The 57,347-nt window shown below is 66.1% G+C and carries 52 protein-coding genes (1 of these 52 only partly in view); 38 read left to right on the top strand and 14 right to left on the bottom strand.

Annotation, left to right across the window (positions count from 1 at the left end; all coding sequences use genetic code 11):
• From Q0030_RS29635 to Q0030_RS29625, 3 genes are all read left to right on the top strand, one after another.
• On the top strand, positions 1–778 hold the 3' portion of the coding sequence (locus Q0030_RS29635; RefSeq protein WP_298375267.1) for an amidohydrolase family protein. Its footprint begins 248 nt before the window's first position; 778 of the gene's 1,026 nt are visible here — the last part of the coding sequence; the start codon falls outside the window, past its left edge; it ends in the stop codon at positions 776–778.
• A gap of 239 nt (positions 779–1,017) precedes the next feature.
• Positions 1,018–1,692 carry an RraA family protein gene (locus Q0030_RS29630; protein ID WP_298375265.1) on the top strand — a complete coding sequence of 225 codons (675 nt, stop codon included), beginning with the start codon at positions 1,018–1,020 and terminating at the stop codon, positions 1,690–1,692.
• 326 nt (positions 1,693–2,018) lie between these two features.
• A complete protein-coding gene (locus Q0030_RS29625; protein ID WP_298375262.1) occupies positions 2,019–4,490 on the top strand; it encodes a TonB-dependent receptor in 2,472 nt (823 codons plus the stop codon).
• A gap of 261 nt (positions 4,491–4,751) precedes the next feature.
• On the opposite strand, the gene Q0030_RS29620 is transcribed toward Q0030_RS29625, so the two are convergent.
• Together Q0030_RS29620 and Q0030_RS29615 are read right to left on the bottom strand one after the other, a co-directional pair.
• Entirely contained in the window at positions 4,752–5,525 is a 774-nt protein-coding gene (locus tag Q0030_RS29620; protein ID WP_298375259.1) for an SDR family NAD(P)-dependent oxidoreductase, read from the bottom strand.
• 124 nt (positions 5,526–5,649) lie between these two features.
• Positions 5,650–6,270, bottom strand: coding sequence for a hypothetical protein (locus Q0030_RS29615; protein ID WP_298375256.1), 621 nt, complete (start codon positions 6,268–6,270; stop codon positions 5,650–5,652).
• A gap of 361 nt (positions 6,271–6,631) precedes the next feature.
• Between Q0030_RS29615 and tuf the strand changes: the two genes are divergently transcribed.
• Positions 6,632–7,837 carry an elongation factor Tu gene (gene tuf / locus Q0030_RS29610; protein WP_298375254.1) on the top strand — a complete coding sequence of 402 codons (1,206 nt, stop codon included), beginning with the start codon at positions 6,632–6,634 and terminating at the stop codon, positions 7,835–7,837.
• A gap of 58 nt (positions 7,838–7,895) precedes the next feature.
• Here tuf and Q0030_RS29605 read toward each other — a convergent pair whose 3' ends face one another.
• Complete coding sequence (locus Q0030_RS29605; RefSeq protein ID WP_298375251.1) at positions 7,896–8,801, bottom strand: LysR family transcriptional regulator; 906 nt, start codon at positions 8,799–8,801, stop codon at positions 7,896–7,898.
• A 96-nt stretch (positions 8,802–8,897) separates the two neighbouring features.
• Here Q0030_RS29605 and Q0030_RS29600 point away from each other — a divergent pair, with 96 nt between their 5' ends.
• The 3 genes from Q0030_RS29600 to Q0030_RS29590 all read left to right on the top strand — a co-directional run bounded on the left by Q0030_RS29600 (position 8,898) and on the right by Q0030_RS29590 (position 13,276).
• Positions 8,898–10,322, top strand: coding sequence for an aldehyde dehydrogenase family protein (locus Q0030_RS29600; RefSeq protein WP_298375248.1), 1,425 nt, complete (start codon positions 8,898–8,900; stop codon positions 10,320–10,322).
• A 160-nt stretch (positions 10,323–10,482) separates the two neighbouring features.
• Complete coding sequence (locus tag Q0030_RS29595) at positions 10,483–10,854, top strand: hypothetical protein (protein WP_298375246.1); 372 nt, start codon at positions 10,483–10,485, stop codon at positions 10,852–10,854.
• Positions 10,855–11,002: 148 nt separating this feature from the next.
• A complete protein-coding gene (locus tag Q0030_RS29590) occupies positions 11,003–13,276 on the top strand; it encodes a TonB-dependent receptor (RefSeq protein WP_298375244.1) in 2,274 nt (757 codons plus the stop codon).
• A 43-nt stretch (positions 13,277–13,319) separates the two neighbouring features.
• On the opposite strand, the gene Q0030_RS29585 is transcribed toward Q0030_RS29590, so the two are convergent.
• Complete coding sequence (locus tag Q0030_RS29585) at positions 13,320–14,252, bottom strand: LysR family transcriptional regulator (protein ID WP_298375242.1); 933 nt, start codon at positions 14,250–14,252, stop codon at positions 13,320–13,322.
• A gap of 115 nt (positions 14,253–14,367) precedes the next feature.
• On the opposite strand from Q0030_RS29585, the gene Q0030_RS29580 reads away from it, so the two are divergent.
• From Q0030_RS29580 to Q0030_RS29570, 3 genes are all read left to right on the top strand, one after another.
• Positions 14,368–14,694: a hypothetical protein gene (locus tag Q0030_RS29580; RefSeq protein WP_298375239.1), complete on the top strand. Its 327-nt coding sequence runs from the start codon at positions 14,368–14,370 to the stop codon at positions 14,692–14,694.
• 41 nt (positions 14,695–14,735) lie between these two features.
• A complete protein-coding gene (locus Q0030_RS29575) occupies positions 14,736–15,200 on the top strand; it encodes a hypothetical protein (protein ID WP_298375236.1) in 465 nt (154 codons plus the stop codon).
• A 132-nt stretch (positions 15,201–15,332) separates the two neighbouring features.
• Positions 15,333–15,485, top strand: a complete 153-nt coding sequence (locus tag Q0030_RS29570; protein ID WP_298375233.1) for a hypothetical protein — start codon at positions 15,333–15,335, stop codon at positions 15,483–15,485.
• A 51-nt stretch (positions 15,486–15,536) separates the two neighbouring features.
• Here Q0030_RS29570 and Q0030_RS29565 read toward each other — a convergent pair whose 3' ends face one another.
• A complete protein-coding gene (locus Q0030_RS29565) occupies positions 15,537–16,445 on the bottom strand; it encodes a LysR family transcriptional regulator (protein WP_298375231.1) in 909 nt (302 codons plus the stop codon).
• 135 nt (positions 16,446–16,580) lie between these two features.
• On the opposite strand from Q0030_RS29565, the gene Q0030_RS29560 reads away from it, so the two are divergent.
• The 24 genes from Q0030_RS29560 (at position 16,581) to Q0030_RS29445 (ending at position 43,275) form a co-directional block, all read left to right on the top strand.
• Positions 16,581–17,354 carry an SDR family oxidoreductase gene (locus Q0030_RS29560; protein ID WP_298375228.1) on the top strand — a complete coding sequence of 258 codons (774 nt, stop codon included), beginning with the start codon at positions 16,581–16,583 and terminating at the stop codon, positions 17,352–17,354.
• A 135-nt stretch (positions 17,355–17,489) separates the two neighbouring features.
• Entirely contained in the window at positions 17,490–18,425 is a 936-nt protein-coding gene (locus Q0030_RS29555; protein ID WP_298375225.1) for a helix-turn-helix domain-containing protein, read from the top strand.
• Positions 18,426–18,539: 114 nt separating this feature from the next.
• A complete protein-coding gene (locus tag Q0030_RS29550; protein WP_298375223.1) occupies positions 18,540–19,784 on the top strand; it encodes an acyl-CoA dehydrogenase family protein in 1,245 nt (414 codons plus the stop codon).
• Positions 19,785–19,809: 25 nt separating this feature from the next.
• Positions 19,810–20,529, top strand: coding sequence for an SDR family oxidoreductase (locus tag Q0030_RS29545; protein ID WP_298375221.1), 720 nt, complete (start codon positions 19,810–19,812; stop codon positions 20,527–20,529).
• Between the two features lie 506 nt (positions 20,530–21,035).
• Positions 21,036–22,286 (top strand): ABC transporter substrate-binding protein, encoded by a 1,251-nt coding sequence (locus Q0030_RS29540; RefSeq protein WP_050401637.1) that lies wholly within the window; start codon positions 21,036–21,038, stop codon positions 22,284–22,286.
• A 138-nt stretch (positions 22,287–22,424) separates the two neighbouring features.
• The gene (locus Q0030_RS29535) at positions 22,425–23,243 is read left to right on the top strand and encodes an AraC family transcriptional regulator (RefSeq protein WP_298375215.1); all 819 of its coding nucleotides are present in this window, start codon (positions 22,425–22,427) and stop codon (positions 23,241–23,243) included.
• A 121-nt stretch (positions 23,244–23,364) separates the two neighbouring features.
• A complete protein-coding gene (locus Q0030_RS29530; protein ID WP_298375212.1) occupies positions 23,365–24,375 on the top strand; it encodes a branched-chain amino acid ABC transporter permease in 1,011 nt (336 codons plus the stop codon).
• 1 nt (position 24,376) lies between these two features.
• Positions 24,377–25,462, top strand: a complete 1,086-nt coding sequence (locus Q0030_RS29525; RefSeq protein WP_298375209.1) for a branched-chain amino acid ABC transporter permease — start codon at positions 24,377–24,379, stop codon at positions 25,460–25,462.
• Positions 25,455–26,237, top strand: coding sequence for an ABC transporter ATP-binding protein (locus Q0030_RS29520; protein ID WP_021075866.1), 783 nt, complete (start codon positions 25,455–25,457; stop codon positions 26,235–26,237). Before Q0030_RS29525 ends, Q0030_RS29520 begins: the two co-directional genes overlap by 8 nt.
• Positions 26,230–28,440, top strand: a complete 2,211-nt coding sequence (locus Q0030_RS29515) for an ABC transporter permease (protein WP_298375201.1) — start codon at positions 26,230–26,232, stop codon at positions 28,438–28,440. Before Q0030_RS29520 ends, Q0030_RS29515 begins: the two co-directional genes overlap by 8 nt.
• A gap of 3 nt (positions 28,441–28,443) precedes the next feature.
• Positions 28,444–29,277, top strand: coding sequence for a phosphoenolpyruvate hydrolase family protein (locus Q0030_RS29510; protein ID WP_298375198.1), 834 nt, complete (start codon positions 28,444–28,446; stop codon positions 29,275–29,277).
• A 25-nt stretch (positions 29,278–29,302) separates the two neighbouring features.
• The gene (locus Q0030_RS29505; protein ID WP_298375196.1) at positions 29,303–32,197 is read left to right on the top strand and encodes a flotillin domain-containing protein; all 2,895 of its coding nucleotides are present in this window, start codon (positions 29,303–29,305) and stop codon (positions 32,195–32,197) included.
• A 9-nt stretch (positions 32,198–32,206) separates the two neighbouring features.
• Positions 32,207–32,644 carry an SRPBCC family protein gene (locus Q0030_RS29500; RefSeq protein WP_298375193.1) on the top strand — a complete coding sequence of 146 codons (438 nt, stop codon included), beginning with the start codon at positions 32,207–32,209 and terminating at the stop codon, positions 32,642–32,644.
• A 215-nt stretch (positions 32,645–32,859) separates the two neighbouring features.
• Positions 32,860–33,303: an SRPBCC family protein gene (locus Q0030_RS29495; RefSeq protein ID WP_298375192.1), complete on the top strand. Its 444-nt coding sequence runs from the start codon at positions 32,860–32,862 to the stop codon at positions 33,301–33,303.
• Between the two features lie 15 nt (positions 33,304–33,318).
• Positions 33,319–34,137: an FAD binding domain-containing protein gene (locus Q0030_RS29490; RefSeq protein ID WP_298375189.1), complete on the top strand. Its 819-nt coding sequence runs from the start codon at positions 33,319–33,321 to the stop codon at positions 34,135–34,137.
• Positions 34,138–34,143: 6 nt separating this feature from the next.
• Complete coding sequence (locus Q0030_RS29485) at positions 34,144–34,623, top strand: (2Fe-2S)-binding protein (protein WP_298375186.1); 480 nt, start codon at positions 34,144–34,146, stop codon at positions 34,621–34,623.
• A gap of 12 nt (positions 34,624–34,635) precedes the next feature.
• Positions 34,636–36,231, top strand: coding sequence for a xanthine dehydrogenase family protein molybdopterin-binding subunit (locus tag Q0030_RS29480; RefSeq protein WP_298375184.1), 1,596 nt, complete (start codon positions 34,636–34,638; stop codon positions 36,229–36,231).
• 2 nt (positions 36,232–36,233) lie between these two features.
• Positions 36,234–37,256, top strand: coding sequence for a molybdopterin cofactor-binding domain-containing protein (locus Q0030_RS29475; RefSeq protein WP_173641092.1), 1,023 nt, complete (start codon positions 36,234–36,236; stop codon positions 37,254–37,256).
• Between the two features lie 9 nt (positions 37,257–37,265).
• Positions 37,266–38,147 carry a MoxR family ATPase gene (locus tag Q0030_RS29470; protein WP_298375176.1) on the top strand — a complete coding sequence of 294 codons (882 nt, stop codon included), beginning with the start codon at positions 37,266–37,268 and terminating at the stop codon, positions 38,145–38,147.
• A complete protein-coding gene (locus Q0030_RS29465) occupies positions 38,144–39,262 on the top strand; it encodes a VWA domain-containing protein (protein ID WP_298375173.1) in 1,119 nt (372 codons plus the stop codon). The genes Q0030_RS29470 and Q0030_RS29465 overlap by 4 nt, the downstream gene beginning before the upstream one ends.
• The gene (locus Q0030_RS29460) at positions 39,259–40,149 is read left to right on the top strand and encodes an amidohydrolase family protein (protein ID WP_298375170.1); all 891 of its coding nucleotides are present in this window, start codon (positions 39,259–39,261) and stop codon (positions 40,147–40,149) included. Before Q0030_RS29465 ends, Q0030_RS29460 begins: the two co-directional genes overlap by 4 nt.
• 51 nt (positions 40,150–40,200) lie before the next feature.
• Complete coding sequence (locus tag Q0030_RS29455) at positions 40,201–41,049, top strand: MBL fold metallo-hydrolase (RefSeq protein ID WP_298375168.1); 849 nt, start codon at positions 40,201–40,203, stop codon at positions 41,047–41,049.
• An 18-nt stretch (positions 41,050–41,067) separates the two neighbouring features.
• Positions 41,068–42,639 (top strand): isochorismatase family protein, encoded by a 1,572-nt coding sequence (locus Q0030_RS29450; RefSeq protein WP_298375165.1) that lies wholly within the window; start codon positions 41,068–41,070, stop codon positions 42,637–42,639.
• A gap of 9 nt (positions 42,640–42,648) precedes the next feature.
• Complete coding sequence (locus Q0030_RS29445) at positions 42,649–43,275, top strand: NAD(P)H-dependent oxidoreductase (RefSeq protein ID WP_298375162.1); 627 nt, start codon at positions 42,649–42,651, stop codon at positions 43,273–43,275.
• Between the two features lie 204 nt (positions 43,276–43,479).
• On the opposite strand, the gene Q0030_RS29440 is transcribed toward Q0030_RS29445, so the two are convergent.
• The 3 genes from Q0030_RS29440 to Q0030_RS29430 form a co-directional block, all read right to left on the bottom strand.
• The gene (locus Q0030_RS29440) at positions 43,480–44,853 is read right to left on the bottom strand and encodes a HAMP domain-containing sensor histidine kinase (RefSeq protein WP_298375159.1); all 1,374 of its coding nucleotides are present in this window, start codon (positions 44,851–44,853) and stop codon (positions 43,480–43,482) included.
• On the bottom strand, positions 44,840–45,532 hold the full coding sequence (locus tag Q0030_RS29435) for a response regulator transcription factor (RefSeq protein WP_298375158.1): 693 nt from the start codon (positions 45,530–45,532) through the stop codon (positions 44,840–44,842). The genes Q0030_RS29440 and Q0030_RS29435 overlap by 14 nt, the downstream gene beginning before the upstream one ends.
• A gap of 146 nt (positions 45,533–45,678) precedes the next feature.
• The gene (locus tag Q0030_RS29430) at positions 45,679–46,200 is read right to left on the bottom strand and encodes a hypothetical protein (protein WP_298375155.1); all 522 of its coding nucleotides are present in this window, start codon (positions 46,198–46,200) and stop codon (positions 45,679–45,681) included.
• Between the two features lie 433 nt (positions 46,201–46,633).
• Here Q0030_RS29430 and Q0030_RS29425 point away from each other — a divergent pair, with 433 nt between their 5' ends.
• Positions 46,634–48,097 (top strand): catalase, encoded by a 1,464-nt coding sequence (locus tag Q0030_RS29425; protein WP_298375152.1) that lies wholly within the window; start codon positions 46,634–46,636, stop codon positions 48,095–48,097.
• Positions 48,098–48,247: 150 nt separating this feature from the next.
• On the opposite strand, the gene Q0030_RS29420 is transcribed toward Q0030_RS29425, so the two are convergent.
• The 3 genes from Q0030_RS29420 to Q0030_RS29410 form a co-directional block, all read right to left on the bottom strand.
• Positions 48,248–50,587, bottom strand: a complete 2,340-nt coding sequence (locus Q0030_RS29420; protein ID WP_298375150.1) for a Tex family protein — start codon at positions 50,585–50,587, stop codon at positions 48,248–48,250.
• A 119-nt stretch (positions 50,588–50,706) separates the two neighbouring features.
• A complete protein-coding gene (locus tag Q0030_RS29415; protein WP_298375148.1) occupies positions 50,707–51,561 on the bottom strand; it encodes an amidohydrolase family protein in 855 nt (284 codons plus the stop codon).
• A complete protein-coding gene (locus tag Q0030_RS29410; RefSeq protein ID WP_298375146.1) occupies positions 51,558–52,598 on the bottom strand; it encodes an aldo/keto reductase in 1,041 nt (346 codons plus the stop codon). Before Q0030_RS29410 ends, Q0030_RS29415 begins: the two co-directional genes overlap by 4 nt.
• Before the next feature lie 464 nt (positions 52,599–53,062).
• On the opposite strand from Q0030_RS29410, the gene Q0030_RS29405 reads away from it, so the two are divergent.
• Positions 53,063–54,079 (top strand): hypothetical protein, encoded by a 1,017-nt coding sequence (locus tag Q0030_RS29405; RefSeq protein ID WP_298375144.1) that lies wholly within the window; start codon positions 53,063–53,065, stop codon positions 54,077–54,079.
• 27 nt (positions 54,080–54,106) lie between these two features.
• Here the strand turns inward: Q0030_RS29405 and Q0030_RS29400 are convergent, their stop codons facing one another.
• Entirely contained in the window at positions 54,107–54,421 is a 315-nt protein-coding gene (locus tag Q0030_RS29400; protein WP_298375142.1) for a monooxygenase, read from the bottom strand.
• A gap of 82 nt (positions 54,422–54,503) precedes the next feature.
• Here Q0030_RS29400 and Q0030_RS29395 point away from each other — a divergent pair, with 82 nt between their 5' ends.
• Together Q0030_RS29395 and Q0030_RS29390 are read left to right on the top strand one after the other, a co-directional pair.
• Entirely contained in the window at positions 54,504–55,079 is a 576-nt protein-coding gene (locus Q0030_RS29395) for a TetR/AcrR family transcriptional regulator (RefSeq protein WP_298375140.1), read from the top strand.
• 35 nt (positions 55,080–55,114) lie between these two features.
• Positions 55,115–55,519 (top strand): GFA family protein, encoded by a 405-nt coding sequence (locus Q0030_RS29390; RefSeq protein ID WP_298375138.1) that lies wholly within the window; start codon positions 55,115–55,117, stop codon positions 55,517–55,519.
• An 18-nt stretch (positions 55,520–55,537) separates the two neighbouring features.
• Here the strand turns inward: Q0030_RS29390 and Q0030_RS29385 are convergent, their stop codons facing one another.
• Both Q0030_RS29385 and Q0030_RS29380 read right to left on the bottom strand, forming a co-directional pair.
• The gene (locus Q0030_RS29385; RefSeq protein WP_298375136.1) at positions 55,538–56,377 is read right to left on the bottom strand and encodes a class I SAM-dependent methyltransferase; all 840 of its coding nucleotides are present in this window, start codon (positions 56,375–56,377) and stop codon (positions 55,538–55,540) included.
• A 47-nt stretch (positions 56,378–56,424) separates the two neighbouring features.
• A complete protein-coding gene (locus Q0030_RS29380; protein WP_298375135.1) occupies positions 56,425–57,282 on the bottom strand; it encodes an alpha/beta hydrolase in 858 nt (285 codons plus the stop codon).
• Positions 57,283–57,347: the final 65 nt, after the last annotated feature.

Genomic DNA, 57,347 nt, shown 5'->3' with positions numbered 1-57,347 from the left:
AACCAGCCGCGAATGGACCACGATCTGCAACGACCTCGTGCACCGGGTCTGCACGCTGTTCCCGCAGAATTTCGTCCCCGTCTGCCAGCTGCCGCAGAGCCCTGGCGTTAAGCCTGCCAACTGCATCGAGGAGCTCGAGCGCTGCGTGACCCAGCTCGGCTTCATCGGCTGCAACCTCAATCCCGATCCCGCCGGCGGCTATTGGTGCGATCCGCCGCTGACCGACGAATGGTGGTATCCGCTCTATGAGAAGATGGTCGAGCTCGACGTGCCGGCGATGGTCCATGTCTCATCGTCCTGCAATCCCTGCTTCCACGGCACCGGCGCGCATTACCTCAACGGCGACACCACCGCCTTCATGCAGTTCCTGACCTCGGACCTGTTCAAGCGCTTCCCGACCCTGCGCTTCATCATCCCGCATGGCGGCGGCGCGGTGCCCTATCACTGGGGCCGCTACCGGGGCCTCGCACAGGACATGAAGCTGCCGCCGCTGTCGGAGCATCTGTTGAAGAACGTGTTCTTCGACACCTGCGTCTATCATCTCCCCGGCATCGAGCTGTTGACCCGGGTGATCCCGGTCGAGAACATCCTGTTCGCGTCCGAGATGGTCGGTGCGGTCCGCGGCATCGACCCTGAAACGGGACATCACTTCGACGACACCCGCCGCTACATCGATGCGCTGCCCCTGAGCGCTGCGGACAAGGCCAAGATCTTCGAGGGTAACGCCCGCCGCGTCTATCCCCGCCTCAACGCCCATCTCGACCGCCGCGCGCACTGAACGATGATGGAACCGATCGGGCCACGAGCCTGCTTCACCTCTCCCGCTTGCGGGGGAGGTCGCATCGCAAATGCGATGCGGGTGGGGGTTCTCTCCACTGGGTGACTCGTGGAGAGAGCCCCCACCCCGGCCCTCCCCCGCGAGCGGGAGAGGGAGCGCACCTCCTGCGCGGCCACCATGCGACCCAATTCAACCGTGCTCCAAGCAATCACGCGCAACACAAACTCCGGAGAACACCGATGGCCATAGGATTTGCAATTCACAAGGCGAAGCGGAAAGTCTCGCCCGACCTCGTCGCGCGCTACCGCACGCTGCCGGTCGCCAATATCAGCGATGTGATGTCGCGGATCGCGGGCACCAACCGGCTGCGGCCGATGCATGCCGGCGGCTGGCTCGGCGGCCCGGCGCTGACCGTGAAGACCCGGCCCGGCGACAATCTGATGGTGCACAAGGCGATCGACCTGGCCCAGCCGGGCGACGTCATCGTGGTCGATGCCGGCGGCGTCCTGGTCAACGCCATCATCGGCGAGATCATGTCGACGCTGGCGGAGAAGAAGGGCGTCGCGGGTTTTGTGATCGACGGCTCGATCCGCGATGCCGGCGCGATCCGCGCCGGATCGTTCCCGGTGTTCGCCGCCGGCGTCGCCCATCGCGGCCCCTACAAGGACGGCCCGGGCGAGATCAATTGCGCCATCTCGATCGACGGCATGATCGTCGAGCCCGGCGATCTCATCGTGGCCGACGACGATGGCGTGCTCTGCGTGCCGCATGACGACGCCGAAGCCGTCTGCAAGCTGACCGAGGCCAAGAAGGCGACCGAGGAAAAGGCCATCCAGCAGATCCTCGCCGGCACCAGCGACCGCCGCTGGGTCGATGAGGCCTTGCAGCGCCTCGGCTGTGAGTTCAAGGACTGACCCACCGCCGCTGCCCCAAGAGGCGGAATGCCTGCCTCTTGGGCATAAGTCTCCGCAAAACCGGCGAAAATCGCCGCCGCGCGAACGGTTGGCGCGTCCGTTCACCGGCATCGGGAATTTTTCCCGATTCCAGATGGAAAAGAATCCCGGACCTCCGGGACACATCTTGTTTGCCAAAGCTAAAGTGCTCCCGCAGTCTCGAAGCCAAGGTTCGTCGGGGATAAAAGCCGAACCGGGACAACAGGGTGGGCGTTATGGCTGGTGCGTTGTTGCGTGCGGCAACACGGTTTTGGTCTGGTTCGGTCACGACGCGCGGCGCTGCGGCCATGCTCACCACCATCGGAGCCGCGGCGCCGCTGACGATGGTGCAAGCCCAGACCCCCGCCCCGACCGAACTGCCGCCGGTCACGGTGATTGCCCCCTCGCCGCTTTCGGGTACGCGCAGCATCAAGCCCGCCTCCCGGCCGGTGGTGCGGACCTCGCGCACCGCCCGAACACGGGCCGCGCCGGCGCAAACCGCGGCGGCGCCCGAGGGCGGAACCGGGGTCCCGGGCCCCTCCGAGCGCGATTCAAGCCTGCTTGATCGCGACAAGATCCCGTCCAACACCGAGGTGCTGACCTCGGCAGATTTCAGCCGCAACTATTCGACCAACTTTCTCGACTCGGTGAACCGCAAGCTGCCCGGCGTCACGCTGACCGACCAGACCGGCAATCCGTTCCAGCGCAATCTCGACTACCGCGGCTTCGTCGCCTCGCCGGTTCAGGGAACGCCGCAGGGCATCGCGGTCTATCAGAACGGCGTCCGCATCAACGAATCCTGGGGCGACGTGGTCAACTGGGATTTCATCCCGGAAAAGGCCATCGACCGGGTGTCGCTGGTTCCGAACAACCCCGTGTTCGGCCTCAACGCGATCGGCGGTGCGCTCAGCATCCAGATGAAGAACGGCTTCACCTATCAGGGCGTCGAAGGTGAAGTGTTCGGCGGCTCCTTTGGGCGCGTGCAGGGCAGCGTGCAGGCCGGCGGCCAGAAGGACAATATCTCGGCCTATGCCGCGTTCGAATCCGCCTATGACCGCGGATGGCGCGACTACGCTAATTCCTCGCACGTCAACCGCATGTATGTCGACATCGGCGCGCGCAACGACGACACCGAATTCCACGTCAATTTCACCGGCGCCAGCAATCTGCTCGGCAACGTCGCCGCAACGCCGGTCGAGATGCTCAACCAGCGCTGGTCGAGCGTCTACACCTGGCCACAATCGACGATGCTGCAGCTCGCCTTCGTCAACGCCACGCTGAGCCATAATTTCTCGGACACCTGGTCCTTCCAGGGCAACGCCTATTTCCGCGGCTTCCGGCAGACCCATGTCGACGGCAACGGCACCGACGTTGCGCCGTGCGACGATCCCACGACATTGTGCATCGGCGACGGCCTTCCGGTTTTCGGTCCGGCGGACGGTCCGGCGACTCCGAACACGCTGGGTAACGCTTTCCTTGGCGAACTCGATCGTAACCGGGCCGCCACCAACAGTTTTGGCGGTACGGCCCAGTTCACCAATACCGACAAGCTGTTCGGGCACGACAACCACGTCGTCATGGGCGTCAGCGTCGACCATGGCAACACCAAGTTTGCTGCGACCAGCGAACTCGGCACGGTCGATCAAAATCTGTTCGTGACGGGCACCGGTGTCTTCATCAACCAGCCCGACGCCGGTCTCAGCCCGGTCGACCTGCGCGCCACCAACACCTATACCGGCGTCTACCTCACCGACACGTTCGACGTGACGAACAGGTTGTCGGTCACTGCCGGTGGACGATTCAATTATGCCCAGATCGACTTGCAGGACCAGACCGGGACCAACGACCTGCTCAACAGCAGCAATCGTTTCCAGCGCTTCAACCCGGTGATCGGCGGCACCTTCAAGATCACCCCGAACCTCACTGCTTATGCCGGCTATTCGGAGGCCAACCGCGCACCGACGCCGCTGGAGCTCGGCTGCTCCGATCCCAACCATCCCTGCATGATCGACACCTTCCTGGTGGCCGACCCGCCGCTCAAGCAGGTGGTGTCGCACACCGTCGAGGCCGGCCTGCGCGGCAGCTGGGGCCGCGACGCCAGGACCGGCATGCTGAGCTGGGGCCTGGGCGTGTTCCACACCCTGTCCGACGACGACATCATCCAGGTCACGAGCCCGCTCGGCGTCAACAATTTCGGCTTCTTCCAGAATGCCGGGCAGACCCTGCGGCAGGGCATCGAGGCCAAGCTCGACTATCGGCTCGATCGCTGGAATGCCTACGCCAACTACACCTATGTCGACGCAACCTATCGAAGCGCGATCGCGCTGTCCTCGCCGAACAATCCGAATGCCCTGACCAACGATGCCGGCGCGCAATTTGTCAACGTCACGCCGGGTGATCAGATCCCGGGCATTCCCGCGCACCGCTTCAAGGCCGGTGTCGACTACAACGTGACCGATGCGTGGAAGGTCGGCGCCGACCTCAACGTCGTGGGCAGCCAGTGGATCATGCATGACTACACCAACCAGAGCCCGAAGGTGCCGGCCTATTCGGTCGTCAATCTGCACACGTCCTACCAGGTCACGAAGAACATCGAGGTGTTCGGCCTGATCAACAATGTGTTCAACCAGCACTACTATCTAAGCGGCGCGTTCTACCAAACGGGCGGCTTTACCAGTGCTGGCGGCCTGCCCAATCTGATGGCGCAGCTGAGCGATCCCCGCACCTTCGTGCCCGGCATGCCGCTCGCCGCCTATGCCGGCATCAGGGCAAAGTTCTAGGGCGCGATGAAGTCAAGGTGCGGCGAGCCAGCGACGCGAACTCGCCGCACCTCTCCCGCTTGCGGGGTCGAGACGAGCGAAGCTCGCTCTTAGGTCGGATCGCATCGACAGATGCGATCCGGGTGGGGGCTCTCTCCCCATAAAGAGTGTCGATCGCGGAAACACCCCCACCCCAGCCCTCCCCCGCAAGCGGGAGAGGGAGCGCACTTCCTTCGCGGAGGTTATTCAACCTGTCCAGGCATTGGCGAGCGATGCGAGCCCCTACGCCACTGTCCCGCCGTCGACCGGCATCGCGATGCCGGTGACGAACGAGGCCTTGTCCGACAGCAGGAACACCGCGACCTCGGCGATCTCCTCCGGGCGCGCGGCGCGGCCCATCGGGTTGCGGGTCACCGCAGCCTTGATCAATTCTTCGGGGTCCGCCTCGTTGTGGCCCGGCTGGTCGGGCCGGTTGACGAACACCCGCAGCATCGGCGTGTCGATCGCGCCGGGACAGATCGCATTGACGCGCACACCGTCCTTGGCGTGACGCTTGGCGAGCGCCCGCGCGAGGCCGATCACGCCGGCCTTGGCCGCCGAATAGGTCGGGCTCCAAGGCGAGCCGACCAGGCCCGAGGTCGATGCGGTGAACAGGATGCTGCCCTTGCGCCGCGCCGTCATCTGCCCGAGCGCAGCATTGGTGGTGATCAGCTGCGAGCGCAAATTGAGATCGACGCTGAGATCCCAGCCTTCCAGATCGTCGATCACGGACGGACCGGGAATACCGAGATGATTCCAGACGCAATCGAGCACGCCGAACTCTTTCACGGTCGCAGCGACGATGTCGCGCGAAAAGCCATCGTCGCGCAGATCGCCGGTCAGCGCCAGCGCGCGGCCGCCGCCCTTTTTGATCTCGCCGACCACCGCCTCCGCGCCGGCCTCGTTCTGGTCGACGACCGCGACCGCCGCGCCCTCGCGAGCGAGAATGAGCGCACCGGCGCGGCCGGCGCCCGACGCTGCGGCGGTGACGAGTGCGATCTTGCCTTGCATGTCCATGGTTCGATCCTGACTGTGCTCGCGACCTCGAGCCTTCTTGGTTCTGATTGAAGTTCTGGTTGGATCAGGATCGCAACGCTGTGGTCTTGCGCTGACGCGCTACCGTCAGGCTGGAGGCTTCGCGCTAGCGGCCGCCGAACAGAACCGGAGACTGGCCGGGCAGCAGCTGCGAATGAATGTCGCTGTCCATGCGCTCCGCCCCTTGCTGGGTGAAACCGGCGCCGAACGACAGGGTGACATTCGAGGTCGGGCGGAACTCCACGCCCGCACGTGCCGTATACCCGGCGTTGACGCCGGGATTGCCGCTGAACGGCGCCAGCGGACCGCCGGCGCCGGGGGGATTGTATTTCAACGAGTCGAAGCCGGCGAAGAACGTCACGGGCGTATCACCGACACCCTTGAAATTGTAGCCGACCTGCGCGCCCTGATATTCGAGCGAGCCGAATGCCGCCGATTGACCGAGCGTGTTCCAGCCGACGCGGCCGCCTTCGCCGCCGATGAACCAGCCATCCGGACGGCCGTTCAGATACGAGAAGTCGCCGCCTTTCGGGGCGGCGGCGTCAAAGCCCGGAAAGTTGCCGTAGGTATCCGCCTTCTGACCATCGGCCAGGCTGCCGCCGAAGCCGAACAGCGAGCCCGGCGTCCAGTAGCGCACAGGTCCAGCCTGGGCGTTGGCCTGCTGGGCGCCGAGACAGAGCACTGCGGCGATGATTGCGAGACCAGATTTGCTTGCGAAGATCGACATTCGGGAGACCGTCACTTGTGCGCGCGAACTATACCCTTCGGACGTCGGCTACGCCAGCGCGGCGCTTCGGCGCGACGGCCCCGCCTCTTGCCAATCGCGCGGTCACCCCTTATGTACTCGCCTCCTTTGTAGAGCGAGCGATCCAGGTTTCCAACATGCGGCAGTCACAGCGAGCATCGATGCTGATGACGGGAGGGCTAATGCCCTCGTCCGCCGCCATTCTGCTTTGGACCTGACCTCACGTCACACCTGACATTGGAAGGCAGCCCGGAGCGGAAGCGGCTCCTGGCGCCGAACGGGCTCTCGCGGTGCCTCGAGTCGTGCAAACCCAGCACGGGAGCTCGAACACCACAGGTGTCCCATGGCCAAAGAGAAGTTCATCCGCCTCAAGCCCAACTGCAATGTTGGCACGATCGGCCACGTGGATCATGGCAAGACGACGCTGACGGCAGCGATGACGAAGGTTTCAGCCGACCACGGCTGGGGCGCGTTCGTCTCCTACCAGGACGTTGCCAAGGCGTCGGCCGCGCAAGGTACGCGTGACGATACGAAGATCCTGACGATTGCGACGAGCCACGTCGAGTTCTCGACGGCGGCGCGCCACTACTCGCACGTCGACTGCCCGGGCCACGCCGATTATGTGAAGAACATGATCACGGGCGCGGCGCAGATGGACGGCGCGATCCTGGTCGTCTCCGCCGTCGACGGACCGATGCCGCAGACGCGCGAGCACATCCTGCTCGCGCGCCAGATCGGCGTACCGCGCATCGTGGTGTTCCTGAACAAGTGCGACGTCGCTGACGATCCGGAACTGGTCGATCTCGTCGAGATCGAGGTACGCGATCTGTTGTCGAAGTACCAGTATGACGGCGACAACGCGCCGATCGTGCGCGGTGCGGCGATGCAGGCGCTGCGCGGCGAGCACGGTCCGCTGGCGGATCAGGCGATCCTCAAGCTGTTCGAGGCGCTCGACAGCTTTATCGAGCTGCCCGAGCGGCCGAAGGATCGCCCGTTCCTGATGCCGATCGAGGGCGTGCAGTCGATCGCCGGCCGCGGCACCGTGGTGACCGGGCTCGTCGAGCGCGGCACGATCAGGATCGGCGACGAGGTCGAGATCGTCGGCTTCGGCGAGACCCGCAAGTCGGTCGTGACCAGCATCGAGAGCTACCGGAAGATCCTCGACCAGGGGCAGGCCGGCGACAATGTCGGCTGCCTGCTGCGCGGGATCGACAAGGCCACGGTGCAGCGGGGTCAGGTGCTGTCGCATCCGGGTGGTGCGTCGCCGCACCGGACCTTCCGCGCGGAAGTATATGTGCTGACGAAGGACGAAGGCGGCCGGCACACGCCGTTCTTCGCCAACTATCGTCCGCAGTTCTACCTCCGGACCGCCGACGTCACCGGCACTGTCCAGCTCGCCGATGGCGCCGAGATGGTGATGCCGGGCGACAGCGCCGAGTTCACGATCGAGCTCAACAAGCCGATCGCGCTCGAAGCGCGGTCGCGCTTTGCGATCCGTGAAGGCAACCGCACCGTCGGCGCCGGCGTGGTCACCGCGATCGTGGAGTGAGGGATGGGGGCGCGGCGCGAGCCGGGCCCCCATTTTCACAACGGCCGGAGCGATGCAATCAGCCCCCAGCCTGCCTTCGCCGCTGCTGGATCAGATCGATGAAGGCGCGCAAGCCGGCGGGCACGTGGCGGCCACTGGGGTAATAAAGGCAGATCCCCGGATAGGGCGGCGTCCACTCGGCCAGCAGCTGCACCAGCCGCCCCTCGAGCAGATCGCCGGCGACGTCCCATTCGGACATGTAGGCGAGGCCGTATCCTGCGAGCGCGGCCTCGCGGATCAGGCTGGAATCGTCGAGCGTCAGCCGGCCGGAAACATCCACCAGCACCTGCTCGCCGTCCTTCTCGAATTCCCACCGGTACACCGCGCCCGCGGGCAGGCGCATGCGGATGCCGTCATGCGCGGCAAGATCGGTTGGTACCCGCGGTAATTTGCGTCCCTTGAGATAGGCGGGTGCGCCCACGATGACGAGACGCTCGTCGCGCCCGAGCGGCACTGAGATCATGTCAGCGGGCACCTGCTCGGCAAGGCGGAAGCCGGCATCGAAGCCTTCGCGCACGATGTCGATCAACCTGCCTTCGGTGACGATATCGATGGACATCTCGGGATAGCGGTTGAGATATTCGAAGACGATCGGCCGCAGGATGCGCTGCGCCGCGCCCGCCGAGGTGTTGAGCCGCAGCACGCCGGTCGGCGTCGCGCGGTGCTGGTTGACGGCGTCGGATGCGTCGCGGATCGCGGTCAGCGCCGGCGCGACCTCGGCGACGAACTGCTCCCCGGCCGGTGTCGGCGACACGCTCCGGGTGGTGCGGTTGAACAGGCGGACGCCGAGCCGCGCCTCAAGCTCAGCGATCGCCTGGCTCAGCGCCGTGGTGGACAACCCGAGCTCGGCCGCAGCCGCGCGAAAGCTGCGGCGCCGCGCGACCGCCACCGCCGCTTCCAGCTCGATCAGTCGTCCCCGGCTCATTATCCCGATTTCCGGATCAATTCATCCGCTTTAATGCCACTAATCGGGATCAGTCGCCAGAGCTATCTCCGCCCTATCGCAACGCGGAGAGATCACATGCGCATCATCGAGCACATCTATATCGACGGAAAGTTCGTCACGCCTCGCGGCCACGAGCTGTTCGACCTGCACAATCCGTCGACCGGCGCGGTGATCGGCCAGGTGCGGCTCGGCGACGCCGACGACGTCAACGCCGCGGTCGCGGCGGCGAAGCGCGCGCTGCCCGCAATGGCGCGCACCAGCAAGGACGAGCGGCTGAACATGCTGCACGCGTTGCACGCCGCGATGCGCGCGCATGTCGACGAGCTGCGCGAGGCCGTGCTCGAGGAGTACGGCGCGCCGGTCTCACGATCGAGCTGGATGGCCGACTACGCCGCCGACGCATTCCTTGCCGCCGCGCGCACGCTCACCGACTTTTCCCTGGAGCGCGAGATCGGCACCGCCCGCGTGGTGATGGCGGCGGTCGGAATCGTCGGGCTGATCACGCCGTGGAATTCCAACGCCGGCTTCATCTGCAACAAGCTCGCCTATGCGATCGCCGCGGGCTGCACCGCGGTGATCAAGCCGAGCGAGATGAGCGCGATGCAGACCGAGGTGGTGCTGCGCGCGTTGCACGAGGCCGGCCTGCCCGCAGGCGTCTACAACGTCGTCAACGGCCGCGGCGCCGACGTCGGCAACGCGATCACGGCACATCCCGACATCGCCAAGATCTCCTTCACCGGCTCGACAGCGGTCGGCAAGTCGATCGTGCGGGCGAGCGCCGACAGCCTGAAGCGGGTGACGCTCGAGCTCGGCGGCAAGTCGCCGACCATCATCCTCGACGATGCCGATCTCGACGCGGTGATCCCTGGTGTCATCGAAGCCGGTTTCATGAATTCGGGCCAGGCCTGCGTCGCCGGCACCCGCGTGCTGGTATCAGAACGGCGTCGCGCCGAGTTCGAGGCGCGCCTGAAGGCCGCGATCGAGACGCGGGTCAAGGTCGGCAATCCCCGCGATCCCGCGACCACCGTCGGACCGATGGTGAGCCAGACGCAATGGGAGCGCGTGCAGCGCTACATCCACCTCGGTCTTGAGGAAGGCGCGCGCCTGCTTACCGGCGGCGAAGGCCGGCCCGAGGGACTCTCCGGCTATTTCGTGCGCCCGACGGTGTTCGCCGGCGTCAGCAACGAGATGCGGATCGCGCGCGAGGAAATCTTCGGGCCGGTGCTGGCGATCCTCAGCTATCGCGACGAGGACGACGCCATCGCCATCGCCAACGACACCAGCTACGGCCTCTCGGCCTATGTGTTCGGCGACCGGGCGCATGCGGAACAGATCGCCGCCCGCCTCGACAGCGGCCGCGTCGTGATCAACGGCGCCCCACATGAACCACTGGCGCCGTTCGGCGGCATGAAGCAATCCGGCCTCGGCCGCGAGAACGGCCCGTTCGGGCTGGAGGCCTATCTCGAGCCGAAGACATTGCTTGGTGCGAACGCAGCCTGACGCGAGCGCGGTGTTGCAGAATCGTCGGGGCGGCCGGAAATTGATCGCATTGCCCGGCAATGCGGATTGACAGGCCGGCACGTTTTCGAAACTGTGCGACACCGCGTCGCAGGCGCCGTCCATCGGTCTTCTGACCTCTCGACGCGGAAATGGCGTCGTCATGAAGTGGTTTCGTTCGAACATCAGGCACGGGGCTCGGCTGGCGTTTTTGGCGCTGGCGGTCCAGTTCGTGCTGTCGTTCGGCCATTTCCATGCCATTGCGCCGGCACAGGCGACAGCGTCGTTCGCGGCGCATATCGAGAACGCCTCGCGCGACGAGCCTCGTTCGAATCCTGATTCCGATCAGGCCGTAGATCTCTGCGCCATCTGCGCCGTCGTAGCGATGACGAGCACGGCGACGCCGGCGCCGGCGTTGCCACCACTCCAATTGCCCGATGCCGTCGCTCTGCTCGCCTGGCACATCGACAATTATGCGGCGCCGCTCGACATCGGCCGGCTGCACTATCAGCCGCGCGCGCCTCCGATCTCCTGAACTCCCTGCACGACTGAACGTCGAACGCGGCCACTATTCGGCTGCCGTTTGAGCAATAGGGAATTTCGCCGTCGCGCATCGACGGCGGGCTCGACCGCGTCCTGTTCGAAAGGATCCGGATCGCAGCCTCGTGAGATCGAGAACCAACATGTCAGGACATATCAGACGACACGCCGCTGCCGGCGCCGCATCGCTCTTGGTCTACGGGATCAACGGCGCCGCATTCGGGCAGACGACCGCGCCGACAACGACTCTTCCCGACATTACGGTGACGGCGCCGCAACGCCACACCGCGCCGGCCGGACCGAACAAGCCGAAGACGCGCGTTGCGAGCGGCGGCGGCCACCGCGCGCGCAGAACCGGCGCGGTATCGACGACGACGGAATCTCCGGAACAGACCCAGGCTCAAGCCGTCGCAAGCCAGAACACACGGCTCGACCAGGCCCGCGCGGCGCTGCTGGCGCCGACCGGCGCCAACAGCTACCAGATGAGCCGGCAAGCCCTCGAGGCGCTGCCACAGGGCACCAACACCACTCTCGACAAGGCGCTGCTACAGGCGCCCGGGGTCTCGCAGGACTCCGCTGCAAGCGGCGAGCTGCATGTGCGCAACGAGCACGCCAACCTGCAATACCGCATCAACGGGATCATGCTGCCGGACGGCGTCGGCGCCTTCGGCCAGATCATCGACACCGGAATCGTCGGCAGCATGGCACTGATCACGGGCGCGCTGCCGGCGCAGTATGGCCTGCGCACCGCCGGCGTGCTCGACATCCAGACCAAGGCCGACGCCTTCAACAATTCCGGCAGCGTCAGTGTCTATGGCGGCAGCCACGGCACCTTCACCACCAGCGTCGACTATGGCGGCACGGTCGGACAGACCCAGTACTATGTCTCCGGCCGCTATTTCGGCAGCGATGTCGGCATCGAAAACCCGACGCCGGCCTATAGCGCCATCCACGACCGGACTGATCAGGAGAAGGGCTTTGCCTATGTCTCGACGGCGATAGATCCGACCAGCCGGCTGACCTATATCGGCGGCGTCTCCAACGGCGCCTATCAGATCCCCAACAATCCCGGGCAAACGCCGGCCTTCACCGCTTACGGCGTCTCGAACTTCGATTCCGCGCTGCTCAATGAGCGGCAGCACGAGTTCAACCAGTTCAACGTCGTGGCCTACCAGAAGTCCGGCGACGGGTTCGACTACCAGGTCGCCTATTTCAATCGCTACAGCCAGCTGCACTTCATGCCCGATCCGGTCGGCGATCTCGTCTTCAACGGCGTTGCGTCGGACGTCTATCGCCAGAGCTTCATCAACGGCATCCAGGAGGACACCTCCTACCGGCTGGGCTTCGCGCACACGCTGAAGTTCGGCGTCGCGGTCAGCGCCGAGCGCTCGCTGGTCAACAACGGCTCGACCGTGCTGCCGCTCGACGGCGCCGGCAACCCGGTCGATGCGCCGCTGTCCGTGTTCGATACCAGCGCCAAGACCGGATATTTGTTCTCCACCTACATCGCCGACGAATGGAAGATCACGAACCAGCTGACGCTCAATGCCGGCCTGCGCTTCGACCAGATGTGGCAATATGTCGATGCCAACCAGCTGAGCCCGCGGATCAGCCTGACATGGAAGCCCTATGACGGCACGACCTTCCATGCCGGCTATGCCCGCAACTTCACGCCGCCCGAGCAGGTGCTGGCGGCACCGACCAACCTTGCGCTGGTACAGAACACGACCGCGCAGCCGGCGACCACCGCCAATGACCCCGTGCTGCCGGAGCGCTCGCACGTATTCGACATCGGCGTCACGCAAAAGGTCTACGCGATCCCCGGCCTCGAAGTCGGCATGGACGCCTACTACAAGATCGCGACCGATCTGCTCGACGACGGCCAGTTCGGCCAGGCCTACGTCCTGACCGCCTTCAACTATGCGAAAGGCACCAACCAGGGCGTCGAGCTGACGGCAAGATACGACCACGACAATTTGCATCTCTACGGCAACGTCGCCATTGCAAAACAGGTCGCCACCACCGTCGTCTCGAACCAGTATCTGTTCGATCCGGTCGCGCTCGCATTCATCGCAAACAATTATATCAACACCGACCATGCCCAGACCCTGACGGCATCCGTGGGCGGCTGGTACCAGTGGCGCGACACCAAGTTCAGCGCGTCGGTGATCTACGGCTCAGGCTTGCGCAGCGGTTTTGCCAACACCGGCACGGTGCCGCCCTACGCGCAGGTCAACGTCGGCGTCTCGCACGACTTCAACATTGTCGCGCCGAACAAGCCGACCACGCTGCGCTTCGACGTCGTCAATTTGTTCGACACCGTCTACCAGATCCGCGACGGCTCCGGCATCGGCGTGTTCGCGCCGCAATACGGCCCGCGCCGCGGCTTCTACGCCGGCATCACGCAGAAGTTCTGACGAGCCCGGGCGCGTTGCACGAGGCGCGCCCCGCCGTGCCGGCTCACAGTTCGGCGACCAGCTGGACCAGCTGGTCCCGCAACCAGACATGGGCCGGATCGTGATGGTAGGACGCGTGCCACAGCAGCGACACCGTGACGTCCTTCACCTTCACCGGCGGCGGACTGAGGCTGAGCCCGAGATCGGCGGCGAAGCGCCGCGCCAGCCGCGCGCCCATCGTGACGATCACCGGCGCTTGCGCCACCAGGTACGGCACGGTGAGGAAACGCGGCGTGGTCAGCGCAACGGAACGCTGCAGCCCGAGCTCTTCGAGCGCCTCGTCGACGAAGCCGCGCACGCTGCGCCCCGGCCGCAGGCTGGTCAGCACGTGCGGAAGCCGGATGTAGTCCTCAAGCGAGATCGGCGGCGTGAGACCGGTCTTCTCGGCATTGAACATGCAAAGGAAGCTCTCGGTGAACAGCACGCGCTGCTTGTGATGCAATTGTCCCTGCTGGATCGGCCCGTAGGAGAGCGCGAGATCCACTTCGTCGGCGTCGAGGTCATCGAGCAGCCGGGACGTATCGACATTGTAGAGCCGCAGGTGAATGCCCGGCGCGAGCTCGCGCATGCGCGCCAGCAGGCGCGGCACGATCAGGATCTCCATGCTGTCCGACAGGCCGAGCCTGAACGTCCGCACCGCCGTCCCCGGATCGAAGGTCGTCTCGCGCCGAAGCACCGCCTCGACCTGTGCGAGCGCGGTCCGCACCGGATCAACCAAGGTCATCGCGCGCGGGGTGAGGCGCATGCCATCGGCCCCTCGCGTGAGCAGCTCGTCATCGAACAGTTCGCGCAGGCGGGCGAGATTGTGGCTCATCGCGGATTGGCCGATGCCGACGCGGGCCGCCGCCCGGGTCACGCTCCGTTCGGTGAGCAGCGCATCGAGATGAACGAGCAGATTCAGGTCGACTCGACCCAAATTGACAGCATCGATGGCCATTATCGATCCTATCTGTTTGATCGATGATCATAGCCTGACCATCTCCTCCGGCAAGGGAGCGGACGGGCAATCGCCCGCTGCCCAGGTTCCGATACTCAAGCCAAAGGAGGATCCCATGTCGATCCGCAGCACAATTCTCGCCGCCGCCTTCACCCTGGCCTCGCTGGGAGCCGGACACGCTACCGGGCTCAAGCCGATCGAGGGCCAAAGCGTCCATCTCGGCGACGTGTCCGGCGTCGCCTACTACACCGTCGAGCCCGATGGATATCGCGTCGTGACCACGCTCGCGCAGGGCGAAGCCGGAACACCGGTTCGCTTCGTATCGGTGCTAGCGCCCGGTCAGCGCGCCCTGCTCTCGACGCCGAACCAGGCCGACGCAGTCGAGATCAGCCGGACCGGCGACGGCCTGACTGTCCGCACGTCGCGCGCGCTCTCGAACTGATCGCCACGCCGTCGGTGCCTTCCATCGCGCAGGAGCCAAAGATGTCCACGATCCACCTTCATCGGACGACCATGTTGACGCCCGAGCAGTATGTCAGCGGCCTCACCGACTTCGGACCGGGCCGATCCAAACTGTTCGGCAACAGCGCGGACGCCTATCTCGAGGTGCATCACCGCGGCCCCGCGGAGGCTGACGTGACGGAAGGCTCGAACGGCATCTGGGAACGCCTGCACTATGACTGGTCCGACCCCGACCATGTGGTCCTGACGACGACCGACTCCAATGTGTGGGGCGGCAAGTCGGGCCACACCTACAACTTCGTGCGCCGGTCCGACGGCGCGACCGACATTGACGTCGTCGTGGTGCGCGAGGGCAAGAATCTCAAAGGATGGCTCCTCGGTCTTGTGCTCGGGTCGATCGGCAGAGGGGTCCTGGAAAAGGCATTCGAAAACTCCGTCAAAGCCATCGAGCAACGGCACCCGCAGCAGGGCCGGATTGCCGCCTAGACGCGGAGCATTGAGAGTATTGCTCCGAGATCAATGTTTCTATTGTACCGAGAGATATCTCGGACCATATCTGGTTTATCGAACGCATTGCACCGGGCCAAGGTCCGTGCAGGCTGAATGGAGACAACTGAAATGGAGCTCAATTATCTCGATACGTTCCTGGCATTCCTCGGAATGACCTTCGGACTGGTCTCGGTGGCGCCCCGCCTGTTCTTCCAACCCAAGGTCGAGGTGGCTCGTGCGACGCGGACGGCCGCGACCCGCGTCAACAGCAGCGAGCGCTGACGCACCACGACTCCTGCACGGGCATCGCGCCGAAGCTCTGACGCGCTCGAACTAGCCCGCGACGAGCAGCTTCTCTTTCAAAAGGCCCGTCAGCCAATCCGCAAACACCTGCAGCCGCCGCGACAGATGCTGACGGTGCGGATAGAGCAAGGTCATCGGCATCGGCGCCGCGCGATGCTGCGGCATCAGCTCGACGAGCTCTCCTGCATCGAGATGCCGCTTCACGTCGTAGGCCGGGATCTGGATCAGGCCGAGGCCAGCGAGGCAGCAGGCGATATAGGCTTCGGCGCTGTTAACCGTGACGCGGCCGCGCATCGCAATCGTGCGCGCCACGCCATGCTCGGACCATTCCCACGCCTCGATGCGGCCGGTGGATGGTGAGGCATAATTCACCGCCCAATGCACGCCGAGATCGTCTGGCGTCTGCGGCGTGCCGTGGCGCGCGATATAGCCGGGGCTCGCTACATTGATCAGCGTCAGGTTGCCGAGCGGCCGCGCGATCAGGCCGGAATCGCCGAGCGGGCCGACACGCACGACACAATCGGTGGAGTCCTCGATCAGATTGACGGCGCGGTCGGTGACGCCGAGATCGATCTCGATCTGCGGATAGCGATCGAGGAAAGCCGGCAGCGCCGGCGCGATGATCAAGCGACCAATCCGCCCGGGCACGTCGACCCTGAGCCGGCCCGACGGGTCGGCGGCGGCGTGACCGAACAGGCTCTCGGCCTCCTCCACATCGGCGACGACGCGCAAGGCTCGCTCGTAGAAAGCTGCGCCATCATGCGTGGGCGTCACTTTTCGCGTCGTGCGATGCAGGAGCCGGGCGCCGATGCGCTGCTCCAACTCCGCGACGGCCGACGAGACTGACGAGCGCGGCAGGCCCAATGTGTCGGCCGCCCGCGTAAAACTCGAGCACTCGACGACGCGGGCGAAGATGCGGAAGAGATCGATGCGGTCCACGATTAGGCCCCGATTGTTCGCCATTCCTGACAAGTGACGTCAGAATGAACGGCTTTATCGGCAAATCCTAGACGATATCGTTGCCTCCAGAAAGCGGCCGCAGGACGCAGCCGCGACACCCGGAGAGCGAACGCCATGACCGACCACAGCATCAAGGGCAAGACCGTCATCATCGCCGGCGGCGCCAAGAACCTCGGCGGCCTGATCGCACGCGATCTCGCGGCCCACGGCGCCAAGGCGATCGCGATCCACTACAACAGCGCCGCGACCAAGGCCGACGCCGACGCGACCGTCGCTGCGATCAAGGCTGCCGGCGCCAACGCGGTCGCGTTCCAGGCCAACCTCACGACCTCGGGCGCGATGGAGAAGCTGTTCACTGACGCCGTCGCTGCGATCGGCCGTCCCGACATCGCGATCAACACCGTCGGCAAAGTGCTGAAGAAGCCGATGGTCGAGATCTCGGAGGCCGAATATGACGCGATGAGCGCGGTCAATGCCAAGTCCGCGTTCTTCTTCCTCAAGGAAGCCGGCCGCCACGTCAACGACAACGGCAAGATCTGCACCTTGGTGACGTCGCTGCTCGGCGCCTACACCCCGTTCTATGCCGCCTATGCCGGTACCAAGGCGCCGGTCGAACATTTCACTCGCGCCGCCTCGAAGGAATTCGGCGCACGCGGCATCTCGGTCACCGCGATCGGCCCCGGCCCGATGGACACGCCGTTCTTCTATCCGGCCGAAGGCGCGGATGCGGTCGCCTATCACAAATCGGCAGCGGCGCTGTCCGGTTACTCGAAGACCGGTCTCACCGACATCAAGGATATCGTGCCCTGGATTCGCCTTCTGGTCTCGGACGGCTGGTGGATGACCGGCCAGACCATCCTCGTCAACGGCGGCTACACCACGAAGTGAGGCCGTCGTTCCCTGCATGCACGCGCCTTTCCTTGCAGGGGAAACAGGCCGCCGGCGGAATTTGACCGCCGGTTTGGCCGGCGATATCTTTCGCCCCGCTGGGCCCTTCGCAGTGACGGTCTATTCGAGGCGCACATGGAATGGTCGACCAGGCCGGCCCGTCCGGATCAGCCCTTCGGCAGTTGGGCAGACGACCTCGCAGCTGCCTTCGTGCGCCTTGAGCCGCGCAGGATTGCCGAGGAATCGTTTGCCGGCGCGATCTGCAAGGTCGATGCCGCGCCGCTGCAGATATCGCGGGTCACGGCGAGCGGGCACATCGTGCACCGGCTCGCCTCGCACATCGCGGCAAGCACCGACGACCTTTGCTTCGTCAACCTCCAGCTCGAAGGGTTGGGGCGCACCTCGCAGCGTGGCCACGAGCAGATCAGCGCCCCCGGCGATCTCGCGGTTGCCGATACGACGCAGCCGTTCGAGATCGCCCACCGGCATCGCTTCAAGCTGTTCTGCTTTGCCGTGCCGCGGCGCCTGTTGCCGGACGCGCTGTTCGATCGCCCGCGGCTCGGCCTGTCTGCGACCGAAACCGGCCGCGCGCTGTCGCGGACGCTGGCGAGCTACGCCGAGCTCTGCCTGAGCGGCGGTCGCCTCGCAACAACCTCGGCGATGCTCGGCACGCATATCGCCGAGCTGATCGCGCACGCACCCGACATCCTCGCCGACACTGCGGTGGAGCGCGTGCATACGCCCGTGCTGCTGTCTGTCATGCTTGACCATATCGCCCGTCACAGCGACGACCCCGAGCTCGGCGCGCCGGTGCTGGCCAGGAAATTCCGCTGCTCCGAGCGTTACGTGCACCGCCTGTTTGCGACCACCGACCGTTCCGTGGGCGAACATGTCAACGAGCAGCGGATCGCCGCCTGCACGCGCGCCTTGCTCGATCGCAACTCCGCCCACAAGACCATTGCCGAGATCGCCTTTGCCGCAGGCTTCCGCGACATCTCGCATTTCAACCGCCTGTTCAAGCGCCACAATGGCCTCGCCCCGCGCGAGTTCCGCCGCGCCGCCGCGCACTGAAGCGCGGCGAGAACAGGTTCACTCCGCGCCAAGAAATCGGGCACTGCCGTCCAAGATTTCCCGACCACGCCGCGATAGCCATTAGCCCGAACCGCCGACACGGAGGGCATTGGCATGGCGATCGATTTCACGCTCACGGCACAGCAGCGCGAGTTGCAGCTCGCTTCCCGCAAGTTTGCCAGGGAGGTGCTGGCCGAGGCCAGGGCCGCCGAAAAGCTGGCGACGCCGGAGCAGCGCTTCCTCGCCACCAAGCCGACCTATGAGGCGATGGTGGCGGCTGGTTACTTGCGCAAATGCATTCCGGCGCCTGCCGGCGGCGACAATGCCGGCATGATCGACATGGCGATCCTGGCCGAGGAATTCTACAGCGTGAACCCCAGCGTGACGCTCACCATGCTCGGCAGCGTGCTCGGCCTGCTGCCGCTGCTGCTCGGCGGCACGCCGGAGCAGTGTCAGCGGCTGCTCGCACCGTTCCTGAAGACCAGCGGCGCGCCGCTCGCCGCCTTCTGTTCCAGCGAACCGGGCGGCAGCGCCAACGCCGCCTCGCCGCCGCCCGGCGAGGGCGTCCGCACCACCGCCCGGCACGAGGGCGACAACTGGCTGATCAACGGCCGCAAGAAATGGGTGTCCTCGGCCACCGGCTGGAATCGCGAGGGCGCCGATCTTCTGACCATCGTGTGCCGGACCGATCCCGCAGCAGCCCCCGATGCGGCCATCTCGATCATTGCCGTGCAAGGACCGGTGACCGGTCTTGTGTTCGAACGCGCGATCGACAGCATCGGTCATCGCGCGCATCTCGTGCCGCAGTTTGGCTTTCAGAATGTCACAGCGCCACACGACAATCTGCTCGGACAGCAAGGCTCAGGCCTGGCGCTGACCGCGGCGGCGTTCACCGGCACCGCGGCGCTGGTCGGAATCTTCGGCGTCGCGCTGATGCGCTCAGCCTTCGCGTTTGCGCTGGATTTTGCCCGCAGCGAAAAGCGCGGCGGCGTTCACCCGATCATCGAGCATCAGGCGGTCGGATACGCGCTCGCCGATGCCAAGACCACGATCGAAGCGGCGCGCACTCTCAGCTGGCGCGCCTGCCACGCCCTCGACACCCAGTCACCGGCGGCCGAGGAGTTGGCGGTGCAGGCCAAGATCTTCGGTTCCGAGGCCGCCGTGCGCGTCATCACCGACCTGATGCGGGTGGTTGGGATCGACAGCTACGATCATGAGGCCCCATTCAGCGGCCTGCTGCAGGACGCGCTCGCGCTGCCGATCTTCGATGGCGGCAATCTCGGCATCCGGCGGCGGCAACTGCACACGATGCTGAAGAGCCGTGACTACAGCCCACTTGCTGCAAGCGGCGCGGCGTAGCGCGATACTTTGGAGGAGCGCAATCATGAGCACAGAGCGGAAAGTGGCAGTCGTCACCGGCGCATCGCAGGGGATCGGCGCCGGCATCGTGCAGGCCTTCAGGGATCGCAACTGCCGGGTGGTTGCGACCTCTCGCGGGATCAAGCCGGCCACTGACGCGGATATCGTCACGGTGGCGGGCGACGTCGGCGCAGCCGATACGGCCGTGCACGTGTTCAAGGCGGCGCTGGAGCGCTTCGGCCGTGTCGACACGCTGGTCAACAACGCCGGCATCTTCATGGCGAAACCCTTCACCGCCTATACGCAGGAAGACTACGCCAGCTACATCTCGACCAACGTGACGGGCTTCTTCAACATGACCCGGCGCGCGCTGGAGCTGATGAGCAAGCAGGGCCATGGTCACGTCGTCACCATCACCACCAGTCTCGTCGACCAGCCGATGAGCAGCGTTCCCGCCGCCCTCGCCTCGCTGACCAAGGGCGCCCTGAACGCCGCAACCCGCGCGCTCGCGATCGAATATGCAAGGAGCGGAATCCGCGTCAACGCGGTGTCGCCCGGGATCATCAAGACCCCGATGCACCCGGCGGAGGCGCATCAAGCGCTGGCGGCACTCCACCCGGTCGGCCGGATGGGAGAGATCTCCGACGTCGTTGGCGCTGTGCTCTACCTCGATGGCGCAGGATTCGTGACCGGAGAAGTGCTCCACGTCGACGGCGGACAGGCCGCCGGCCACCATATGCCGTAGCAAGGCATGCCTGGAGCTACGTTGCCGCTCCGCGCCCTGCGGCAACGGATGTATGGGTCACGTTACGAACGCTGCTACAAATTCAGTGTCGTCCCGGGCAAGCGAAGCGCGACCCGGGACCCACAACCACAGGGTACAGTTGTTGTGCGACGCTGGGCCCCAGCGAATTCAATCACACAAGGCAGTGATTATTGGTCCCTGCTTTCGCAGGGACGACACCGGAGAAGCCGCGGCCCCTCGGCCAAAGCACTGCTGTCTCGGAACCCATTCTGCGATTGCGTACGGGTGGCATGCGCGGGTGATGACACCGAGCAAGTAACCGCGACATGGCGCCGCGAACCGCGCTGCGGCGCAACAATCAAAATGAGACTGCCCGTTAAGCACCCCCGCAGCGACGACATCCGCGCCGCGCCTGGCTTCGGCTAGCTTTGCCGGCAACAACCGGACGCCCGTCAGCCTTGTCAGGCGATGCGGACGCCCGGCGACAACACAGAGGGAGGAGAGCGATGTTGAAAGGCAGTTTGGGACTGATTGCGTTGAGCAGCCTGTTGCTTTCGGGCACGGCGTTCGCCCAGGAGAAGATCAAGGTTGGCGTCACCGCGACGCTCGAGGGCACCTATACGGTACTCGGCGAGGATGGCATGCGCGGCCACCAGACCGCGCTCAACGTGCTCGGCAAGAAGATCGGCGACAAGGAACTCGAATTCGTCGTCGCCTCGACCGACGCGACGCCGGACTCCGCGGTGCGCGCGGTGCGCAAGCTGATCGAGCAGGACAAGGTGCAGATTCTGCTGTCACCGCTGTCCGGCGACGAGGGCATCGCGGTGAAGAACTTTGCCAAGACCCATCCGGAGCTGACCTTCGTCAACGCCGCCTCCGGCGCGCAGGAGACGACCTATGTCGATCCGGCGCCGAACTTCTTCCGCTACAACATGGACGGCGCGCAGTGGCAGGTCGGCCTCGGCAAATATGCCTATGAGACCAAGGGCTATCGCAAGATCGCGACCGTCGGCGAGGATTACTCGTTCATCTACACCCAGGTGTTCGGGCTCGTGCTCGAGTTCTGCGGCGCCGGCGGCCAGGTCACCAACCGGCAATGGGTGCCGCTCGGCACCAAGGATTTCGCCTCTGTGATCGCCGCGCTGCCCGACGATGTCGATGCGATCTATCTCGGCCTCGGCGGCGCCGACGCCGTCAACTTCCTCAACCAGTATCAGCAGGCCGGCGGCAAGGCGCATCTGATGGGCGGCTCGATCATGATCGACCAGACCATCCTGTCGTCGAAGGGCAGCGCCAAGAACGCGCTGATCGGCACCATCGCGGCAAGCGGCCAAGCCGATACCTGGGAGGATCCGGGCTGGCAGAAATTCGTGAAGGCCTATCAGGACTCGTTCCCGGAGAGCAAACGCTTCCCGAGCCCGTCGCTGCTCGCCACCAATTACTACGGCTCGACCATGGCGCTGATCCTGGCGCTGCGCCAGGTCAATGGCGATCTCTCCAACAACCAGGCCAAGCTGAAGGATGCGCTGGCGAAGATCGAGATCGACGCCCCGAACGGCAAGATCAAGCTCGACGCCAACCGCCAGGCGATCGGCACCAATTTCGTCACCGAGGTTGTCGATGACGGCAAGGGCGCGCTGTTCAGCAAGGTCGTGAAGGTGATCCCGAACGTCAACCAGACGCTGGGCTACGATCCGGCGGTTTTCGCCAAGATCGGCCTGCCGAGCCGCACGGTCCCGGAGTGCAAGAAGTACTGACGTATTTGTTGCAGGTGCGAGCAAGCCAGCCGTGACGAAGGCGCGCGGTTGCACGAGGAGCCCTGCTCGCCCTTGCTTTCCGCGGGCGGATGATGAACGCTTGTCGAAAAGACAAGAACATCCCGCGGGAGGGGAGGCATGAGCAGGGCGCTTGCCGTCTTCCACGGCCGGTTCGGTCGCGCGACGGTCTATCAGTTGAACCGTCCCTTCAACGTGCATGCGCACCGCGAAGGGCACCTGATCTTTCATGTCGGCGGAACGCCGGCGCAGATCGACGTCTCGGAGCAGCGCCTGCTGCTCAAGGACGACACCGTGGTCGCGGTCAACCCGTGGGAACCGCACAATTTTCTGCCGACCGACATGGACCACGGCGCGATCTTCTTCGTGCTCTATGTCAATGCCGAGTGGTTCGCGCCGCAGCCCGCGAGCGCGCAGGGCTTGCGGTTCGGCCGCACCTTCTTTCCGCGCACCGAGGCGCTCGACCGGCTGATCCGCCGCACCGCAGCACTGGTGTGCGGCGCGCCGTCGCTGCGCAGCCTCGACTGCGAGCTCAGGCAGCTGATCGATTCCTGCTACGAGGAGAGCTGGCAGGCCGCGCAGGACGCGCGCGCCGCCGCCGCCGTAACCGATTTCAGGGTGCGCAAATCGATCAGGCTGATGTCGGAAAGCCCCGGCGCCGAGATCGAGCTCGATGCGATCGCACGCGAAGCCGGCCTGTCGCGGCCTCATTTCTACCGGCTGTTCCGGACGCAAACCGGCGTCACCCCTCACCTCTACATGAACACGCTGATCATGGAGCAGGCGCTGGATGCGCTGGTCGCGACCGAAGCGCCGATCGCCGATATCGGCTTCGATCTCGGCTTCTCCTCGCAGAGCGGCTTCACCCGCTTCTTCGCTGCCAATGTCGGCATGGCCCCGACCGACTATCGCCGCGCCGCCAAGGTGTTGCGGCCGTGAAGGAGTTCCAGAGCAGACGATAAAAGATACTGTCGATCAAATCCGAAGCTCTCGCCCTCGGTAGGATGCAAGGACACGCGGCCCGGCAGACGGCCGCGACGTCAGAGGGAACGCGACGGAGATGGCCAGGTTCATCGAACGCCATCCGGCCTGGGCGCTGATCGTGATCATCGCGGTCGCGGTGCTGCTGTGGCTGGTGTTCGCGATCTGGCCGCCGGGGCTGGAAGCCGCGATCGGCCGCAAGCGCGTGTTCCTCAACGCCGTCTTGAACGGCATCACGCTCGGCGGGCTGTATTTCCTGGTGGCCAGCGGCTTCACGTTGATCTTCGGCCTGATGCGCAACGTCAACCTCGCGCACGGCTCGCTCTATCTGTTCGGTGGCTATATCGGCTACGCGATCAGCACCTGGACCGGCTCGTGGATCCTCTCCTTCATCGTCGCCTTCGTCGCGGCGGCGCTGGTCGGGGTGATCCTGCAGCTCGCCGTGTTCCGCCGCATGGAGGGCCAGGACCTCAGGCAGACCATGGTCACGATCGGGCTCTCGATCGTGTTCGCCGATCTGATGCTCTGGGTGTTCGGCGGCGACTTCTACCAGGTCCAGACCCCGAGCTGGCTGATCGGCCCGGTGCAGCTGCCGCTGTTGACAGCAGTCAAATCATCGGGCGAGCCGGTCTATCTGCAATATCCGCTGGTGCGGCTGGTGATCTTCGCCGCCTCCGTCGTGATCGGGATCGCGATGTGGCTGGCGCTCAACCGGACGCGGATCGGCATGATCGTGCGCGCCGGGGTCGACGATCGCGACATCCTGGCTGCGACCGGGGTGCGGATCCAGCTCGTGTTCGTGCTGGTGTTCGCGCTCGGCGCCGGGCTCGCCGGGATCGCCGGCGTCGTCGGCGGCACCTTCCAGTCGCTGTCGCCGGGCGAGGACACCCGCTTCCTGCTCGCCTCGCTCGTCGTCGTGATCGTCGGGGGCATGGGCTCGATCCCGGGGGCTGCGCTCGGCGCCGTCATCATCGGGCTCGCCGAGCAGCTCGGCTCGGTCTACATCCCGACCTACGCCATCGTCGTCACCTTCCTGATCATGGTCGTGGTGCTGGCGCTGCGGCCGCAGGGCCTGCTCGCGAGGCGATGAGATGTCGTTGCTCCAGAGCACCCAGTTCCGCCCCGACCCATCCGCCAACGCGACCCGCCGTGCCTTGATCCGCGCCTGGCCGGAATTCCAGAACCCGGCGGCCTGGCTGGTCGCGCTGATCCTCGTGATCATGCCGCTGATCGCCAACGGCTTCTTCCTGATCGAGATCTTCGCCACCACGCTGATCCTCGGCGTCATCGCGCTCAGCCTGATGTTCCTCGCCGGCTACGGCGGCATGGTGAGCCTGATGCAGCTCACCATCGCGGGCTTCGCCGGCTACATGGTCGCGGTGTTCGGCATGAGCGGCAACGCCAATATCAGCCTCGGCTGGCCGTGGTGGCTCGCAACCCCGATGGCGCTGGCGCTCGCGACGCTGTTCGGCACGCTCGGCGGCGCGCTGGCGGTGCGCACCGAGGGCATCTACACCATCATGATCACGCTCGCGATCGGCGCGGCGTTCTACTACTTCACCAACCAGAACTGGGCGATCTTCAACGGCCATACCGGCATCAACACCGTCGCGACGCCGCATTTCTGGGGTGTCGACTGGCGCGCCGACATCGCCTTCTACTATGTGACGCTCGGCGTCGCCGCGACCTGCTACTTCGCCGTCCAGTATGTCTCACGCGCGCCGTTCGGCCTCGCGCTGCAGGGCGTCCGCGACAACCCCCGCCGCATGGCGGCGCTCGGCTTCAATCCGAACGCGCACCGCATCGCGGCCTACGCCTTCGCGGCCTTCATCGCGGCGCTCGGCGGCGTGCTGCAGGTCTGGAACTACCGGCAGATCTCGCCCGGCTCGGTCAGCGTCGGCGCCTGCATCGACGTCCTGATCATCGCCGTGGTCGGCGGCATCACGCGGCCGATCGGCCCGTTCATCGGCGCACTCATCTTCGTCCTGCTGCGCACCTTCGCGCTCGACGTGCTGATCAAGTTCGGGCTCGACGGCAACCGCTTCCGGCTGTTGATCGGGCTCGGCTTCCTCGCCATCGTGTTCTGGTCGTCGGACGGCGTGATCGGCCTCTGGGAACGCTGGCGGCGCCGCAGCGCAACCTCGAGGCAACGTCCGGGTGGAGGCCGCCATGGATAGCGTCGCGCAGCGACTGTCCGTGGTCGGCGCCGGTGCGGCGCTGGAGCTGCGCGGCGTGACCCGGCTGTTCGGTGCGCTGGCGGCGCTGACCGACGTCACCATCACCGTGCGGCCGGGCGAGCGCCGCGCGGTGCTGGGCTCGAACGGCGCCGGCAAGACCACGCTGTTCAACTGCATCACCGGCGACTTCCCACCCTCCTCCGGCACGATCCGCTTCTTCGGCGAGGACATCACCCAATTCCCGCCCTATGAGCGCATCCGCCGGGGCTTGCGCCGGACCTACCAGATCTCGGCGCTGTTCCCCGGCCTCACCGTGCAGGACAACGTCTATCTCGCCTGCCGCGGCGTCTCGCGCGGCCGGTTCTCGTTGCTTCGCCCGGGGCAGAACGATGCGCTGATGCACGCGACGGAGACGCTGGTGCAGGCCGTGCACCTTGCCGGCGTCAAGGACCAGCGCGTCGCCGAGCTCGCGCATGGCCAGCAGCGCCAGCTCGAGATCGCACTGGCGCTTGCCGGCGCGCCGCGCTTCATCCTGTTCGACGAGCCGGCGGCGGGACTGTCGCCGACCGAGCGGCGCGAGCTGATCGAGATCCTGACCTCGCTACCCGCGCATATCGGCTACATCATCATCGAGCACGACATGGACGTCGCGCTGCGCGTCGTCGAGAGCGTGACGATGATGCACAACGGTCGCATCTTCAAGGAAGGCCTGCCGCGCGAGATCGAGTCAGATCCCGAGGTGCAGGAGCTTTATCTCGGAGGCGGCCATGAATGACCGCCGTGCCGCGCCCGCACTCGAAGTCAAAGGCCTCGACGTCTATTACGGCCATTCGCATGCGCTGCAGGGCGTTGATCTAACGCTCGATACCGGCGTGTTCTCGGTGGTCGGCCGCAACGGCATGGGCAAGACCACACTGTGCAAGGCCATCATGGGCCTGGTCCGCGCCAGCAGTGGCTCGATCCGGATTCGCGGCGAGGAGGTCACGCGGCTGAATCCGGCGCGGATCGCCCGCCTCGGCGTCGGCTATGTGCCGCAGGGCCGGCGCCTGTGGCGCTCGCTGACGGTCGACGAGCACCTTGCGCTCGCCGGCGGCCTGCGCCGCGGCGCCTGGACCATCGAACGCATCTACGACACCTTCCCGCGACTCGCCGAACGCAAGAACAACGGCGGCAACCAGCTCTCCGGCGGTGAGCAGCAGATGCTCGCGATCTCGCGCGCACTGCTGACCAATCCGCAGCTCCTGATCATGGACGAGCCGACCGAGGGCCTTGCGCCTGTGATCGTCGCGCAGGTCGAGGAGATGCTGCTGCGCCTCGGTGACGAAGGCGACATGTCCGTCCTCGTCATCGAGCAGAACATCGGCGTGGCGACGGCGGTGTCGCGCAACGTCGCCATCATGGTCAATGGCCGCATCAACCGCATCATCGACTCGGCGCGCCTCGCGACCGACCGCGAGTTGCAGCAGCGGCTGCTCGGCGTCGGCACCCACGGCGCTGATGAGATCGATGCCGAGACGGCGCCGGCGAAAGCTGAGGCGCCCGGCACGCCGCAGCCGGAACGCAAGGGTCCGGCTCGCATCTACGTCTCCAATCCCGTGCTGCCGACGCGCTGGTCGCAGCCGGTGCCGATCGCCCGCATCGAGGCCGCCGCACGGACGCAGTCCGCCGCCGTCACGCGGCTCGAGGAGACAACGCGCACGCGGCGCGAACCGGCAACGTCGAGGACATCGGGACCTCCCGTCGTGCTGGTCGTCGGCACGCTCGACACCAAGGGCGCGGAGCTGCGCTTCATCCGCGACATCGTCGCCGGCAGCGGCCTGCGCACCCGGCTGGTCGACGTTTCGACCAGCGGCAAGGCGACGAGCTGCGACGTCACCGCGCAGGAAATCGCACTGAACCACGGCCGCGGCGGCTCCGGCGTGTTCGGCACCGATCGCGGCGCCTCGGTGACCGCGATGGCGGAGGCATTCGAGCGATGGCTGCGCCGCCAAGGCAATGTCGCCGGCATCATCTCGGCCGGCGGCTCGGGCGGCGCGTCGCTGGTCGCGCCCGGAATGCGCACGCTCCCGGTCGGCGTGCCGAAACTTATCATCTCCTCGGTCGCCTCCGGCGACGTCGGTCCCTATGTCGGCCCCGCCGACATCACCATGATGTATTCGGTCACCGACGTGCAGGGCCTCAATTCGATCTCGCGCACGGTGCTCGGCAACGGTGCCCACGCCCTGGTCGGCATGGTCAAGGCGCGGCTCGACGAACAGGCTGGCAAACCGCGTGATACGGGCGCTCATCTTCCCGCCGTCGGCATCACCATGTTCGGCGTCACCACGCCGGCGGTGCAGAAGATCGCAGCGGACCTTCGCGAGGATTTCGAGTGCCTCGTGTTCCACGCCACCGGCGTCGGCGGCCGCTCGATGGAGAAGCTGGTCGAGTCCGGCCAGCTCGCCGGCGTCATCGATCTCACCACGACCGAGGTCTGCGACCTGCTGATGGGCGGCGTGTTCCCGGCGACCGACGACCGCTTTGGCGCCATCATCCGCAGCCACGTGCCCTATGTCGGCTCGGTCGGTGCGCTGGATATGGTGAACTTCGGCGCGCCCGACACCGTTCCGGAGCGCTACCGGCAGCGCAAACTCCACGTCCACAATCCGCAGGTCACCTTGATGCGGACCACGCCGGAAGAGAACGAGCGCATCGGCCGCTGGATCGGCGAACGCCTCAACCAGATGGATGGGCCGGTGCGCTTCTTCCTGGCCGAAGGCGGCGTCTCCGCGCTCGATGCGCCCGGCCAGCCGTTCTGGGACCCCGACGCCGACGCGGCACTGTTCCGCGCGCTGGAGCGCACCGTGCGCCAGACCGGCAACCGGCAGATTATCCGCATCAAGCGCAACATCAACGATCCCGAGTTCACCGCCGCCATCGTCAGCGCGTTCCGTCCGCTGCTCGGACGCGCCGGTGGCAGGCGGAGAGTGGCGAGGTGACCCATGCCGAGGTTTGAACGCGCAGCGCTGTTGAAGAAGTTTCACGCCATGATCGCACGCGGCGAGCCGATCGTCGGCGGCGGCGCCGGCACCGGGCTGTCGGCAAAATGCGAGGAGGCCGGCGGCGTCGACCTGATCGTGATCTACAATTCGGGCCGCTACCGCATGGCCGGCCGCGGCTCGCTCGCCGGCTTGATGCCCTATGGCGACGCCAACGCCATCGTCGTGGAGATGGCCGGCGAGGTGCTGCCCGTCGTGACCAAGACGCCGGTACTCGCCGGCGTCAATGGCACCGATCCATTCCGGGACATGGATGTGTTCCTCGACCAGTTGAAAGCGCTCGGCTTTGCCGGAGTACAGAACTTCCCGACTGTCGGCCTGATCGACGGGACTTTCCGCGCCAATCTCGAAGAGACCGGGATGTCCTACGCGCTCGAGATCGACATGATCGCAAAGGCGCATGACAAGAACATGCTGACCACACCCTATGTGTTCAGCGAACAGGAAGCGACCGCGATGGCGATCGCCGGCGCCGACATCATCGTGTGTCACATGGGGCTGACCACGGGCGGCACGATTGGCGCGCAGACTGCGCCAAAGCTTGCCGACTGCCCTGCCCGGATCGAGGCCTGGGCCGAGGCCGCGCTCAGCGTCAATTCGAACATCATCGTGCTCGCGCATGGCGGTCCAATCGCGGACCCCGCGGATGCCGATTTCATCATGAAGCAGACCCGCAACTGCCACGGCTTCTATGGCGCCTCCTCGATGGAGCGCCTGCCGGTCGAGCGGGCACTGACGGACCAGGTTCGCAAGTTCAAGGCGATCGGCGCGCGCTAACGCGCCGGGACCAAGGGAGGAAGAGATGTCGGGGATGCTGGTCGGTGAATTGATCCTCTGGCTCATCGTCGCAATCGTCGCGATCGTCATCATCGTCTACGTGGTGAACTGGCTCTACCACCGCTCATCGAAGGAAACCTCCTTCGTCCGGACCGGTTTCCTCGGCGAACGCGTGGTGATCAATGGCGGTGCCTTCGTGCTGCCGTTCATCCACGATTACACGCCGGTAAACATGAACGTGCTGCCGATGGGGATCGTGCGCTCCAAGCAGGATGCCGTGATCACCCGCGACCGCATGCGCGTCGACATCGAGGCCGATTTCTACGTCCGGGTGCAGGCGAGCCGCGAGGCCGTCTCGATCGCCGCCGCCACGCTTGGCCGCCGCACCATGGAACCCGAACAGCTCCACACGCTGCTCTCCGGCAAGTTCATCTCCGCGATCCGCTCGGTCGCCTCGGAGATGACGATGGAGCAGATGCACGAGCAGCGCGGCGACTACGTCGCCCGCGTCAAGGCCAACGCCGCTGAAGCGCTGGCGCAGAATGGTCTCGAGCTGGAATCGGTCGCGATCACCGATCTCGACCAGACCGACCTCGAATATTTCAATCCCTCGAACCGCTTCGACGCAGAAGGCCTGACCCGGCTGATGGAAGACATCGAGGCCAAGCGCAAGCTGCGCAACGACATCGAGCAGGACTCGATGATCAAGATCCGTTCCCGCAACCTGGAGGCCGAACGGCAGGCGCTGGACATCGAGCGCGAGAGCGAGACCGCCCGCCTCGAGCAGGAACGCGACATCGAAATGCGCCGCGCCCTGCAGCGCACCGAGGTCGCGCGCGAGCGCGCGCTGCGCGAGACCGAGGCCGAGCAGGCCCAGATCACCGCGCGTGAAGCCATCGAGAAGGCGCGCATCGCCAACGAGCAGGCCATCACCGAGGCCCGGATCGCCTCCGAACGCGAGACCCGGCACCGGGAGATCGAGCGCACCCGCGCGGTGGAAGAGCGGGAGTTGCTGGCACGTGAGGAGATCGAGAAGGCCAGGATCGCCAACCAGCGCTCGGTCGACACCACCCGCATCGCATCGGAGCGCGAGGTGCGCCAGCGCGAGATCGAGCGGATGCGCACGGTCGAGGAAGCCGAGATTGCCGCCCGCGAGTCGATCGAAAAGGCCCGCATCCAGCAGGATCGCGTCGTCACCGACGCCCGCATCGCCAATGAGGAAGAAACCCGCCGCCGCGAGATCGAGCGCACCCGCGCGGTCGAGGAAGCCGAGATCGCGGCCCGCGAGGCCACCGAGAAGGCGCGCATCGCCCAGACCATGACTGTTAATGTCGAGCGCATCTCCTCCGACGAGCGCACCCGGGCGCTGGAGATCCAGCAGGTGCGAACCATCCAGGAAGCCGAGATCGAGGCGCAGAAGTCGGTCGAGGCCGCCCGGATCATTAGAGAGAAGACGCTGGCCGCCGAGCGCATCGCCGCCGATCACACCACCCGCAAGCTCGAGATCGAGCGCAACCAGGCGATCGAGATCGCCGGAATTACCGCGCGCGACGCCACCGAGGCGTCGCGGATCGCGCAGGAGGAACATGTCCGGGCACTCGAGATCGCACGCACCCGCGCGATCGAGGAAGCCGACATAGCCTCGCGCGAATCGATCGAGGCCGCGCGGATCTCGCAGGAGAAATCGGTCGCGGCACAACGCATCCGCGCCGAACGTGAGACCCGCGGGCTCGAGATCGCGCGCACCGAGGCGATCGAGGCCGCCGAGCTGAAGCGCCGCGACGCCATCGAACGGCAACGGATCGATGTGGAGTTGGCGCTGGAGAGCGAGCGGATCGCTTCCTCCAGGACCCGCGAGGTGCTCAATATCGACCAGAAGCGGGCGATCGAGCTCGCCGACGAGGAGCGCGTGATCGCGCTCGCCGCCAAGCGTTCGGAGCGGATCGATGCCGACCGGCAGGTCAAGCAGGCCGAGATCACGGCGCGCAAGGAGGTCGAGACCACCGACGTTTCCCGCGAGCAGGCGCTGGAGGCGGCGCGGATCGAACGGCGCCGTTCGATCGAGCAACTCGAGGTCGCCCGCAATCAATCGCTGCAGGAGGCCGAGATCGCGGCACGTGAAGAAGTCGAGCGCGCCCGTATCGCCTCCGACCGCGGCCTCGACGAGGCGAGGGTCGGCCGCGAACGCGAGCTGCGCAAGCTCGAGGTGAACCGGGAGAAAGACGTCGAGACCGCCTTGATGGAGAAGGCCATCGCGCTGCATCAGAAGTCGCTGGAGGAATCGGCGGCGCGCGCCGCCGCCGAAGACGCGAGGGTTCACGCCACCGAGGCGGCCGAGCGCGTTGTTACCGCGCGCGAGAGCGAGATCGCCAAACGGCGCAAGACCGTCGAGGTGCTGCTCGCGGAGAAGCAGGCCGAGGAAACCAGGATCGCGGCCGGGGCCGAGCGAGTGCGTGCCACGGTCGAGGCCGAGGCGCAGCGCCTGCTCAATGAGGCCGAGAACGTGCTGACCGACCAGGCGCGCTACTCGCTGTTCCGTCGCAAGCTGCTCGACCGGATCGAGGGTATCGTGCGCGAGAGCGTCAAGCCGATGGAGAAGATCGAGGGCATCCGCATCCTCCAGGTCGACGGCCTCAACGGCAACGGCCAAGGCGGCGGCAGTGGCCGCAGCGCCACCGACGAGGTGATCGACTCCGCGCTGCGCTACCGCGTGCAGGCGCCGCTGATTGACTCGATCCTCTCGGACATCGGCGTCGAGGGCGGCAGCCTCGCCAAGATGCCCGGCCTGATCCGCGAGGCGCGCGACATGCAGGGCATCAAGGATTCCGCTCGGAAGAGCGGCAGTGAGGCCAAGCCGGCAGCGCCCGAAGGCGACGGCGAGCCGGTGCGGCCTGAGCGCACGCCGCGCAAGAAGGACTGAGCTCACGCCATGGCACGAGTCTACGTCTCCACCGTCGTCAACGCCCGCAACGACCGGGTCTGGGCCCGCGTCCGCGATTTCAACGGGCTGCCGAACTGGCATCCCGCGATCGCGGAAAGCCGGATCGAGGGCGGCGAACCCTCGGACAAGATCGGCTGCATCAGGGATTTCCGCCTGCGCAACGGCGATCGCATCCGCGAGAAGCTGCTCGGGCTGTCGGACTACGACATGTTCTGCACCTACTCGATCCTGGAATCGCCGATGGGCGTCGAGAACTACGTCGCGACGCTGCGGCTCACGCCGGTCACCGACGGTGACCAGACGTTCATGGAGTGGACCGCCGAGTTCGACTGCGCGCCGGAGCGCGAGACGGAGCTCGTCAACAATATCGGCGGCGGCGTGTTCCAGGGCGGCTTCGACGCGCTGAAGCGGGCGTTCGGAGGCTGATGAATGCTTCGGTCAAATTTCGCCACGCTGACAGTCCACCTCTCCCCTTGTGGGAGAGGTCGGATCGTATCGCCAGATGCGATCCGGGTGAGGGGTTGCGGTCCCTCGTGGGACCTGAGCCCCCTCACCCGCGCCTTCGGCGCGACCTCTCCCCGTTGGGGAGAGGTGGTGCACGCGGCCACATCGATGCAAGCGATGGGCATTGGACGCTGACCATGCCGCATATCGTCAAAAGCACGATCCTGGATGCGCCGACCGATACGGTGTGGGCCGTGCTGCGCGATTTCAACGGCCATGACCGCTGGCACCCGGCGGTCGCGACCAGCGGGATCGAGCGGGCGCAGCCCTCCGACAAGATCGGCTGTGTCAGGCGCTTCAAGCTGAAGGACGGCGCCGAGCTGCGCGAGCAGCTGCTGGCGCTGTCCGATCTCGAACAATCGTTCAGCTACTGCCTGCTCGATACGCCGGTCCCGATGTTCAACTACGTGGCACATGTTCGCCTGCTGCCGGTCACCGATGGCGACCGAACCTTCTGGCATTGGGAATCGCGCTTCACGACGCGGACCGAGGACACGGATCGCATCACGCACATGGTTTCGGAAGACATCTACCAGGCCGGCTTCGACGCCATCCGCCGGCATCTGAAGGAGGCCGCGTAAGCGGGAGAGGACATCATGCCAGTCACGGTGAGGACCTTCACCAGCACCCAAGACGCCGCGGCGGCGCTGTCGTCGGATCGCAGCGCCCGCTATCTCGGCGGCGGGACGCTGGTGATGCGGGCGCTGAACGAGGGCGACATCTCGATCTCGACGGTCGTGCGTGCCAGCGACCAAGCGATGACAAGGATCGACGCCTCCGGCTCGCGCATCACGCTCGGCGCCGGCGTCACTTTCGCGCGCATCCTGGCCGAGCGCGATCTCGGCTTCCTGCATGCCCCCGCCCGCTCGATCGGCGGACCCGCGGTGCGCAACATGGGCACGGTCGGCGGCAATCTGTTCGCACCGGTGCCATATGGCGACTTCACGGTCGCGATGCTCGCGCTCGACGCCGTCGTGTCGGTGCAGGGCGGCCTCGGCGGCCGCGAGATCGGAATCGAGGAATTTTTGCAATCGCGCGACCGGCAGGCCGGCACGCTGGTGCTCGCAATCTCGTTTGCCAAGCCCGGCAGCACTGAGGCCTTCCGCTACCGCAAGGTCGCCCGGATCAAGCCCAAGGGCGGCGCGGTGATCACGCTCGCGGCGCATCTGCCCGTCAACGGCAGCCGGATCGTCGGCGCCCGTGTCGCGCTCGGCTCGATGGCGCCGACGCCGATCCGCGCCCGCGCCGCCGAGCGCGCGCTGGAAGGCCGCGCACTCGACGCCTCCGCGATCAATGCGGCGGCCGCCGCAGCGATCGAAGGAACTTCGCCCGGCGACAATGCGCTCGCCAGCGCCTGGTATCGTCGCGAGATCGTCGGCGTTCATCTCAGGCGCCTGTTGTCCGGTCAGGAATAGATCGTCATGGCCAAGACCCCTCTGCAATTCAGCCACAACGGTCGCGACGTCGCGATCTTCGTCGACGGCGGCACCAACCTTCTGGTCGCGCTGCGCGAGCTGATCGGCGACATGACGCCAAAATTCGGCTGCGGCCAGGGCGGCTGCGGCACCTGCAGCGTGCTGATCGACGGCGAACTGCACCTCTCCTGCCTGACGCTCGCCGAAACGGTCGCCGGCCGCTCCGTTGAGACGCTCGACGGCATCAAGGACGGTCCCAATCTGCACCCGCTACAGCGCGCCTTCGCCGACAATTTCGCCGCGCAGTGCGGCTATTGCACGCCGGGCATGCTGATGGCCGCCAAGGCGCTGCTCGACCGCAATCCGCAGCCGAGCCGCGCCGAAGTCGTCGAGGCGATCTCAGGCAATATCTGCCGCTGCACCGGCTACGAGCCGATCATCAACGCCGTGCTATCCGCCGCATCCGACGGCCGGGCCCGCGCGTAAGGGAACACTGTCATGCTGGAATTGCGCAAGGACCTCTTCGCCGACGAGCGCGACGACAACTTAAAAGAAATCGGCAAGGGCACGCAGCGCCAGGACATGCTCGGCCATGTCACCGGCACCTCGCCCTATTTCGACGACCACAAGCTGCAGGGCATGCTGCACTTGAAGGTGGTCCGCAGCTCCCATTCGCATGCAAGACTGCGGCGCATCGACACTTCGGAGGCCGAGCGGTCGCAGGGGGTGCGGCGCGTGATCCGCGCCTCCGACGTGCCGCGCAATTTGAACACGCTGCTCAGCCTGATCAATTTCGGCAAGGACGACGAGCCGTCGCTCGCGGTCGACAAGGTGCGCTACAAGGGCGAGCCGATCGTCGCCATCATCGCCGACAGCCCGCGCGAGGCCTTTGAGGCGATCGCCAAGGTCAAGATCGACTATGAACCGCTGCCGGCGGTGTTCGACGTCGAGGACGCGCTGAAGCCCGGCGCGCCCGTGGTCAACGAAGTGTACCCCAAGAACACCTTCACCTATCACGAGACCTATGATCGCCAGCAGCTGCGCTTCGGCGACGCCGATCGGGCGCTTGCCACGGCCGACCATGTGCTGGAGCAGCGCTACCAGATGTCGCCGATCGAGCACGCGCCGACCGAGACCAACGGTTCGATCGCAGCGCCCGACACCAACGGCCGCTACATCGTCTATACCTCGACGCAGGCGCTGTTCTTCTCGGTCGACACCTGCGCCAAGATCCTCGACGTGCCCTCCAACACCTTCCATTTCATTGGCGGCACCGTCGGCGGCGGGTTCGGCGGTAAGGTCGATACCCTGACCGAGCCGCTCTGCATCCTCGGCGCGATGCTGACCGGGCGCCCGGTGCGCTACGTGTTCGGGCGCGAAGAGGAGATGCAGTACGGCCCGCCGCGCGGCGCCGAGCGCATCTACATCAAGGATGGCGTGATGCGCGACGGCCGCGTGGTCGCCCGCAAGGTGCGCGCCTATTTCGACAGCGGCGCCTATACGCGGCTTTCGAGCTATGCGGCGGTGAAATGCGCCGCCCATCTGCCCGGCCCTTACACGATCCCGAACGTCCATGGCGACGTCTACTGCGTCTTCACCAACCGGACGCCCGCGACCGCGATGCGCGGCTTCGGCGTCACGGCGATGGACTTCGCGATCGAATGCCAGATGGACAAGCTCGCCCATCTGGTCGGCATGGACCCGATGGAGTTCCGAATCCTCAATGCGTATCGCGACGGCGACATGAAGGCACATCGGCGCGAGGCCAAGAACACCGCGCTGATCGAATGCGTGCAGGTCGCCGCGGAGAAGGCGAAATGGCCGATCCGCGAGGAGTTCAAGCGGATGTCGTCACGCAAGGATGGCGGCGGGATCCGTGCCGCTGTGACGCTGACACCGCGGGAATCGCATGCACCGGCGGCTGCACCGATCCAGCAGCGCACGACGTATGACCGAGCGCCGGCCGCGACCCGCGAGCCGCCGCCACCGCCGCCGCCCTCTTCAACGCCACCATCGCCTCCGCCACCGCGGCCGAGTGCGCCGTCGCATGGCGCCACCCGCTTCTCTTCCGTTTTCGGCACCAGGAGGCGCTGACCATGACCCGGCATCGCGGACGCGGCATCGCGTCGGTCAATTACCCCATCGGCATGAATCTCGGCGGCGATCCGAGCCAGGCGCTGGTGCATTCCAACCCCAGCGGCAAGTTCACCGTCGCACTGTCCTCGATCGATCTCGGCCAGGGCATGAAGTCGGTGACGCGGCAGATCTGTGCCGAGACGCTCGGCGTGCCGGTCGAGGACGTCTATGTCGACACCGCGGATTCCGACACCGGCCCGCACTGCATGGGCTCGTTCGCCTCGCGCGGCACCCATCGCGTCGGCAACGCCGTGATGGCTGCGGCACGGGAGGCCCGCGGCGTGATGATGGAGGCGGCTGCCGAAGAGCTCGAGGTGAATGCCGCCGATCTCGAGACCGACGGCCGCGGCAATATCCACGTCAAGGGCGCGCCGCACCGCTCGATTTCGACCAAGGACGTCGCGATCGCCGCGCAGTTCAAGCAGGGCAAGACGATCTCCGGCCGCGGCATCTTCCTGGTGCCGCTCTCCGACGTCGACCCGGAAACCGGCGAGATGTCGCCGGCGACCTGCTATGCGCATGCCTGCCTCGTCGCCGAGGTCGAAGTCGACGACGAGACCGGCGAGGTCGACATGATCCGGATGGATTCCGCCTATGAGCTCGGCCGCGCGCTCAATCCGCGGCTGGTCGAGCAGCAGCTGGTCGGCGGCGCCTGGATGGGCGTCAGCCATGCGCTCTACGAAACGCCGGAGCCCTATTATCCGGAGCCGGTGCATGGCCCGCGCGATTTCGTCGAATACCTGATGCCGGGGCCGGGCGACATTTGCCCGCACGACATTGCGGTGCTGGAACGCCCGGCACCCGACGGCCCGTTCGGCGCCAAGGGACCCGGCGAGATGTGCGCCAATCCGGTGCTGCCCGCCGTTGCCAACGCGATCTTCAATGCCGTCGGCGTCCGGATCGACGACCTGCCGATCACGCCGGAGAAGGTGCTCCGCGCGATCCGGGCGCAGGGCGGCGCGCGGCCACAGCCGCGGCGCTGAGATCGCTCCATGCCGGTCCGCAGCAACATCGTCGGCATCGACAGCCCCGAGGCGCTGGAGAAGGCGCTGCGCGCGGCCTATTACCTTGCCGATGACGGCATTGCGACCGCCTCCTATCTCTCGCTCGCGCTCGGCAAGCCGCTGCTGCTGGAGGGCGCGCCGGGGGTAGGCAAGACCGAAGCCGCAAAAGCGATCGCCGCCGTGCTTGGCCGCAGGCTGATCCGCCTGCAATGCTACGAGGGCATCGACGCCGCCGCGGCGCTCTACGAATGGAACTATCCGCGCCAGATGCTTGCGATCCGGCAGGCCGGCGAAGAGAGCATCGACATCTACGGCGAGTCGTTCCTGATCGAGCGCCCGATGCTGGCCGCGTTGCGCGCGCCGGATGCGACCGTTCTTCTGATCGACGAAATCGATCGCGCCGACCAGGAGTTCGAGGCCTTCCTGCTCGAGTTCCTCTCCGACTTCCAGATCTCGATCCCGGAGCGCGGCACCCTGCGCGCCACCGAGCATCCCGTGGTGGTGCTGACCTCGAACCGGACGCGCGACCTGCACGAGGCACTGCGGCGGCGCTGCGTCTATCACTGGATCGACTATCCGAATGCCGAGCGTGAGGCGCGCATCGTGATGATGCGGGCCTCCAGCGTTGCCGAGGCCACTGCCCGCGCCGTGGTCGCGGCCGTGGGCCGGCTGCGCCGCGAGCCGCTGAGCAAGGCGCCGGGCATTGCCGAAGCGGTCGACTGGGCGGAGGCCGCGACCCTGCTCAACAAGGGCGGCGCACGCTGGCCTGATGCCTTCAAGCGCTCGATCGGCGTCGCGCTGAAGGACGAGGAGGACCTGCACTTCATTTCACCCCGGCTCGATGCGATCATCGCGGAGGCAGCCGCGTGAGCGACGATCTCAAGCTGCCGCGCGCCGCGCAGATCTTCGTCTCCTTTGTCGCGCTGCTGCGCGCCAACGGCTTCCTGGTCGCGCCGGAGCAAACGACGAGCTTCCTCGCCGCGATCGAGCTTCTCGGGCCCAGGAGTCTCGAGCACATCCGCCGGGCCGGGCTTGCCACGCTGGCGCCGCCGCCGGAGCGCCGCGCGACGTATGACCGGCTGTTCGACATCCATTTCCGCGGCGCTGAGGCGATCGAGCAGGCCGAGGGCGAGGACGAGGAGACCGTCCGCCTGCAGGAGGAAGGCCGCGGCGAGGACGAGCCGCCGCTCGCCGACGAGGCTAATGAATCCGGCCTCGCCGCGGCACGCGCCGAAGCACTGGTCGAGCGCCGCTTTGCCCAGACTGCAACCAGCGATCCGCTGCGCCGGCTGTCACGCGAGGCGGCAAAACGGCTGCCGCGGCGGCGCGGCCACCGGCGACGGCGCGCGAGGAGCGGCCCATTCGCCGATCTGCGCCGCACGCTACGTGACAGCGTGCGCAATGACGGCGAGGTGCTGCGGCTCGGCCGGATGCGCCGCCGCCAGCGCCCGCGGAAAATCTTGTTCCTGATCGACGTCTCCGGCTCGATGAAGGCGCGCACCGAGGAGAACATGCGGCTCGCGCACGTGCTAGTGCAGGCGGCCGGCAACGTCGAGGTCTTCACCTTCGGCACAAGGCTGACCCGCGTCACGTCAGCGCTGCGGCTGAAGCGCCGCGAGCAGGCGCTGAACGCGGCTTCCTTCCTGGTCAGCGATTGGGACGGCGGCACCCGCATCGGCGATGCGCTGCAGGCCTTCCTCGCCGTGCCCCGGTTCGGCGGATATGCCCGCGGCGCCGCGGTCGTGATCGTCTCTGACGGCCTCGAGCGCGGCGATCCGGCGGCGCTCCGCGATGCAGTTGCAAAGCTGTCGCGCCGGGCCTGGCGCGTGAGCTGGCTGACGCCGCTCGCAACCTCGCCCGGCTTCAAGCCGCAAACCGAGGCGCTGATCGCGATCCAGCGCTTTGTCGATGATCTCGTGGACGGCGGATCGAGCGCGGCGGTCGTTGCGCACCTGCTGTCGCTTGCAACAAGGAGAGCTGCGTGACCGGCATTGTCGACGGACATCATCACATCTGGCGTCAGGCCGATCTCGCCTGGCTGTCCGGCCCGATGCAGCCGCGCATCTTCGGCCCCTACGAGCCGATCCGCCGGGATTATCCGATCCAGGAGTATCTCGACGACCTCAAGGGCACCGGCGTCACCCGCTCGGTCTATGTCCAGACCAACTGGCCGAACGGCCAGTTCGAGGACGAGGCGGCCTGGGTACAGCAGACCGCCGATCAGCACGGCTGGCCGCACGCGCTCGTCGCCTATGCCGATTTCTCCGTCGACGACGTTCGCCCGCAGCTCGATCGGTTGAAACGTTATCCGCTGATACGCGGCGTGCGCATGCAGTTGCACTGGCACGAAAACCCGCTCTATCGCTTCGCGGCCCGTCCGGACCTTTGCACCGATCCCGTGATCCGGCGCAATGTCGGCCACCTCGCCGACTATGGCTGGAGTTTTGACCTGCAGGTGTTCGCGCCGCAGATGGCCGATGCCGCTGGCCTCGCCGCAGCCTGCCCCGGCGTGACGTTCATCCTGCAACATGCCGGGATGCCGGAGGATCTGTCACCGCAGGGCCGGGCTGCCTGGCGCGCCGGCATGGCGCAGCTCGCGCAGTGCCCCAACGTCGTGTCCAAGCTGTCCGGGCTCGGCACCTTCATCCACCGCAACGATGCCGCGCATATCGCCGGCGTCGTGATCGACACGGTCGCGATCTTCGGCGCGGACCGCTGCCTGTTCGGCTCGAACTTTCCGATCGAGAAGCTGTGGACCAGCTACCGCGATCTCATCGACGCCTTCAAGGCGGCCGCCGAGCGGCTCAGCCGCGAGCAGCGCGAGGCGGTCTTCAGCTCGACGGCGGCGCGGGTCTATCGGCTGGGGCCATAGGGGCGCCGCCGACACGAACACAACAACGAACATGAATTGGGAGGGCGAGCGATGCCGTTGGAGATCAAGATTCTGGACTATGGCGATATCGAGCTGGAATCGAGCTTTCTCGTGCTCGGGCACAATTGCGGCCGCACCCGCCGCGTGCTGACGCTCGGCTTTCTGATCCTCGGCGGCCCCTACCCCGTGCTGGTCGATACCGGCTACCGATCCAACCAGATCATGGAGACGCTCGGCATGCGCGGCCTCCAGTTCCACGAGAACATGATCGAGAACCAGCTCGCCCGACACGGCGTGCGGATGGGCGACGTCCGTTTCGTCTGCCACACCCATCTGCACATCGACCATGCCGGCAAGGACGATCTGTTCCCGATGAACACGACTGTCGTAGTGAACCGCAAGGAGCTGGAATATTCCGTCTCCGGCCTGATGCACCCGCAATATCCCGCACCCGACATCAAGCACCTGATCGACCGCCTGCACACCAAGAGCGCGCTGCGGTTCCTCGACCTCGAGATCTCCGGTCCGGTCGAGCTGATGCCGGGCGTCTATTGCGATGCCGCCAACGCCCATACCGAAGGCTCGATGAACGTCCATGTCCATACCGCCGACGGCATCGCCACGATCTGCGGCGACGTGATCTATGATTTCAACGACCAGATCGTGACACCCTTCAACGAGATCCAGGACGCCGAGCCGCGCACCACCGGCAACCACGGCACCAGCAAGCGCGCCGAGAAGGCCGCGATCAAGAAGCTGCTGTCGAGCTCGCGCTATCTGCTGCCGGTGCACGATCGCCCGGCGAAGATCGAGGGCGGCATGGTGGTCGGCCGCCTGCACGACCAGGTGCCCGGGCCCGTCGTGCAAAGCCTGCCGCAACGCAGCTGGTTCCCGGCATAACCGCAGAGGACGAACGCGATGACGCATGTCACGCTGCGCGCGGAGTTCGAAGACCTGATCGATCCGTATGCACCGGTTGGCCAGGTCGGAACGGGCTTCGATTTCACGGAAGGACCGATCTGGCACCCGATCGATCACTTCCTGCTGTTCTCCGACATGCCGGGCGATGTGCGCCGGCGCTGGGACCCGCGGCGCGGCGTGGTCGAGGTCAAGCGTCCGTCGAACAAGTGCAACGGCATGACCTATGATGCCGACCTCAATCTGATCGTCTGCGAACACGCGACCTCCTCGCTGATCCGCGAGCGGCCCGACGGGCGGCGCGAGGTGCTAGCCTCGCATTACGAGAACCAGGAGCTCAACAGTCCGAACGACGTCTGCGTGCATTCCTCCGGTGCGATCTATTTCTCCGACCCATGGTACGGCCGGATGCCGGTCTATGGCGTCGAGCGGCCGCGCCAGCTCGGCTTCCAGGGCGTCTACCGCGTGCCGCCCGGAGGCGGCGCCCCGAAACTGCTGGTCGACCGTTATCTGTTCGAGCAGCCGAACGGGCTATGCTTCTCGCCCGACGAGCGTATCCTCTATGTCAACGACACCGTGCAGGCGCTGATCCGCGCCTTCGACGTCGCCGCCGACGGCTCGCTCGGTAATCCGCGCGTGTTCGCCTCCGGCATCCGCTCCGAGCTCGAGCCCGGCCTACCCGACGGCATGAAGTGCGACCAGCGCGGCAATGTCTGGGTCACCGCGCCCGGCGGCGTCTGGGTCTATTCGCCAGACGGTAATCTACTCGGCAAGGTCCGCCTGCCCGAGCTCGTCGCCAACCTCGCCTGGGGCGGTGCCGATTTCCGCACGCTCTATCTGACCGCGACCCATTCGGTCTATGCGATCCCGACCAAGGTCGGGCCGCGCAATGAGCCCTATATGAGCGGCAAGCGCGGCGGCGCGAGCGCCCCATCGTCTACACCTGCGCCGAACCTGACCGCCGGCGAGATGCAGATCGATCCGCAACGTTGCGCAATGATCATCCAGGACTTGCAGAACGACGTCATCATGGAGGGCGGCGCATTCGCCGAGTCCGGTGCACCGGCCCATGCGCGCCAGCAGCATGTCGTCGAGAATGTCCGCCGTGTCGCCGAGGCTGCGCGGGCGCGCGGCGTCGCCATCATCCACGTCTGGTTCGTGGTCGAGCCGGGCGCGCCCGGTGTCACGTTGAACGCGCCGCTGTTCGAGGGGCTGGTCGACAGCAAGGCGATGGTGCGTGGCAGCTGGGGCGCGGCGCCGGTCTCCGGGCTCGAGCCGCGTCCGGGCGATTTCGTGGTGGAGAAGATGCGGATGAGCGCCTGGGAGGGCACGCGGCTCGAGACCATCCTGAAGGCCACCGGCCGCGACATGATCATCAACACCGGGGCCTGGACCAACATGTCGGTCGAGCACACCGCGCGCACCGGCGCCGACAAGGGCTATTTCATGATCGTGCCGGAGGATTGCTGCTCGACCATGAATGCCGATTGGCACAACGCCGCGATCAATTTCGCGCTGCAGAACGTCTCCGTCGTGACCAATGCCGACACCGTCATCAAGGCGCTTGGCTGAGGAGGTGCAGTGCCGAAGCTGCTGCATCTCGCCTGCTCTCCCCGCTCCGATTCGGAATCGGCGGCCGGCGCGCACGTCTTTCTCGATCGCTTCCGGGAGGTGCGGCCGGATTGGGAGATCGACGCGATGAACCTCTGGCGCGAGCCGTTGCCGGAGTTCGAGGGCTATCTGCTCGAGGCCAAATACGCCCGAATCGGCGGCAAGAGCTTCACCAATTCTCAGCAAGATGCCTTCGCGGTGGCCGAGCGCCTGGCGCTGCGGCTGTCGCTGGCCGATCGCGTGCTGATCTCGACGCCAATGTGGAATTTTTCCATCCCCTACAAGCTCAAGCAGTGGCTCGACGTCATCATCCAGCCCGGCCTGACCTTCCGCTTCGATCCGGCGTTAGGTTACCTGCCGTTGCTCAAGGACCGCCCGACGGTCGTGATCATCGCCAGCGGCAGCGACTTCATCACCAGCATGAACCGCAGCCGCATCGACATGGCAACGCCCTATCTGCGCGAAGCGCTGCGCTTCATCGGCATCTGCGACGTGCGCTTCGTGCCGATCGGCCCGACCACCGGGCCTGCGGAGCCGATCCGCACGGCCCGCGAAGCCGCGCACCGCCGGCTCGCGGAGATGGCGGGGCGGTTTTGACCTGCTCTCGCCACATCGTCGTCCCTGCGAAAGCAGGGACCCATGACCACCGGGTTGCATTGCAGGAGTGAGCTGTGGCCCCAGCGCAGCAAAGCAATTCGCATTGGTGGCTATGGGTCCCGGGTCGCGCTTCGCTTGCCCGGGACGACACCAAGTTTGTTGCACGGCCGGCGGACACATATCCGCATTCTCGCGACACTAACCCTACGCTTCCGCGACGGGAAAGCGGAGCCTGCACAACAGTCCCGGCGCGTTGTCGCGCAATTCGATGCGTGCGCCGTGCAGGCTCGCGACCGCCGCGACCAGGCTGAGGCCGAGGCCGTTGCCCGGTGTATAGCGGCTCTGCTCGAGCCGATAGAAGCGCTTGAAGACCTGATCGTGCTGTTCGGCGGGAATGCCGGGACCGTTATCGGCGACCGAAATCACCGGCCCGCCCTCGTCATTGTCGCAGGTCACGGTCACCCGTCCGCCCGGACGGCCGTGCTTGATGGCGTTGTCGACGAGATTGGCGATGGCGTCGAACAGAAGGTCGCGATCGCCGGTGACCAGCACCGCCGGATCGCCTGCAAGGTCCAGATCGGTGGTGACCTCCTCAGCGGCGGCATCGTAGAGCTCGACCACCTCGCCGGCGATCTCGACCAGATTGACGGTGCGGAACGCGCCCTTTCGGGCCCGCGTCTCGATCTCTGAAATCCGCGTGATCGATGCGAACATCCCGAGCACCGCGTCGAGATCGGCGATGGTGTCGCCGATCAGCGCCGCATCGCCCTCCCCGTTGCGCGGGGCGTGATAGGCCTTCTCGAGCCGGCCGCGCATGCGGGTCAGCGGCGTGCGCAGGTCGTGCGCGATATTCTCGCTGACCTGCTTGACGTCGCCCATCAGGGTCTGGATCCGATCCAGCATCAGATTGAGGTTCTCGGCGACGCGATCCCATTCGTCATGACTGCCATGGAGCGGGATACGCTGGTCGAGGCCCGAGAGCATGATGGCGCGACTGGTCGCATTGATCGACTCGATCCGGCCGACTGTTCGCCGTGTGACCCCGATGCTGGCGGCAGCCGCAAGGCCGATGATCAGCACGACAACCGCGATGCCCGCGGCCCTGATCTGCGCCATGAAGCCGTCGAGATCGCTGATGTCGCGGCCGACCAGCAACCGATCACTGCTCGGCAGGGTCTTCGTCACGGCGCGCACGAGCGCGGTTCCCGAAGCGGACTGTGGCAGCGAGGTTCGGAATTCCGTCCATCCATCCCCAACGGTGTCCGCCGGCCATTGCTTGAGATTTCCTGCCAGCACCACTGAGCTGGGGCCAATCAGCAGATAAACCTGATCGGCAAGACCCTTGTTTGCGATGCGTTGCGCGATCAGCGCGGTCAGGCCATCGCGGCCGGACCGCGCATAGGCATCGTCGAGGCTTGCCTGCTCGGTCATGATGGCGCGGTCGGACCTGTCGCGCACATAGGACAGCGTCGACCAGTAGACATAGGCGAAGATCACGGACACGATGAGGCCGAACGTACCGATGGCGATCAACGCCAGGCGAAACGTCGACGATCTGAGGGTTTTAGCCAGGAGCACGGAGGCAGTACCCGATGCCGCGGATCGTGTGGATCAGCGGATAGGCTTGCTGGTCGTCGACCTTGCGGCGCACCCGGCCGACATAGACATCGATGATGTTGGTCGAGGGATCGAAGTGCAGGTCCCAGACGTGCTGCAGCAGCATGGCGCGCGACACCACGCGGCCTTCGTTGCGCGCGAGATATTCGAGCAGCTGAAACTCCTTGGGCAGCAGCGGAATTTTCCGGCCGCCGCGGCTCGCCGTCCGCGCGATCAGATCGACCGCGAGATCGCCGACCCGCAGGATGGTCTCCTTGGCAACGGTCTCGCTGCGGCGTCCGAGCGCCTCCAGCCGCGCCAGCAGCTCGACAAAGGAAAACGGCTTGACCAGATAGTCGTCGCCACCGGCGCGCAAGCCACGCACGCGGTCGTCGACTTCGCCGAGCGCGCTGATGATCAGGAACGGCACCGCGATGCCGTCGTCGCGCATCTGGCGCATCACCGTGATGCCGTCGATGTCCGGCAGCATGCGATCGATCGTGATCACGGCGTAGTCGCGTGCCGCCCCCTGGCTCAGCGCCTCGCGGCCGTTCGCAGCCAGATCCACTTCATAGCCGCTGGTGGTCAGCTCCTCGACGAGCTGACCGGCGGTCTCCGGATCGTCCTCGACGACGAGAATGCGGCGGTGAGCTCCGGTCATGTTCTTGAACTCTCCGAGTTGTCCTGAACTCCCCGAGTTCTCAAACTCTCCGAGCGCCCCGCAACGGTCGCCGCCAGACTATCCCATTCCGGGGCTGGATGGAACGCCTGGCGACGACCGCGACAACGGTGCGGTTCGTTGGGCGATCACCAATAGTCCCCGCACACATTGACCCATTGCAGCCCATACGACGTCCATACCCTGCGGTAGCAGCCGTCATAGTAACCGGCATAGATGGCGGGCCCGCCGAAGAAGGCGAAGCGATGGAAGCGGTGATGGTGGTGGAAGAAACCGCCATGATGGAAGAAGTGCGAGCCGTGGAATCCGGCGCCGGCGAATCGCGGCCCGAACGCCGGTGCACCGGCGAAGCGCGCGCCGCCAAAATGCCCACCGGCAAAATGTCCGCCGCCGCCCATGGCGGCGAACGCCATACCTCCACCGCGCATGCCGCCGCCGAAACCACCGCCATGCATTCCGCCGCCAAAACCGCCACCGTGCATGCCGCCGCCCATCGCGGCACCAAAACCGCCGCCATGGCCGCCGCCGAAGCCGCCACCGCCGTGCCCACCGCCACCGCCGCCACCACCTCTGGCGAAGGCTACGGGTGCAAGCGCAACGCTGACGGCGAGCGTCGCCGCCGTGAGAACCGTGAAGAGCCTGTTCGTCATGAAATCCTCCCTGATTGGGACCGCGGCGAACCTCGTGTCGCCGCATGCAGAGCATGACCACAAGACGCAAGCGTGAGGCCGACTTCAACTGACAAATGCGCCAGATTCTGACGCCGGATTTAGGATTGGCGAACGCGCCGGCTCGCGCAGCAAATGGCTGGATCACGGGCCGCGACTGCGTTGGCCGAGATCGACGGACATTTGGCTGGAATCAGCGGGTAGCGCGCGTTGAATCGATCCGCCGGGTTTCTTAATCCTGCGCTCATCCAAGAAACGACGTCGTCGCGGCAGGATCGTAGACGCGGTTCACAATTTGTCGATCACCGGGTCCCCCCGTCGCGCCGGCCGTAACCCATCCGCGATGCAATCGTCTTTCACCCGGCTTGCCTCAGGGCCGGAACGACGAGTGCTGACTTCCAGCAAGGAGCTTTCGATGAACGACGAGACCAAAAGACCATTTCTGACCCACGCCTCCGGCGCCCCCGTTGCCGATAATGTGAACATCATGACGGCGGGCCCGCGCGGGCCGGCGCTCATGCAGGATGTCTGGCTGATCGAGAAGCTGGCGCACTTTCACCGCGAAGTGATCCCGGAACGTCGGATGCACGCCAAGGGCGCCGGCGCGCACGGCACCTTCACCGTCACCCACGACATCACGCGCTACACCAAGGCCAGCATCTTCTCGCAGATCGGCAAGCAGACGCCGATGTTCGCGCGGTTCTCGACCGTTGCCGGCGAGCGCGGCGCGGCGGACGCCGAGCGCGACATCCGCGGCTTCGCGCTGAAATTCTACACCGACGAAGGCAATTGGGACGTGGTGGGCAACAACACGCCGGTGTTCTTCTTCCGCGATCCCCTGCGCTTCATCGACCTCAACCACGCGATCAAGCGGCACCCGCGCACGGGGGTGCGCGACCCCGACATGAATTGGGATTTCTGGACGCTGCTGCCGGAAGCGCTGCACCAGGTCACCATCGTCATGAGCGAGCGCGGCATCCCGAGGAGCTTCCGTCACCAGCACGGCTTCGGCAGCCACACCTACAGCATGATCAACGCCAACAACGAGCGCGTCTGGGTTAAATTCCATTTCCGCACCGAGCAGGGTGTCCAGAACTTAACCGACGCCGAGGCCGAGGCGCTGGTCGGCAAGGACCGCGAGAGCCACCAGCGCGACCTGTTCAACAGCATCGAGCGCGGCGACTTCCCGCGCTGGACGCTGTTCATCCAGGTGATGACGGATGCGCAGGCCAAGGCCTTCCCGTTCAACCCGTTCGATCTGACCAAGGTGTGGCCGAAGGCGGACTATCCCTTGATCGAGGTCGGGCACTTCGAGCTCAACCGTAACCCGGAGAACTTCTTTGCCGAGGTCGAGCAGGCGGCGTTCGCGCCCGCCAATGTCGTGCCCGGCATCGGCTATTCGCCGGACAAGATGCTGCAGGCCCGCCTGTTCTCCTATGGCGACGCGCAACGCTACCGGCTCGGCGTCAACCACCACCAGATCCCGGTCAACGCGCCGAAATGCCCGTTCCACAGCTACCACCGCGACGGCGCGATGCGCACCGACGGCAATCTGGGCGCCACGCTGACCTATTGGCCGAACAGCCATGGCGAGTGGACCGACCAGCCGCAGCTGAACGAGGCGCCGCTCGAAATTTCAGGCGCGGCTGCGCACTGGGATCATCGCGTGGATGACGACCACTGGCAGCAGCCGGGCGACCTGTTCCGCAAGATGAATGCTGACCAAAGGCAGGCGCTGTTCGACAACACCGCCCGCCAGGTCGGCCAGGCGTCGAAGCACATCCAGGAACGGCATGTTGCGAATTGCAGCAAGGCCGATCCGGCCTACGGCAAGGGTGTGGCGGAGGCGCTCACGCGGTTTGCCGCGGGTAAGTTGTAACGCGCGCCGCCTTTGGTCCCGTCATCGTGAGGTGCGCGCGGAGCGCGCCTCGAAGGATGAACGGCCGCACTCGGGCCCGTCGTGCTTCGAGACGGCCGCTCCGCGGCCTTCTCAGCATGACGGGAACGGAATTGCGCCGGCACCGCGGACCTAGGTCGGCTTGCCGCGCCCGCTCTTCTCGGCCGCCCGGCGTAGCGCCTCGGCGAGCGCGCCGCCGCCGGACTGCTCCTGCGGCTTGCGCGGAGCCGACGACGTCATCTTGGCGGAGCCGCGCGAGAAATCGCGCGACGGTCCGGCATTGTCCTTCTTCGGCCCGACCTCGTCGTCGAGCCGCAAGGTCAGCGCGATCCGCTTGCGCGCGACCTCGACGTCCAGCACCTTGACCTTGACGATGTCGCCCGGCTTCACCACCTCGCGCGGATCCTTGATGAAATTCCTGGACATCGCCGAGATGTGTACCAGGCCATCCTGGTGCACGCCGATATCGACGAAGGCGCCGAAGGCGGCGACGTTCGTCACGGTGCCCTCGAGGATCATGCCCTGCTTGAGGTCCTTGACCTCCTCGACGCCGTCCTTGAACACCGCCGCCTTGAACGCCGGACGCGGATCACGGCCGGGCTTCTCCAGTTCGCGCAGAATGTCGGTGACGGTCGGCAGACCGAACGTATCGTCGACGAAGGATTGCGGCCTGAGCCCGCGCACCACGTCGGCATTGCCGATCAGCGCCTTGATGTCGCTCTTGGTCGCTTCGAGGATACGACGCACCACCGGATAGGCCTCCGGATGCACGCCGGATGAATCGAGCGGATCCTCGCCATTGCTGATGCGCAGGAAGCCGGCGCACTGCTCGAACGCCTTCGGCCCGAGCCGCGGCACCTCCTTGAGCGCCTTGCGCGACTTGAACGGGCCGTTGGCGTCGCGATGCTGCACGATGCTCTGCGCCAGCCCCTGCCCGATGCCGGACACCCGCGAGAGCAGCGGCACCGAGGCGGTATTAGCATCGACGCCGACCGCGTTCACGCAGTCTTCCACCACGGCATCGAGCGAGCGCGCGAGCTTGGCCTCGCCGAGATCATGCTGGTACTGGCCGACGCCGATCGCCTTCGGTTCGATCTTGACCAGCTCGGCCAGCGGATCCTGCAGGCGCCGCGCGATCGAGACTGCGCCGCGAATGGTAACGTCGAGGTCGGGCAGTTCGCTCGAGGCGAAGGCGGAGGCCGAGTAGACCGATGCGCCGGCTTCGGAGACCACGATCTTGGTCATCTTGCGCTCGGGTAGCCGCTTCACGAGCTCGGCAGCGAGCTTGTCGGTCTCGCGCGAGGCCGTGCCGTTGCCGATCGCGATCAGCTCGACGCCATGCTCGATCGCGAGCTTGCCGAGGATGGCCAGCGCCTCGTCCCAGCGCCGTTGCGGCTCGTGCGGAAAGATTGCCGTGTGCGCCACCACCTTGCCGGTGGCATCGATCACCGCGACCTTGACGCCGGTGCGATAGCCGGGATCGAGCCCCATGGTGGCGCGCGGACCGGCTGGCGCCGCCAACAGCAGGTCGCGCAGATTCGAGGCGAACACGCGCACCGCTTCGGTCTCTGCCGCGGTCCATAGCCGCATCCGCAGGTCGATGTTGAGATGGATCTGGATCTTGGTGCGCCAGGCCCAGCGCACCGTCTCGGTCAGCCACTTGTCGCCCTTGCGGCCCTGGCTCGAGATCGCAAAGCGGTTCATGATCCTGAGCTCGTAGAGGCCGGGCACGCCGACCGCCGGCGCCTCGGCTTCCGGCTTGATCGCGAGGTCGAGGATCTCCTCCTTCTCGCCGCGGAACAGCGCCAGGATGCGGTGCGACGGCAGCTTCGGCAGCGGCTCGGAGAAATCGAAATAGTCCTTGAACTTCTCGCCCTCGGTCTTCTTGCCGGTACGGACGGTCGAGGCCATGATGCCGTTCGACCACATCTCCTCGCGCAGCGCGCCGATCAGGTCGGCATCCTCGGCGAAGCGCTCGACCAGGATCGCGCGCGCGCCGTCCAGCGCGGCGGCGACGTCGGCGACCTGCTTCTCGGCATTGACGAAGGGAGCCGCGGCCTCGTTCGGATCGTTCTGCGGTTGCGTCAACAGCTGATCGGCAAGCGGCTCGAGCCCGGCCTCCTTGGCGATCTCGGCCTTGGTGCGGCGCTTCGGCTTGTACGGCAGATAGATGTCTTCCAGGCGGCCTTTGCTGTCGGCAGCTATGATCTGGGCCTCGAGCGCGGCATCGAGCTTGCCCTGCTCGCGGATCGAGTTGAGCACCGCGGTGCGGCGCTCCTCGAGCTCCCGCAAGTATGTCAGCCGCTCTTCCAGCGTGCGCAGCTGGGCGTCATCGAGCGCGCCGGTGAGCTCCTTGCGGTATCGCGCAATGAACGGCACCGTGGCGCCGCCGTCGAGCAGCGTCACCGCCGCCTCGACCTGCTCGTCGCGAACTCCCAGCTCCTGCGCAATCTGATGATGGATCTTTGCCACGCCTGTCTCTCTCACCCCGTTGCGCCGCCAAATCACCGATGGCGCGGACGCCGCTTATGGACCATCCCGGAATGATTCATCAAGGCGCGCTGTGGATCAAATTTGGCGCGCCGCACGCGCTATTTCCGGGATGTTGGCCGTCCGCGGCTTGACAAATAGACCCGCGCCGCATTGCCGCCGAAAATCGCAGCTCTTGCCTCACTTGACAAATCAGCAAGCAGGCTCTCTGCGGCTGCGAACCAATGTGCATAGCCGCCGGCGAGGTTGACGACGGGCCAATCGCTGCCCCACAGCATGCGCTGCGGGCCGAAGCATGTCAGTGCATGATCCACGGCCTCGCGCAAATCGGCGACCTGCCAGTTCGGCGCGGCCTCCGTCGCCAGGCCCGACAGCTTGCAGACGACGTTGGACCGTGCGGCAAGGCTCGCGATGTCGTCCTTCCAGGCCGCGATGTCGCCGGTTGCGAGTTGCGGCTTGCCGAAATGGTCGAGCACGAATTGCAGGTCCGGATGGCCATCGACCACCTGAACGAGCCGCGGCAAATGGCGCGGCAATACCAGCGCGTCGAACACGAGGCCGTACTGCGCCATGGCCTCGAGCGGCGCGGCCAGTTCCGGCCGCAGCAGCCAGTCGTCGTCGGCGATGTCCTGCACCATCGGCCGCAGGCCGACCAGCAGCTCGCGCCCGGCGATCGCATCGATCCGCGCCGCGGCGTCGTCGGCATCGAGGTCGATCCAGCCGACCACGCCGCGTACCAGCTCCGCGCCTTTGGCGACGTCGAGCATGAACGCCGTCTCCGCCTCGGTCGGCGCCGCCTGCACCAGGATCGTGCCGTCGATGGCGGCCGCGGCGAGGTGCGGCATCAGGTCGGCCAAGCCGAAGTCGCGGTAGATCGGCCCGCGTTCAGGCGTCAGCCAGCCGTAATCGGCGCGCGAAAGTCGCCACACATGGTGATGGGCATCGATCCGCGTCATGCCGGCACCGGCGCGTGCTGGTCGAGCAGCCCCTCGGCTTTCAGGTCGCGCCAGAGCGCGGCGGGGACGGGCGACGACAATGCGGCGGCGTTGCGCTCGACCTCCTGCGGCGTCTGCGCGCCGAGCACGACGCTCGCGACCGCCGGATGGCCCAGCGCGAAATGCAGCGCGGCGGTCGCGAGCGCCACGCCGTGCGCGCGGCAGACGCGCTCGATTGCCGCCACCTTCTGCATCACGTCGGGCGGCGCGTCCTTGTAATTGTACTTGGCGCCGGCAACTGCGCCGGTCGCCAGGATGCCGGAGTTGAACACGCCGCCGAGCATCACACCGATGCCCTGGGCTTGCGCGAGCGGCAGGAATTCGGCAAGCGCCGGCTGCTCCAGCAGCGAGTAGCGGCCGGCGAGCAGCATGGTGTCGAACGTGCCGGCCTTGGCGAAGCGCACGCACATCTCGGCCTCGTTGACACCGATCCCGATCCCCTTGACCACACGCTCGGCGCGCAATTTGTCGAGCGCGACATAGGCGCCCTCCATCGCCTCGCGGAACCTGGCTTCGATCGCATCGGCACCATGGGTCCAGACGTCGACGTCGTGGATCAGGAGCAGGTCGATGCGATCGGTGCCGAGCCGCAGCAGCGACTGCTCGACGGAGCGCATGGTGCCGTCATAGGAATAATCGACCACCGCGCGATGCGGCGCGCCGCCGACGAAGTTCGAGCCGTCGCCGCGGCCGTGGAACGCGTCCATCCACCGCCCGACCTTGGTGCAGACGACGATGTCGTCGCGCGCCACGCGGCGCAGCGCGGTGCCGCAGCGATGCTCGGCGAGACCATGTCCATAGAGCGGTGAGGAATCGAGCAGATTCACGCCCAATGCAAACGCCCGCTCCGCTGCTGCGATCGCGGTGGCGTCGTCGAGCCGCGCAAAGAGGTCGCCGAGCGGCGCAGTGCCGAAGCCGAGAATGGAGACATCGAGCCCGGTGCGGCCAAGCCTGCGGCGCGGCAGTGCCGCGCGACCGGAGGGTTGTTGTTGGGTCATTGGAGTCTCCCACCTACGTTTCTTGTTAGCCCCTCCCACGAGACTATCGTCGTTGACCGGGATCGTGAAGGGACCTTGGTCACCAACTGCGCGGTGAGGCTCATCGCACACACGACGCATCGTTAAAATGCGATCGACAACTTCACGTTGCCTATCGGTTGGAAATGGGCTATGGGAGCGCTCCGCAATTCCAATGCAGGAGGCGACGTTGTTCAGGTCTGCACGCTTCCCGGGTTCGCCGCGCGATAATTGACGCGGGTCCCGGGATCGAATCCCGGGTGAAATCGCAACGCCCACACGCAATCCAGTCTGCCGCGGGCCTTACGGCTCCGCGCTCGCGGAACCATATCATGACCTTGCCGCTTCTGCTGGCCTCTCGTCGAGTGGCCACACGCTCTGCGCTGCTCGAACGACAGCTGCGGAGATATCACCCACACGTTCAGGGAAGAATCCGCGCGCTGGCCGTGCGGCACACGCGTCTTGCCGACCTTGCTGCAAGCTTTCCTGCGCTGCTGTTTGCGTTAGCCGTGCCGGGGACCGGGCTCGATCCTGCGCGTGCGCTCGCACGCGTCATCGATGGCCAGTCCCTCCCGGATGCCGCAGCCGCGGCGCGCATTCCGCTGTGGCTGCGAAGGCTTCCGCCGGAAGCGCTCACACGTCCGATCACGGCACTTCCCGATGGCGAGTTGTTTCGCCGGCAGATCGCGAACCACCTGCCGCGATCGCCGAAGCTCGCGCCGATCTGGCTGCAATCCGTCGCCACGGTTGCCGAAGTCGCGCACGCGCAGGCCGCCGTCTGGATCGCGCGCGAGCTAGTCCGCGCGCCGCCGCGTACCGATCCTGCGCGATTGCGGCTCGTCAGCCTGTGGGCGTGGTTCTCTAGCCAGCCGACCACGCTGGGACATACGCTGATCGACCGGAGATGGACACCGAACATGCAGATCGGCTCGGCGCTCGCTGCCGCCGAGGCGTGGCACACAATGATTGTCCTGCATGTCAGCCTCGGCTCGCAGGAGATCGCCGACATGTGGCTGCAGCCGGGCCACGTTGACGGTTACGACTTCGTCCCGCTGAACTCGACCACGGATATCTCGGACGAAGCCGACGCCATGCAGAATTGCCTGCGCAGCTACGGCACCAATCTCGCCCACAATCGCTCGCGGCTCTGGAGCGTCAAGCGATGCGGGCAGCGCATCGCCACCCTGAAGGTTGCAGTCCGCTTCGACGATCCACTACCCGGGGTCGCCGAGCTCAGGGGCATCCGAAACACCGCCGTGCCGCGCGAGGTTTGGTGGGCAGCGCGCCAATGGCTGCATGCGCACGACCTGTTGCGGATCGACATGGCGCAACGCAAATGGGGCGCTGCATCTCTCGACCGCCCGACCTGGCGCGCGATCTGGCGGCCATACTGGCTCGCCAAGCGACAGATTCCGGAATGGCTGCCGCTCGCCCCGTCGCGCAGAGCGCTCAATGCGCTGTGAAGCACCTCCGCCGTTGCTGCGCTGGTGCTACCGGTCGGTGACAATCCCCTTGGTCACATTATCCACCACCACGGGACTTTCGAAATAAGTCACCGTCGGATCGGCGCCGTATTTCTCACGGGCGCGGGCGCGCCAGGCATCGGTGTACAGCGCTTCCGCCTCGCCCCGCGAATTCCAGAAATAGATGCCGCCGGCCGTCATGCCGTCCTCGGACAGCACATAGGTCTTGCGAAACAGTCCCTGGACGCCGCGATAGATCGGCGCGGTGCTCAGGAAGATGCTGCGCGCTTCCTCGCGCGTGATCGGCTTTGGCAAGCTGAACGTCGTGATGGCGGTAATCATCCCGGTCTCCTGTGTCATCATTCTTGACATCATCGTCAATCTTAACGATAGTGTCAAGAATAGCTTGATGGAGCGAAATCACATGGTAGGCGTGCGGCAGTTCGACGAGGACAACGTGATCGCAACCGCGCTCGACGTGTTCTGGCGCAAGGGCCTGCACGACGCGACCATGCAGGACCTCGCGGCCGCGACCGGCGTGCAGCGCGGCAGCCTCTACAACGCCTATGGCGACAAGGAAGCGATCTTCCTGCGCGCCTTCGATCAATATGCCGCGCAGTTCCTCGAAGCGGCGGGCAATGCGCTGGCCCACCGCGACACGACCACCGCTCTGCGAAGTTTCTTCGACATGATCATCGTCAACATGACCGACGGCTCGCCGGCGCGCGGCTGCCTGACCACGCGCACGGCGCTCGATGCGGGGATTTCGAGCGCCGCGGTGCGCCAGCGCGTGCAGGATGTGCTGGGCCGGCTCGAGCAGCTGCTCGGCAAGACCCTCGGCGCCACGCCGGGCGGACGGCGGGCAGCCGACGCCCACCGGCTGGCGCGGGTCATCGTGACCTTCACGCGCGGCCTCGCCGTGATGGAGCGCGCCGGCTACAGCCGAAAGCAGTTAAAGGAGTCAGCCGCGACTTTTGTCGACGCGGTGGTGGGCGCCTAAGCGAGATGCTGGTCGACGTTCGGGGAGGAATCATCATGACGGACCGAAAGGGCGGCTGCCTGTGCGGCGCGGTGCGCTACGAATTGAAGGCCGAGCCGCGCGGCATCGCGATCTGCCATTGCACGCATTGCCGGCGGCACAGCGGCAGCCTGTTTTCCTTCAACCTCGTGATCCGCGAGGCTGACTACCGGCAGTTCGGCGAAACCGCCGTCTTCATCGATACTGGCGACAGCGGCCAGCCGGTGCATCGCCATTTCTGTACGACCTGCGGCTCGCCGATCCTGGCGAAGACGGCACTGATGCCGGGCAAGGTCGTGGTGAAGGCCGGCACGCTCGATGACACGGACGGGTTGCAGCCGCAGATCGAGATCTACACCGACCACGCCGCCACATGGCTCGCGCCGGTCGCAGGCACCACGCGCTTTGCGCAGAATGTGTGACGGCCGGGCTCTCCACGCTCAGCGCGGCGGCTTTCGCGACCAAGCCCCGACAAAGGTCGGCAGCGCGAACACGCCGTTCGCCGCAACCGCTTCGGCCCGCAGCCGCTCGGCAAAGCTGTCCAGCGCGAGCTCGGCCTCGGTGGCGACGCCAAGCTTGACGATGTGCGGCTGATTGCTGCGCATTCCGCTCGCCATGTAGTCATAGCCGTCGAAATCAGCGCCGCCGCCCACGGGCGCAAACAGACTCATGCGCGGCGCCGCAAGCCCGGCTGCGATAAAGATGCCATGCAGCGCGAAGCCCATGCGATTGTTCAAGCCCGCCCGCGCGAACATCTCCTTTACATAGCCCCACGCCTGCGACAGCAGCGGCGACGGCGGATTGGCGATCGGCCCCTCGCCCCAGTCGAGGTCCTGGAACGCCACGATGCCATCGGGCTTGACGTGGCCAAGCAAGTGCCGAAGCAGCGCCGCGGGATCCTTCACATAGATCAGCACGAGCCGGCCGACGACCGCATCGAAATCCCGGTCGAGCTCGATCGTGTTGATGTCACCGACCTGGAACGAGACCTGGCTCAGGCCGAGCGAGCGTGCCGTGCCTGCCGCTTCCTCGACGATGGCGGGGTTGCTGTCGACCCCGACGACCGCCCCGCTCTCGCCGACCAGGCCTGCGGCGATGAACGACACGCTGCCGGCTCCGCTTCCGACGTCGAGCACTTTCATGCCGCGCGAGATCCCAGCCTCCTTCAGGAGCTGCCATGTCGACGCATCGTAGAGCTGCGACTGGCGCTTGAGCCGGTCTGTCTCCGCGGTCGAGCGCCCCATCACATAGTTCGGATCGTAGCCGGACGTCTCTTGCATGGATCTACCCGTCTTCGGTTCGTGAAGGGAGGCGGCCGCGCCCGTGCTCACGCCGGCTGCAGGTTCGACAGGAATGCTTGCAGATCCGCCGCGAAGCGTTGCTCGAACGCGATGGAGCGGTGGGGTGAATGGCCGCATCCCTCATAGCGAACGATGTCGGCACGCGGATTGTCGTGCGCGAAGCGCGCATCGTGGTCCTCCAGCAAGGCCGCCCCACATCCAGGATCGGCCTGAATGATCCTGACGGGACAGAGGAATTCCCGCCCGGTCGGAATCGCCGCAAGCACGGAAGTCGCAACGTTTCCGTCCGCCCAGCACCGCCCGTCTTGCCGCTGCAGCGCTGACGCATGGCTCAACAGATGACGGGAGTTGAAATGATCGCGGCCGATCCCGCCCATGGGCGTCGGAGAGTCCGCAAGGAACGCCAGGTAGGAGCCGAGTGGTGCGCGCGCCTGCTGCCACGCAGCCTGACGCGCGCTGACGATCGAAAACAGTTTTGGGAATGCCGATTTCTCCCACTCGCCCGGCTGGCCAAGATACCACGGCGGGTCTTCGAGGAAGGCGGCGCGCACGTTGGCATGACCACTCTGCGCCAGCACACCGGCAACGCAGCCGCCGAGCGAGTGCCCGACGATCACCGCCGGACGCCCGATCGCGGCCAATGCGGTCTCCGCGTCCGAAACATAATCGGCGAGCGCGTAGCCCGGGGCCCGATCCGAGTGCCCGTGTCCCCGGAAATCCAGGGTCCAGACCCGATATCGATCCTTCAGCCGACCGCCGAGTTCCTGCCATGTGTCCCGGCTGAGCGACAGGCCGTGCAGAAACAGGATCGGTTCACCGTTCGTCGGGCCATCGAGCGAAGCAGCAAGTCTGACGCCGTCATTGTCGAGCGAAATATGGGTCACCGAACATCTCCGTTGCGAAATACCATTAGCATCAGACTCCGGCCGGCTGGCTTGCAGTTCGGCGC

The organism is uncultured Bradyrhizobium sp. (genome assembly GCF_947648125.1).
Taxonomy (GTDB): Bacteria; Pseudomonadota; Alphaproteobacteria; order Rhizobiales; family Xanthobacteraceae; genus Bradyrhizobium.
The sequence above is the reverse complement of the archived record's forward strand: the minus strand, read 5'-3'. Positions and strand labels throughout refer to the sequence as shown.

Bases quoted from the DNA above. Each gene is read 5' to 3' on its own strand.
- Q0030_RS29630 (WP_298375265.1), top strand. From the start codon at position 1,018: ATGGCCATAGGATTTGCAATTCACAAGGCGAAGCGGAAAGTCTCGCCC.
- Q0030_RS29625 (WP_298375262.1), top strand. From the start codon at position 2,019: ATGCTCACCACCATCGGAGCCGCGGCGCCGCTGACGATGGTGCAAGCC.
- Q0030_RS29620 (WP_298375259.1), bottom strand. From the start codon at position 5,525: ATGGACATGCAAGGCAAGATCGCACTCGTCACCGCCGCAGCGTCGGGC.
- Q0030_RS29615 (WP_298375256.1), bottom strand. From the start codon at position 6,270: ATGTCGATCTTCGCAAGCAAATCTGGTCTCGCAATCATCGCCGCAGTG.
- tuf (WP_298375254.1), top strand. From the start codon at position 6,632: ATGGCCAAAGAGAAGTTCATCCGCCTCAAGCCCAACTGCAATGTTGGC.
- Q0030_RS29605 (WP_298375251.1), bottom strand. From the start codon at position 8,801: ATGAGCCGGGGACGACTGATCGAGCTGGAAGCGGCGGTGGCGGTCGCG.
- Q0030_RS29600 (WP_298375248.1), top strand. From the start codon at position 8,898: ATGCGCATCATCGAGCACATCTATATCGACGGAAAGTTCGTCACGCCT.
- Q0030_RS29595 (WP_298375246.1), top strand. From the start codon at position 10,483: ATGAAGTGGTTTCGTTCGAACATCAGGCACGGGGCTCGGCTGGCGTTT.
- Q0030_RS29590 (WP_298375244.1), top strand. From the start codon at position 11,003: ATGTCAGGACATATCAGACGACACGCCGCTGCCGGCGCCGCATCGCTC.
- Q0030_RS29585 (WP_298375242.1), bottom strand. From the start codon at position 14,252: ATGGCCATCGATGCTGTCAATTTGGGTCGAGTCGACCTGAATCTGCTC.
- Q0030_RS29580 (WP_298375239.1), top strand. From the start codon at position 14,368: ATGTCGATCCGCAGCACAATTCTCGCCGCCGCCTTCACCCTGGCCTCG.
- Q0030_RS29575 (WP_298375236.1), top strand. From the start codon at position 14,736: ATGTCCACGATCCACCTTCATCGGACGACCATGTTGACGCCCGAGCAG.
- Q0030_RS29570 (WP_298375233.1), top strand. From the start codon at position 15,333: ATGGAGCTCAATTATCTCGATACGTTCCTGGCATTCCTCGGAATGACC.
- Q0030_RS29560 (WP_298375228.1), top strand. From the start codon at position 16,581: ATGACCGACCACAGCATCAAGGGCAAGACCGTCATCATCGCCGGCGGC.
- Q0030_RS29555 (WP_298375225.1), top strand. From the start codon at position 17,490: ATGGAATGGTCGACCAGGCCGGCCCGTCCGGATCAGCCCTTCGGCAGT.
- Q0030_RS29550 (WP_298375223.1), top strand. From the start codon at position 18,540: ATGGCGATCGATTTCACGCTCACGGCACAGCAGCGCGAGTTGCAGCTC.
- Q0030_RS29545 (WP_298375221.1), top strand. From the start codon at position 19,810: ATGAGCACAGAGCGGAAAGTGGCAGTCGTCACCGGCGCATCGCAGGGG.
- Q0030_RS29540 (WP_050401637.1), top strand. From the start codon at position 21,036: ATGTTGAAAGGCAGTTTGGGACTGATTGCGTTGAGCAGCCTGTTGCTT.
- Q0030_RS29535 (WP_298375215.1), top strand. From the start codon at position 22,425: ATGAGCAGGGCGCTTGCCGTCTTCCACGGCCGGTTCGGTCGCGCGACG.
- Q0030_RS29530 (WP_298375212.1), top strand. From the start codon at position 23,365: ATGGCCAGGTTCATCGAACGCCATCCGGCCTGGGCGCTGATCGTGATC.
- Q0030_RS29525 (WP_298375209.1), top strand. From the start codon at position 24,377: ATGTCGTTGCTCCAGAGCACCCAGTTCCGCCCCGACCCATCCGCCAAC.
- Q0030_RS29520 (WP_021075866.1), top strand. From the start codon at position 25,455: ATGGATAGCGTCGCGCAGCGACTGTCCGTGGTCGGCGCCGGTGCGGCG.
- Q0030_RS29515 (WP_298375201.1), top strand. From the start codon at position 26,230: ATGAATGACCGCCGTGCCGCGCCCGCACTCGAAGTCAAAGGCCTCGAC.
- Q0030_RS29510 (WP_298375198.1), top strand. From the start codon at position 28,444: ATGCCGAGGTTTGAACGCGCAGCGCTGTTGAAGAAGTTTCACGCCATG.
- Q0030_RS29505 (WP_298375196.1), top strand. From the start codon at position 29,303: ATGTCGGGGATGCTGGTCGGTGAATTGATCCTCTGGCTCATCGTCGCA.
- Q0030_RS29500 (WP_298375193.1), top strand. From the start codon at position 32,207: ATGGCACGAGTCTACGTCTCCACCGTCGTCAACGCCCGCAACGACCGG.
- Q0030_RS29495 (WP_298375192.1), top strand. From the start codon at position 32,860: ATGCCGCATATCGTCAAAAGCACGATCCTGGATGCGCCGACCGATACG.
- Q0030_RS29490 (WP_298375189.1), top strand. From the start codon at position 33,319: ATGCCAGTCACGGTGAGGACCTTCACCAGCACCCAAGACGCCGCGGCG.
- Q0030_RS29485 (WP_298375186.1), top strand. From the start codon at position 34,144: ATGGCCAAGACCCCTCTGCAATTCAGCCACAACGGTCGCGACGTCGCG.
- Q0030_RS29480 (WP_298375184.1), top strand. From the start codon at position 34,636: ATGCTGGAATTGCGCAAGGACCTCTTCGCCGACGAGCGCGACGACAAC.
- Q0030_RS29475 (WP_173641092.1), top strand. From the start codon at position 36,234: ATGACCCGGCATCGCGGACGCGGCATCGCGTCGGTCAATTACCCCATC.
- Q0030_RS29470 (WP_298375176.1), top strand. From the start codon at position 37,266: ATGCCGGTCCGCAGCAACATCGTCGGCATCGACAGCCCCGAGGCGCTG.
- Q0030_RS29455 (WP_298375168.1), top strand. From the start codon at position 40,201: ATGCCGTTGGAGATCAAGATTCTGGACTATGGCGATATCGAGCTGGAA.
- Q0030_RS29450 (WP_298375165.1), top strand. From the start codon at position 41,068: ATGACGCATGTCACGCTGCGCGCGGAGTTCGAAGACCTGATCGATCCG.
- Q0030_RS29435 (WP_298375158.1), bottom strand. From the start codon at position 45,532: ATGACCGGAGCTCACCGCCGCATTCTCGTCGTCGAGGACGATCCGGAG.
- Q0030_RS29430 (WP_298375155.1), bottom strand. From the start codon at position 46,200: ATGACGAACAGGCTCTTCACGGTTCTCACGGCGGCGACGCTCGCCGTC.
- Q0030_RS29425 (WP_298375152.1), top strand. From the start codon at position 46,634: ATGAACGACGAGACCAAAAGACCATTTCTGACCCACGCCTCCGGCGCC.
- Q0030_RS29415 (WP_298375148.1), bottom strand. From the start codon at position 51,561: ATGACGCGGATCGATGCCCATCACCATGTGTGGCGACTTTCGCGCGCC.
- Q0030_RS29410 (WP_298375146.1), bottom strand. From the start codon at position 52,598: ATGACCCAACAACAACCCTCCGGTCGCGCGGCACTGCCGCGCCGCAGG.
- Q0030_RS29400 (WP_298375142.1), bottom strand. From the start codon at position 54,421: ATGATTACCGCCATCACGACGTTCAGCTTGCCAAAGCCGATCACGCGC.
- Q0030_RS29395 (WP_298375140.1), top strand. From the start codon at position 54,504: ATGGTAGGCGTGCGGCAGTTCGACGAGGACAACGTGATCGCAACCGCG.
- Q0030_RS29390 (WP_298375138.1), top strand. From the start codon at position 55,115: ATGACGGACCGAAAGGGCGGCTGCCTGTGCGGCGCGGTGCGCTACGAA.
- Q0030_RS29385 (WP_298375136.1), bottom strand. From the start codon at position 56,377: ATGCAAGAGACGTCCGGCTACGATCCGAACTATGTGATGGGGCGCTCG.